Below are 57671 nucleotides of genomic sequence, written 5' to 3'. Positions count from 1 at the left end.
GCATTGGATACAGCTGGTGTTGATGGACGTAAGACATCACGTTCAAAGTACGGCACAAAGGCGCCAAAGAAGTAAGAAGGAGACTGACAAATGCCACGTAAAGGTTATACTAAGCGTCAGGAAGTTTTGCCTGACCCAATTTACAACTCAAAGCTCGTTTCACGTTTGATCAACAAGTTGATGCTTGATGGTAAGCGTGGAACTGCGTCAACTATCTTGTACGATGCTTTTGATCGTATCAAGGAAGCTACTGGTAACGATCCATTGGAAGTTTTCGAACAAGCTATGGAAAACATCATGCCAGTCTTGGAAGTTAAGGCTCGCCGTGTTGGTGGATCTAACTATCAAGTGCCAATCGAAGTACGCCCAGACCGTCGTACAACATTGGGATTGCGTTGGTTGGTAAACTACTCACGTTTGCGTAACGAACACACAATGGATGAACGTTTAGCTAAGGAAATCATGGACGCCGCTAATGACACTGGTGCATCTGTAAAGAAGCGCGAAGACACACACAAGATGGCTGAAGCTAACCGTGCATTTGCGCACTATCGTTGGTAAAACGCGTGGCGCAATTCAGTTTGCGTCATGACTGCTTACGTTGATTTATTGTTGCTTAGAATTTAATTGTTCACGGTCACAATAAATAGTGTAAAATGACAGTAGATGGTAAAACGCTATTGGCTTTTACCGTCAAAAAGCGAACACAATTCTGTGTCGCTTTTTGTTGCATATAGAACAAAAACCAGGAGATAACTCACAATGGCAAAACGTGAATACCCACTAGAACGTACACGTAACATTGGTATCATGGCCCACATCGATGCGGGTAAGACAACCACTACGGAACGTATCTTGTACTACACAGGTAAAATTCACAAGATTGGTGAAACACACGATGGTGCTTCACAAATGGATTTCATGGAACAAGAAAAGGAACGTGGAATCACAATCCAATCAGCCGCTACAACAGCGGTATGGCGTGGATTCTTTGACCAATTCGCTAAGACACCTTACCGTGTTAACATCATCGATACACCAGGTCACGTGGACTTCACAATCGAAGTTGAACGTGCTTTGCGTGTGCTTGATGGTGCCGTAGCCGTGCTTGATGGTGCTGCCGGTGTTGAACCACAAACAGAAACTGTTTGGCGTCAAGCAACAACATATGACGTGCCACGTATTGTCTTCGTTAACAAGATGGATAAGATGGGTGCTGACTTTGAAATGTCAGTTAACTCAATTCATGAACGTTTGCAAGTTAATGCTGAAGCTATCCAATGGCCAATTGGTGCTGAAGATGACTTCGAAGCGATCATTGACTTGATTACACAAGAAGCTTACTACCCAGTTGATGACTTGGGTGAAAAGTGGGAACCACGTGAAATTCCTGCCGAATTGAAGGAACTAGCTGAAGAAAAGCGTAACACGTTGATCGAAGCTGTTGCGGATGTTGATGATGAATTGATGGAAAAGTACCTTGAAGGTGAAGACATTTCTGTTGATGAATTGAAGGCAGCGATCCGTCGTGCCACTTTGGCATTGCAATTCTACCCAGTGCTTGCAGGTTCAGCCTACAAGGATAAGGGTGTGCAAATGATGTTGGATGCGGTTGTTGACTACTTGCCAGGACCTTTGGATGTTAAGCCATATATCGCGACTGATCCAAAGACTGGTGAAGAAGTTGACTTGATTGCCGATGACAGCAAGCCATTTGCTGCTTTGGCATTTAAGATCATGACTGATCCTTTCGTTGGTCGTTTGACATTTATGCGTGTGTATACTGGTACTTTGCAATCAGGTTCATACGTACAAAACACATCTTCTGATACACGTGAACGTGTTGGTCGTTTGCTACAAATGCACGCGACATCACGTACAGAAATCGAAGAAGTCTTCTCTGGTGATATCGCTGCTGCGATCGGTTTGAAGAACACAACAACTGGTGATTCTTTGACTGCTGTGGACCACCAATTGATTCTTGAATCAATGGAATTCCCAGAACCAGTGATCGAATTGGCTATCGAACCAAAGACTAAGGCTGACCAAGACAAGTTGTCAAATGCCATCCAAAAGTTGGCGGAAGAAGATCCATCATTCCGTGCCACAACAAACCCTGAAACTGGTGATACTTTGATCGCTGGTATGGGTGAATTGCAATTGGATATCATGGTTGATCGTATGCGCCGTGAATTCAACGTTGAAGCAACAGTTGGTGCACCACAAGTTGCTTACCGTGAAGCCTTTACACAAACAGTGCAAGCGCGTGGATACTTCAAGCGTCAATCTGGTGGTAAGGGACAATATGGTGATGTTTACATCGAATTTTCACCAAACGAAGAAGGTGCTGGCTTCGAATTCGAAGACGCCATCGTCGGTGGTGTTGTGCCTCGTGAATATATTCCATCAGTTGAAGCTGGTTTGAAGGATGCTTTGAATGCTGGTCCTTTGGCTGGATTCCCATTGGTTGACTTGAAGGCTAAGTTGTATGATGGTTCATACCACGATGTCGATTCTTCTGAAGCAGCCTTTAAGATTGCTGCGTCATTGGCCTTGAAGGAAGCTTCAAAGACAGCCGGTGCCGTTATTCTTGAACCAATCATGGCGGTTGACATTGTTGCCCCTGAAGATAACCTTGGTGATGTGATGGGACACGTTTCAGCACGCCGTGGTATGATCGAAGGTCAAGAATCTCGTGGTCCTGTTTTGGCAGTTAAGGCGAAGGTGCCTTTGTCAGAAATGTTTGGTTATGCAACAACTTTGCGTTCAGCAACGCAAGGTCGTGGTACATTCCAAATGGTCTTTGATCACTATGAAGCTGTGCCAAAGAACATCCAAGATGAAATTATCAAGAACAGCGGTAACAAAGAAGATTAATATCATTAATCTGATACCGTAGATTATGAGTTTATTCAGTAGATAATACTGACAGACGGTCCAGTTAAAACGGCGTCACCCAATCGGGTGACGCCGTTTTGTGTCGATAAATTGAGGAGAATTTATGCTGAAAAAGCACAGTAAGTTTTTGATACCGGGCATTATCGTGATTGGTATGGTCTTACGTATTCCGTTTACGTCGATTCCACCGATTATTTCACATATCGCCAAAACACAATACGTTCCAGTTGGTCAGTTAGGTATTTTGACGACGATACCACTGATTGCCTTTGCGATTTTTTCCTCTATTGCGCCGAAGACGGCAGAAAAATTAGGCTTAGAGCGAACTTTTGCCGTGATGCTGATTGTGATGGTCGTCGGCTCTTGGATTCGGATTATCAATACGCCGCTCCTTTATATTGGGACATTACTGATTGGGGTTGGGATCGCCCATATGAATGTCCTCCTACCTAGTGTGATTCGGCTGTACTTCCCTAATAAGGTTGGGCCGATGACATCAACGTTTACCTTTAGTATGATGTTAGCCACCGCAGTTGGGGCAGGATTATCGGCACCGATTGCTGAAGCAACGCATTGGCACGTGTTTATTTTATTATTAACAACGGTAATCGGGATTGCCTTTTTAGTATGTTTACCCAATGTGCGTTTTGCTGCCAAGCATCCGCAGTCGTTAGCCACCACACCAACCGGTGTGAAGCGGCCGACCAATGCCCATGTTTGGCGTAACCGGTATGCCTGGTTGTTGTTGTATTTTGCTGGTGTCCAATCGGCTATGTTTTACATTTTAATGGCTTGGGGACCGACAATGGCAATTCAAACTGGGCTATCGGCATCAGTCGCGAGTGTGTTTGCCGGTATTAATGCCTTGATCGGATTACCGTTTGCGCTGACGGTGCCAACGATTGTTGCCCGTTTATCGTCTGTTGGTCGGCAATGGCTGGTTGGTGTGTCTTCGGTGATTGGAATTGTGGGCTATCTTTTGCTCTTAGTGCCCAATAACCATTTTGGCTATTGGTTAAGTGTCAATCTATTGATTGGGGTGAGCACGTCGATTTTATTCCCTTATCTCATGACAACTTTTAGTTTGAAAACAACCACACCAATCCAGACCGCAGAATTATCTGGTATGGCGCAAAGTGGTGGGTATGTCATTGCTGCCTTAGGGCCAGCGTTATTTGGTTATAGCTATGGTTGGTTCCATAGTTGGGTACCACAAATCGTGGTGATGATCATTTTGTTCATTTTGATGACGATTGCAATTTTTTTAGTGGAAAAACAACATAAAATCTTATCATAAAAAAAGCACGCAGGTAATGAACTTGCGTGCTTTTCTTGATACAATAGTTCTATTGACTAAAAGTGAGGGTTGGGAATTGACTAACACATCAACACCAATTATTGAATTTAAGAACGTTGGCTTGTCTTATGATGACAACCAAGTTCTAAAGAACATTGACTTAGCGCTTGAAGCGGGGAAGTTTTATACGTTGCTAGGGCCTTCGGGGTCAGGGAAGACAACGATTCTTAATCTGATTTCAGGCCAATTAACGCCGACACATGGCGATATTTTGTTTGAGGGAAAAGTGATTAACGATGTGCCGGTTGAAAAGCGCCACATGAACACGGTTTTCCAAGATTATGGCTTGTTCCCTAATATGGATGTTTTTGACAATGTTGCCTTTGGTCCGAGTATTAAAGGGATGAGCAAGGCTGACATCAAGACCAAAGTGATGGAAATGTTGGACTTGGTAAAATTGTCAGCGTATGCCGATCGTGAAATTAACGAATTGTCCGGTGGTCAAAAGCAGCGTGTCGCCATTGCGCGTGCTTTGGCAAATGATCCTGAAGTCTTGTTGTTGGATGAACCACTATCAGCGTTGGATTATAAGTTACGTAAGGACATGCAATATGAACTACGTGAAATTCAACAACGTTTGGGAATTACTTTCGTCTTTGTCACGCATGATCAAGAAGAGGCTTTGGCCATGTCTGATTGGATCTATGTCATGAATGATGGGGTCATCCAACAAAATGGCTCACCAGAAGATATTTATGATGAACCAATCAACCATTTCGTGGCGGATTTCATTGGTGAATCTAATATTTTGGATGGCGTTATGAAGGCAGATTATCTGGTTCACTTCACAGGCAAAGACTTTGAAAACGTCGACGCCGGTATGCGACCAAATGAAAAGGTTGAAGTCGTGATTCGTCCTGAAGATTTGGATTTGACGAGTGTTGAAAACGGTAAGTTGGTGGTCACGATTGATGATCAGTCATTCCGTGGTGATTATTATGAAATCACCGCCATTGATGATGATGGTAATGAATGGCAAGTGCAAGCCACAAACAAATCAACGATTGGTGAACGCGTTGGTTTGACGTTTGATCCAGAAGATATTCATATCATGCGCTTTAACGAATCAGAAGATGACTTTGACGCGCGTTTGGAAAGTTATGAGGATGATAGCGATGATGGCAAAGCGTAATCAGCAGCGACAATTATTCTACCTGGTACCCTATGGTGCTTGGTTGGTGCTATTTGTCATTGTGCCACTTGTCTTGTTGCTGTTCCAATCATTAACGACCCAAGATGGTCATTTTACGTTGCGTAACTATGAGACCTACTTTAGTAGTGGGACGTACTTGTTAATGACGATTAACTCGGTGTGGTATGCGTTTTTGATTACGGTCATTACGGTCGTAATCAGTTATCCAACCGCCTACCTCTTGAACCAATTAAAGCATAAACAATTTTGGTTGTTGTTGATCATCTTGCCAACGTGGATTAACTTATTGCTCAAAACTTATGCATTTATTGGTTTGTTATCAAAATCTGGTACGGTCAATAACTTTTTGGGCTTATGGGGTATTGTGCCACAGCAACTCTTGTTTTCTAACTGGAGTTTCTTGTTGGTGGCGGCCTATATTGAAATTCCCTTCATGATTCTGCCAATCTTTAATTCGTTAGCCGAAATTAATCCACGTCTCGCACAAGCCAGTCGAGATTTGGGTGCAAATCGCTGGCAAACCCTTTGGCGGGTGATTATGCCATTATCGATGCCTGGGGTCAAAGCTGGTATCCAAGCAGTCTTTATTCCAAGTCTGTCACTATTTATGGTGACACGATTGATTGGTGGTAATCGGGTGATTACTTTGGGAACGGCCATTGAAGAACATTTCTTGGTGACGCAAAACTGGCGGTTGGGGTCAACAATTGGTGTGATTTTAATTGTTGCGATGGTCATTACGATGATTCTGACGCGTGATCGTGCACGTCGTTCGTCGATAAAGCGGGGTTAAGCAGATGCATAAAAAAATTAAGTGGGCCAACATCTATCTCTGGTTCGTCTTTATCTTGTTGTACTTACCCATCTTTTTCCTGATTGTCTATTCATTTAATGCCGGGGATGTCATGCAAGGCTGGGATGGTTTCTCTTGGAAACATTATGGCGAACTGTTTGCTGATACGCGAATTGCCGAAATTGTTGTCAGCACGCTGTTGCTGGCCATCTCTGCTTCATTGATATCAAGTGTCATTGGTACGGCTGGCGCTTTATATGTCTATAATTTAAGAAACGGCGTTATGAAGAATGTCTTTTTATCGTTGAATAACGTCTTGTTGGTGTCGCCGGATGTTATTATCGGTGCGTCATTCTTGGTATTCTTCACGGTACTGGGCTTCTCGTTAGGCTTTACATCGGTCTTGCTATCACACATTGCGTTTACCATTCCGATTGTTGTGTTGATGGTTTTGCCGCGTTTGCAGGAAATGAATCAATCATTGATTGCCGCAGCAAAAGACCTCGGGGCTAATAATTGGCAAATGCTCACGCGGGTTGTCTTGCCGGTAATTTCACCTGGTATTTTGGCTGGTTTCTTCATGGCCTTCACGTATTCGCTAGATGATTTTGCGGTGACGTTCTTTGTCACGGGTAATGGCTTCTCAACGTTGTCTGTTGAAATTTATTCTCGTGCCCGTCAAGGGGTCAGTCTTGAAATTAACGCGTTGTCAGCCGTTATGTTTGTCGTGTCATTAATCATGGTACTGGTATATTATGCGATTTCAACACGTGCTGAAAAAAATAAGAAGCGTGCGACGCACCTGATGTTGGTAGCGTCGGAGGGACTGTGATATGAAAAAGTTGCTATTTGGCGTTGTCGCCATCTTGGTAGTTGTCGGGGGACTATTTGGCACCCAGCAATATCTGGCGACTAAAACAGGGTCAGATGCGTCTTCTGACAAGGTGTTAAACCTGTATAACTGGGGTGATTATCTTGATCCTGATTTGATGACTAAGTTCACCAAAGAAACGGGCTATCAGATTAGTTATGAGACGTTTGATTCCAATGAAGCCATGTATACTAAAATTAAACAAGGTGGCACGTCATATGATTTGGCGGTGCCATCGGATTACATGATTCAGAAAATGAAACGTGAAAATTTGCTGTTGTCATTGGATCACAGTAAGTTGACTGGTCTTAAAAATTACGATCCGCGTTTTATGAACCTATCCTTTGATCGTGGGAATAAATACTCATTGCCTTACTTTTGGGGCACGTTAGGGATTATTTATAACGATAAGATTGTTGATGGGAAAGATGTGCAACATTGGGATGATTTGTGGTCACCAAAATTCCGCAATCAAATTTTGCTTGTCGATTCAGCGCGTGATGCCTTGGGGGTTGCGTTGATTACCCAGCATAAATCAGTTAACACGAAATCTGTGGCTGATTTAGCTGCTGCGCAAGCGAAGTTAGAAGCGTTGATGCCAAACGTCAAGGCCATCATTGCTGATGAAATTAAAATGTATATGGCGCAAAATGAGGCAGGGCTTGCCGTTACCTATTCAGGTGAGGCCGCTGAAGCAATCGATAATAACCCGCATTTGCACTATGTTGTGCCAAGTGAAGGGTCAAACCTGTGGTTTGATAATATCGTGATGCCAAAGACGGCCAAGCATAAAGAAGCGGCTTATGCTTTCTTGAACTTTATGAGTGAGCCTAAGAATGCCGCCCAGAATGCGGAGTACATTGGTTACGCAACGCCGAATGCGAAAGCGAAGGCCTTATTGCCAAAGTCAGTGCGTAATGATCCACAATTCTATCCAAGCAATGAAACGATTAAGAATCTGCAAGTCTATGATGATTTAGGTCAGAAGTGGACTGAAAGATATAATGATGCCTTTTTGGAATTTAAGATGTCAAAACGTTAAAAACCGACAAATTTTTGTCGGTTTTTTCTTTTAATAAATTTTGGTCAAAAGAAAAAGTCTCAGAATTAAATTGATAAAAGCCTTGCGCATGTAGGGTTCTTCTGTTATAGTAGTTAAGTACGCTTTTGGAACAGTAGTCATATAAACCTACCGAAAGCCTGGTGTATCAATGTTTAGCGATGATGATTAAGGTTGCGACACGCGCGGCCGCGTTGCCATGGGCGCGCAAAACACAAGCAGTGTTGTCGGTTTTTAATTGGAGTTAGCTGATTTACAAAATCAACGAGGAGGCACGAAATAATGGCACAAAAGAAGATCCGTATCCGTTTGAAGGCATACGAACACCGCATCTTGGACCAATCAGCAGAAAAAATTGTTGAAACGGCCAAGCGTACGGGCGCAGAAATCGCTGGTCCTATCCCTTTGCCAACTGAACGTACATTGTACACAATTCTACGTTCACCACATAAGCACAAGGATAGCCGCGAACAATTCGAAATGCGCACGCACAAGCGTTTGATCGACATTGTGAACCCTACTGACAAGACAGTTGACGCATTGCGTAAGCTTGAATTGCCATCAGGTGTTGCAATCGAAATCAAGTTGTAATTTTAACGAATACAACTTCGCACCCGTTAGGGTAAAAATAAGTCAAGAAATTATTTAAGGAGATTAGTCATGACTAAAGGTATCTTAGGCCGCAAAGTCGGTATGACTCAGGTTTTCACTGAAACTGGTGAATTGATCGCCGTGACTGTTGTTGAAGCCACACCAAACGTCGTTTTGCAAGTTAAAACTGTAGAAACAGACGGATATGATGCAGTACAACTCGGTTACCAAGACAAGCGCGCAGTTTTGTCAAACAAACCTGAACAAGGTCACGCTTCAAAAGCAAACACGACCCCTAAGCGCTACGTTCGTGAAATCCGCAATGCGGAAGGCGAATTTAACGCAGGGGATGAAATCAAGGTTGATACATTCGCAGCTGGTGAATACGTCGACGTTACTGGAATCACGAAGGGACATGGCTTCCAAGGTAACATCAAGAAGGATGGCCAATCACGTGGACCAATGGCTCACGGATCTCGTTACCACCGTCGTCCAGGTTCAATGGGTGCTATCATCAACCGTGTCTTCAAGGGTAAGCTTTTGCCTGGACGCATGGGAAACCACAAGCGCACAATGCAAAACGTTGCTATCGTCCACGTTGACGTTGAAAACAACTTGTTGTTGTTGAAGGGTAACGTACCTGGCGCAAACAAGTCACTATTGACAATTAAGTCAACCGTTAAGGTTAACGCAAAGCATCCTGAAGTTAAGATGGCCGGTGTTTCAGCACCTGCTGCCGCAGCTGAAGAAGCTTAATATAAACTATATAGAAAGGAGAACAATCAATCATGACTAAAGTTGCTGTATTAAAGCAAGATGGTAGTCAAGCTGCTGAACTCGAATTGAACGATGCAGTTTTCGCCATCGAACCTAACAACGCCGTTATCACAGATGCAGTTTTGATGCAACGCGCATCAATGCGTCAAGGTACGCATGCTGTCAAGAACCGTTCAGCGGTTTCTGGTGGTGGACGTAAGCCTTGGAAGCAAAAGGGTACTGGTCGTGCACGTGCCGGTTCAATCCGTGAACCACAATTCCGTGGTGGTGGAATCGTCTTCGGACCAACACCTCGTTCATATGCCTACCGTATTAACCGTAAGTCTTACCAATTGGCTTTGAAGTCAGTTTTGTCACAAAAGCTTGCTGACGGTAAGTTGGTTGTTGTTGATGCTTTGTCATTTGAAGCACCAAAGACACAAGACTTCAAGAAGGTTTTGGCTAACTTGTCAGTTGACACAAAGACATTAGTAGTTGTTGATGAAGACAACGAAAACGCAATCTTGTCAGCACGTAACTTGACTAACGTTCAAGTTATGACAACAAAGGGTATTAACGTACTTGACGTTGTTAATGCAGATAAGCTGGTGATTGTTCAATCATCAATCGAAGAAATCCAAGGAGGTCTTGCCTAATGGATGCACGCGATATTATCCGTCGCCCGATCATTACTGAAGCATCAATGGCGCAAACAGAACGTAAGCGCTATGTCTTCGAAGTCGATGTTCGTGCCACAAAGCCTGAAATCAAGAAGGCAATTGAAGAGATCTTCGACGTTCAAGTATCTGGCTTGAACACAGCTAACGTTCGCGGTAAGAAGAAGCGCCAAGGTCGTTACGTTGGTTACACACGTAAGTTGAAGAAGGCAACCATAACGTTGTCAAAAGACTCAAAAGATATTCAAATCTTTAACGAAGGTTAATTCTAAATAGGAGGAAAAGACATTGGCTATCAAGAAGTATAAGCCAACCTCTAACGGACGTCGTAACATGACGACTTCAGATTTCGCTGAAATCACGAAGTCAACGCCCGAAAAGAGCTTGTTGGCAAAGAAGTCAAAGACTGGTGCTCGTAATAACTCTGGTCGTATGACAGTGCGCCACCACGCTGGTGGACACAAGCAAGCCTACCGTTTGGTGGACTTCAAGCGTATCAAGGATAACAAGACAGCTACTGTAAAGGCTATCGAATACGATCCAAACCGTACAGCAAACATCGCTTTGCTTGTATATGAAGATGGTATTAAGTCATATATCTTGGCGCCAAAGGGATTGAAGGTTGGCGATAAAGTACAATCTGGTCCTGATGCCGACATTAAGCCCGGCAATGCCTTGCCATTGAGCAATATTCCTGAAGGTACTTTGATTCACAACATCGAATTGAAGCCTGGTAAGGGTGGTCAATTGGCACGTTCTGCTGGAACTTCAGCACAAATCTTGGGTAAGGATGGCAAGTATGTCATCGTTCGTTTGACTTCAGGCGAAGTACGTTTGATCTTGGCAACTAACCGTGCAACAATCGGTGAAGTTGGTAATGCTGAACACTCATTGATTAACTGGGGTAAGGCTGGTCGTAACCGTTGGCGTGGAAAGCGTCCACACGTTCGTGGATCAGTTATGAACCCTAACGATCACCCACACGGTGGTGGTGAAGGTAAAGCACCTGTTGGTCGTCCAAGTCCTATGTCACCATGGGGTAAGAAGACTGCTGGTAAGAAGACTCGCGACAAGAAGAAGGCTTCAACGAAGTTCATCGTTCGCGGTCGTAAGAGTAAGTAAGGGAAAGGAGACAACTAATGGCTCGTAGTTTAAAAAAGGGACCATTTGCGGACCCACACTTGCTTAAGAAGATTGAAGCGCAAGCGGATTCTGAAAAGAAGTCAGTGATCAAGACTTGGTCACGTCGTTCAACAATCTTCCCAAGCTTCATCGGCTTTACAATTGCCGTTTATGATGGTCGCAAGCACGTTCCGGTTTTTGTACAAGAAGACATGGTTGGTCATAAGTTGGGCGAATTCGTACCAACACGTACATTCAAAGGCCACAAGGCTGATGATAAGAAGACCGGTAAAAAATAAAGGAGGAAATTGAAAAATGGCTGAACAAATTACTTCAGCTCGCGCGACAGCCAAGATCGTTCGCGTTGCCCCACGTAAGGCACGCCTAGTTCTTGACACAATTCGTCGTAAGAGCGTTAACGAAGCATACGCAATTTTGAAGTTCCTACCTAACACTTCTACTGAAGATATTTACAAGGTTTTGAACTCAGCAGTTGCTAATGCTGAAAACAACTTCTCATTAGACCGAGAAGATCTTATCGTGAAGGAAGCCTTTGCTAACGAAGGACCTACGCTTAAGCGTTTCCGTCCCCGTGCCAAGGGTTCTGCTTCACCAATCAACAAGCGTACAAGCCACATCACAATTGTGGTTGCTGAGAAGGAGGCAAAGTAATGGGTCAAAAGATTAACCCTACTGGATTCCGTGTCGGCGTTATTCGCGACTGGGATGCAAAGTGGTTTGCTGACAAGGCTGATTATGCTAACCAACTTCACGAAGACTTGCGTATTCGTAAGTACATCGAAAAGAACTTAGCGGATGCCGCAGTTGATCGCGTTGAAATTGAACGTAGCACAAAGTCACGTGTTGACGTATCTATCCACACTGCTAAGCCAGGAATGGTTATCGGTAAGGGTGGTTCAGAAGTTGAAAAGCTTCGTACACAATTGGCTAAGTTGACTGATGTCGATGAAAAGGGACGCTCAAAGCGTGTCTTCATCAACATTGTTGAAATCAAGAAGCCTGACTTGTCAGCACACTTGGTTGGACAACAAATCGCTGGTGATTTGGAACGCCGTGTGGCTTTCCGTCGTGCGATGCGTGGTGCTATCCAACGTGCAACACGTTCAGGTGCTAAGGGTATCAAGGTAATGGTTTCAGGTCGTTTGAACGGTGCAGATATTGCCCGTGTTGAACAATACACTGAAGGTACTGTGCCTTTGCATACTTTGCGCGCTGATATCGATTACTCATGGGACGAAGCAATGACTGCTTACGGTAACTTGGGTATCAAGACTTGGATTTACCGTGGCGATGTTTTGCCACAAAAGAAGAACAGTAAGTAAGGAGGGAAGCGAACATGTTAGTACCAAAGCGTGTTAAATTCCGTCGTGTACACCGTGGCCACATGCGTGGTGAAGCAAAAGGTGGAAAGACGGTAACGTTCGGTGAATTCGGCTTGCAAGCAACAACATCAAGCTGGATTACAAACCGTCAAATTGAAGCTGCCCGTATTGCAATGACACGTTATATGAAGCGTGGTGGTAAGGTTTGGATCAAAATCTTCCCTCACAAGTCATATACATCAAAAGGTGTCGGTGTTCGAATGGGTAACGGTAAGGGTTCACCTGAAGGTTGGGTAGAACCAGTTAAGCGTGGTAAGGTAATGTTTGAAGTTGCAGGTGTTCCTGAAGCAACTGCACGTGAAGCATTGCGTTTGGCACAACACAAGTTGCCTGTACGTACAAAGATTATTGCTCGGGAGGCTGAATAATGGCTAAAGCAAGTGAATTGAAAGAATTGTCACTTGCGGATTTGCAAAAGCGCGAGGCCGAATTCAAGGAAGAATTATTCAACCTACGTTTCCAATTGGCTACTGGCCAACTTGAAAACACGGCGCGTATTGCACAAGTTCGTAAGGACATTGCACGAGTTAAGACAGTTATCCGTGCGCAAGAATTGGCAAACGCCAACAAATAAGACGAAAGGAAGAAGCTGAAAAATGAGTGAAGAACGTAATGCTCGTAAGGTTTACCAAGGCCGCGTTGTTTCAGATAAGATGGACAAGACAATCACTGTCGCTGTTGATACTTATGTGAACCACGCCGTTTACGGTAAGCGTGTTAAGTACACAAAGAAGTTTAAAGCCCATGATGAAAACAATAGCGCTAAGATGAACGATATTGTCCAAATCATGGAAACACGTCCTTTGTCTGCAACTAAGCACTTCCGTTTGGTTAAGATCGTTGAAGAGGCAGTTATTCTTTAATTTGATCGTTATCAAATCGTCGTAATTAATTGCTAACTAAGGAGGAAGAACCATGATTCAACAAGAGAGTCGTTTAAAAGTGGCTGACAACTCTGGCGCACGTGAAATCTTGACGATTAAAGTGCTCGGTGGTTCAGGCCGTAAGTTTGCTGGTGTTGGTGACGTGATCGTTGCCACAGTTAAGCAAGCTATCCCTGGTGGTAACGTAAAGAAGGGTGACGTCGTTAAGGCTGTTATCGTTCGTACTGTTTCAGACGTTCGTCGTGCAGACGGTTCATACATCAACTTTGATGAAAATGCCGCTGTTATCGTAAAGGACGACAAGTCACCAGTTGGTACGCGTATCTTTGGCCCTGTTGCACGTGAATTGCGTGATGCAGACTTTATGCGTATCGTTTCATTGGCACCAGAAGTGCTCTAAAACTGACAAGGAGGAGCCAAATCATGTTTGTAAAAACAGGTGATAAGGTTCGCGTCATTGCCGGCAAAGACAAGGGAAAAGAAGGCACAATCACTAAGACTGTTGCTGCAAAGGACCGCGTTGTTGTCGAAGGCGTGAACATCGTTAAGAAGCATCAAAAGCCTTCTAACGAATACCCACAAGGTGGTGTTATCGATATCGAAGCACCAATCCATGTATCAAACGTGCAATTGCTTGACCCTTCAACTAACGAACCAACTAAGGTTGCGTTCAAGATTGAAGATGGCAAGAAAGTTCGCGTATCTAAAAAGTCTGGTAACGTACTAGGCTAATATTGAAAGGTGAAATCATTTTCATGGCTAACGCATTAAAAGAAAAATATGTTAATGAAGTTCAACCTGCTTTGATCGAAAAGTTTAACTTCTCATCACCAATGCAAGCCCCAAAGATCGAAAAGATCGTTCTTAACATGGGTGTTGGTGATGCGGTGTCAAACTCAAAGAACTTGGATGAAGCGGTTGAAGAATTGAAGTTGATTGCTGGTCAACAACCAGTTATCACAAAGGCAAAGAAGTCAATCGCTGGTTTCCGTTTGCGTGAAGGTATGTCAATCGGAACTAAGGTTACATTGCGTGGTGAACGCATGTATGAATTCTTAGACAAGTTGATCAACATCTCATTGCCTCGTGTCCGTGACTTCCGTGGTGTATCATCAAAGGCCTTCGATGGTCGTGGTAACTACACTTTGGGTGTTCGTGAACAATTGATCTTCCCTGAAATCGATTTTGACCAAGTTAACCGCGTTCGCGGCTTGGACATTGTTGTGGTTACAACAGCTCAAAACGATGAAGAAGGTCGCGCATTGTTGACACTTTTTGGCATGCCATTTGCAAAGTAATTTTGCAAATTAAAAACGTTCGTTACTCTTATAATTAAAAGAGTGACACGTTTTTAACTGTTATTGACTGAAATGGTCTATAATAGTTAAGAGCGTGTCATTTCATTATGTCCGTTCAAAAATAAAAGGAGGATATCGATAGATGTCTATGACTGATCCAATCGCTGATTTGTTAACACGTATTCGTAACGCCAACATGGCACACCGTGACGTTGTTGAAATTCCAGCATCAAAAATTAAAATGAGCATCGTTGAGATCTTGAAATCAGAAGGTTTCGTTCGCGACGTAGAATACATCGAAGATAACAAGCAAGGTGTTATCCGTGTATTTCTTAAGTACGGCGAAGACCGTAACCGTGTGATTACAGGACTTAAGCGTATCTCAAAGCCAGGTTTGCGTAAGTATGCCAAGGCTGATTCATTGCCAAAGGTTTTGAACGGTTTGGGTATTGCGATTATCTCAACTTCTGTTGGTGTGATCACTGACAAAGAAGCACGCGCAAAGCAAATCGGTGGCGAAGTGCTCGCTTACGTTTGGTAATATATCTAAGAAAGGAGACTTACCATGAGCCGTATTGGAAATAAAGTAATTACATTGCCCGCAGATGTTGAAGTATCTCAAGAAGGTACAGTTGTTACTGTTAAGGGACCTAAGGGAACATTGTCACGTGAAATTGCACCGCAAATCACAATGACTATTGAAGGTTCTGAAGTAACATTCACACGCGCAAGCGATGATAACAAGACAAAAGCTTTGCACGGTACAACACGTGCAAACGTTGCTAACATGGTCGAAGGTGTTTCTACTGGATTCACTAAGACATTGAAGCTTGTCGGTGTTGGTTACCGTGCCGCAAAGTCAGGTTCAAAGTTGACTTTGTCTGTTGGTTACTCACACCCAGTTGACTTTGAAGACCGCGAAGATTTGACAGTTGAAGTACCAGATGCTTTGACAATCAAGATTTCAGGTATTTCAAAGCAAAAAGTCGGCGATTTCGCTGCTGAAATTCGTGCCGTACGTGCCCCAGAACCTTATAAGGGTAAGGGTATTCGTTACGAAGGTGAAGTTGTTCGTCGTAAGGAAGGTAAGACTGGTAAGTAATCAAATCGTCAGATTTTTTAACTTATTCGTATTATTTTCAATTATTAATCACAATAAATTTAACATGGCGTAAGCCATCAAGAAAAGGAAAGCACAGCTATGATTTCAAAACCAGATAAAAACAAGCTCCGCTTAAAGCGCCACAAGCGCGTTCGCGGCAAGATTTCTGGTACTGCTGCTCGCCCACGTTTGAACGTTTTCCGTTCTAATGCAAACATCTACGCGCAATTAATTGATGACGTAGCGGGTGTAACGCTAGCAAGTGCCTCAAGCCATGATGCAGAAGTATCAGGTACAAAGACAGAACAAGCTATTAAAGTTGGTGAATTGATCGCTACACGTGGTAAGGCCGCAGGATTAGAAGAAGTTATCTTCGATCGTGGTGGTTACTTGTACCACGGCCGTGTTCAAGCATTAGCAGAATCAGCCCGTGAAAACGGCTTGAAGTTCTAAGGAAAGGAGGAATAAAAAATGGTTGAATTCGTTAACCCTAAGTCACTTGGTGAATTAGAAGAAAACGTTGTTGCTATTAACCGTGTCACAAAAGTTGTCAAGGGTGGTCGTCGTTTGCGTTTCGCAGCGTTGGTTGTCGTTGGTGATAAGCAAGGCCACGTTGGTTTTGGAACTGGTAAGGCACAAGAAGTTCCTGAAGCTATCCGTAAGGCAATCGAGGATGCTAAGCGTAAGATGATCACTGTACCAACAGTAGGGACAACTATTCCTCACGACGTCCTTGGCGTTTGGGGCGGTGGTAAGATCTTGATCAAGCCAGCCGAAGAAGGTTCTGGTGTTGCTGCCGGTGGTGCTGCACGTTCTGTTATGGAATTAGCAGGTATCGCCGATGTGACTGCAAAGTCACTTGGCTCATCAACGCCAGTTAACGTTGTCCGCGCAACTTTTGAAGCTTTGACAAGCTTGAAGGATGCAGAAGAAGTAGCAGCTTTGCGTGGTGTTTCATTGGAACACTTGGCTGAATAAGGAGCGATAAAATGGCTGATTTGAAAATCACTTTGATTAAGAGTGCGGCTCATCGCTTACCAAAGCAACGCGCGATCGTTAAGTCACTTGGACTTGGTCGTGTATCTAGCTCAGTGGTGAAGCCTAACAACGAAGCTACTCGTGGCGCAATTTTCCACATTGCTCACTTGGTTAGCGTTGAAGAAGTAAAGTAATAACGATAAAAATAGGAGGTACCGAAAGATGAACTTGAACGAATTACAACCTGCTGCAGGTTCACGCAAGTTGCGTAACCGTGTAGGTCGCGGTACGTCATCAGGAAACGGTAAGACATCTGGACGTGGTCAAAAGGGTCAAAAGGCTCGTGGCAAAGTACGTTTGGGATTCGAAGGTGGTCAAATGCCTTTGTACCGTCGTATTCCAAAGCGTGGATTTACTAACATTTCACGTAAGGAATTTGCTGTGGTTAACTTGGAAAAGTTGAACGCATTCGCAGATGGCACAGAAATCACGCCAGCACTTTTGATTGAAAGCGGTGTTGTTAAAAATCAAAAGTCAGGTATCAAAGTCTTGGCTGTCGGTCAACTTGACAAGAAGTTGACTGTTAAGGCACATAAGTTCTCAGGCGCTGCTAAGGCGGCTATCGAACAAGCCGGTGGAACGACTGAGGTAATTTAATGCTACGCACGTTATTTAATGCAGTACGTGAAAAGGATATTCGCAAAAAGTTAGGGTGGACCTTCCTACTTCTGTTTATTTACAGAATTGGAACGCACATTACTGTGCCTGGTGTTAACCCTGCTGCAATGGCGGATATGGCCAATTCAGGATTAATGAACATTCTGAACATTTTTTCTGGTGGCGGTTTGATGAACTACTCATTGTTCGCAATGGGTGTTTCACCTTACGTGACGGCACAAATTGTTGTGCAACTTTTGCAATTAGATATCGTGCCTCGCTTTGTTGAATGGAGTAAGCAGGGTGAAGTTGGTCGGCGAAAGTTGAACAACGCCACACGTTGGTTAACCCTCGTGCTTGCATTTGTTCAGTCCGTAGGTATTACAGCTGGATTTAATTCACTGACAGCCTACGGACTTGTTAGCCACACAAATGATGTGATGTCATACCTTGTCATTGGCACGGTTATGACCATCGGAACATTTTTTGCCATGTGGCTAGGTGAAATGATTACTGAAAAAGGATTAGGAAACGGTGTTTCCATGATTATCTTTGCTGGAATCATTGCACAAGCACCTTCAGGCATGTATGACATTTTCAAAGAAAATATCTTACAAGCCAACTCAAGTGATTTAGTCAACGGCATTGTCTTTATGGCTGTGTTGACAGCTGCCATGATCTTGGTCATCGGCATTACAACATGGTTCTATGAAGCCACACGTCGTTTACAAATGCAGTACACACGTTCTGCAACATCATATGGTAGTGAAGCTTATTTACCATTGAAGGTTAACGTCTCTGGCGTTATTCCAGTCATTTTTGCCTCATCATTTATTAGTACACCACAAACGATTTTGTTGGCATTCCAAGGTAAATATGCGTCAGCGCAATGGTATCAAGTTATGCAAGATCTATTTAGCTTGACAACACTACCGGGTGCAATTCTCTACACTGTTTTGATTATCATCTTTACCTACTTCTATGCCTTTGTCCAAGTTAACCCTGAGAAGTTATCAGAAAACTTGCAAAAGCAAGGGGCTTACATCGTCGGTGTACGTCCTGGTAATGAGACAAAGGCTTATGTGTCACAATTACTTTTGAATTTGAGCTTTGTTGGTTCAATCTTCTTAGGTTTTGTGGCCTTGGTACCACTCATTGCCTCAGATGTCTGGGGTTTGAACGAGAAAATTGGACTAGGTGGCACAAGCCTTTTGATTACAATTGGCGTGGCGCTTGATTTGATTCGTCAAATTGATGGCTTGATGCAAAAGAGAAATTATATTGGGTTTATCACAAAAGATCAGTTAGCAAATCGGGAGGCAGCTAATGGCTAAGAATTTGATTTTGTTAGGTTTGCCAGGTGCTGGAAAAGGCACACAAGCAGACCTTATTGTTAAGGATTATCCAATGGTTCACATCTCTACTGGAGATATTTTCCGTGCCAATTTGGCCAATGATACAGAATTGGGAAAGCAAGCACGTGAATATATGGACGCTGGTAACTTGGTCCCTGACGAAATCACAAACGCAATGGTTGCTGATCGTTTGAGTCAAGCAGATGTTCAAGCTGATGGTTTCATCTTAGATGGTTACCCTCGTAATGAAGCGCAAGCGGCATTCTTGGATAAGTATTTAGCGGAAAATGGGACATCAGTCTCTGCAACACTTTATTTTGAAGTTTCTGATTCATTGTTGCGCGAACGTCTTTTGGGACGTGGCCGCGCAGATGATACACCTGAAGTTATTGACAACCGTTTGGCGGTCAATAAAGCAGCGAACTTGCCATTGGTAGATTACTATCAAAAGGCAGGTGTCTTGCACACAATCGATGGCGGACAAGAACTTGCCGAGGTGTATCATGATGTGAAGGCGGTTTTGGATAACTTGTAAGCAAAGTTTCTGAAATCACATTGAGAAGTACTAGCAAATCTGGTATAATTTGATAGGTTAAGCACTTCTCAACAATGTTGAACATTATTAGCACAGGAGGTTAAGTGCATGGCCAACGATGTCATTGAAATCGAAGGTAAAGTGAAAGAAACTTTACCAAATGCGATGTTCCAAGTAGAACTCGAAAATGGCGCAGTTATTTTGGCACACGTTTCAGGTAAAATTCGTAAGAACTTTATCCGAATCTTGCCAGGTGACCGTGTCACAGTCGAAATGTCACCATACGACTTAACGAAAGGTCGTATTACTTATCGTTTCCGTTAAGAAGTGATTTGGAATAATCAGTTAACCGAATAGGAGGAATAGATTATGAAAGTACGCCCATCAGTTAAAAAGATGTGTGATGCTTGCCGCGTTATCAAGCGGAATGGTCGCACAATGATCATTTGCCCAGCTAACCCTAAGCACAAGCAACGTGCTGGAAAGTAATTTTCCAGAACTAGGCAATTTTAAAAAATTATTGTAAATAGACATAACTGTCATTTTCAAAATACTAACAGGAGGTAAATTGTTATGGCTCGTATTGCAGGTATTGATTTGCCACGTGACAAGCGTATTGTCATTGGCTTAACATACATCTACGGAATCGGTAATACTACTGCACAAAAGATTTTGGCTGAAGCAGGCGTTTCAGAAGGCGTCCGTGTTCGCGATCTCACAGCAGATCAAGAAGACGCCATCCGTGCAACAGTTGACAAGTTGAACTTGCAACTTGAAGGTGATTTGCGTCGTAAGGTATCACTTGATATCAAAGCGTTGCAAGAAATTGCTTCATACCGTGGCATTCGTCATCGTAAGGGCTTGCCCGTTCGTGGACAAAACACGAAGAACAACGCTCGCACACGTAAAGGCCCAGCTAAGGCAATTGCTGGTAAGAAGAAGTAATCTCTGATTATTTTTTCTGTTGTATCCTAATCGATACGGCACATGATTATCGTAACCATAGTTACGTAATGTTGGTTAAGTAATTAACCCGAGAAATTATATAAAAAGTATTGAAAAGGAGGCAAACATTATGGCAGGTCGTACAACGCGTAAGCGTCGTGTGAAGAAGAATATTGAAACTGGTGTTGCTCACATCCACTCAACATTCAACAACACAATCGTCATGATTACAGATGTTCAAGGTAACGCAGTTGCTTGGTCATCAGCCGGTGCACTTGGCTTCAAGGGAAGCCGTAAGTCAACACCATTCGCTGCTCAAATGGCAGCAGAAGCAGCCGCAAAGAGTGCCATGGAAATGAACATGCGCACTGTTGCAGTTACTGTTAAGGGACCAGGTTCTGGTCGTGAATCAGCAATTCGTGCTTTGGCTGCAGCTGGCCTGGAAGTAACATCAATCAAAGATGTTACACCAGTTCCCCACAACGGATCACGCCCACCAAAGCGTCGTCGTGTTTAATTGATTTTCATTGCTCTTGCTGTGAAAGAAGGGGTAAGAATTACAGATGATTGAATTTGAAAAGCCAAATATTCATAACATCGAAGAGGATGCCCGCTATGGCAAATTTGTTGTAGAGCCTCTTGAACGCGGATATGGTACAACGCTTGGGAACTCTTTGCGTCGTATCTTATTGTCATCGCTCCCGGGCGCAGCCGTTAACACGGTGCAAATTGACGGCGTTGTTCACGAGTTTTCCACCGTGGATGGTGTCGTTGAAGATGTCACACAAATCATCTTGAACCTCAAGAAGGTTGTGTTGGCGATTGATTCGGATGATGAACGCAGCCTTGAAATCGATGTTCAAGGTCCGGCTGAAGTGACTGCTGCAGATTTGCAAGCAGGTGCAGACGTTGAAGTTTTGAACCCTGATTTGCATATCGCTACTGTGGCAGCAGGTAAGTCATTGCATATGACAGTCACGGCAGTTAAAGGTCGTGGTTACTCATCAGCTGACGAGAATAAGCAATTGCGTGAAGAAATGCCGATCGGCGTTTTGGCAGTTGATTCAATTTATACGCCTATCGAACGTGTGAACTACCATGTAGAAAACACACGTGTCGGTGCACGTGATGATTATGATAAGCTCACTTTTGATATTTGGACTAATGGTTCAATCAAGCCTAGTGATGCTTTGAGCCTAGGTGCAAAAATCTTGGCGGAACATTTGAACTTGTTTATGGATATTTCTCCAGTGGCAGCTGAAGCCAATGTTATGGTGGAAGCGGAACCTGTTGCCGTTAGTGCGTCAGATTCTGCGCCAATTGAAGACTTGGACTTATCAGTTCGTTCTTATAATTGTCTCAAACGGGCCGGTATCAACACTATTGTGGAGTTGACAGATCGCACTGAAGCCGACATGATGAAGGTGCGTAATCTCGGTCGGAAATCACTTGACGAAATCCAAGAAAAGCTGACTGAAATGGGCTTAGGATTCCGTAAGGAAGATTAACACATGTCTTTAAACTACTAAAAAGGAGGATTCACCAATGCCATATCGTAAATTGGGTCGTACATCTTCACAACGTAAAGCTTTGTTGCGTGACTTGACTACTGATCTTTTGATCAACGGTCGTATCACGACAACTGAAGCCCGTGCGAAGGAAGTTCGTAAGACAACTGATAAGATGATTACATTAGGTAAGCGTGGTGACTTGGCGGCTCGTCGTCAAGCTGCTGCCTTTGTCCGCAACGAAGTTGCTGACGTGATCGAAGACGGCGACAACGTGAAAGTACAATCAGCTTTGCAAAAGTTGTTTGATGACGTTGCACCTCACTTTGCTGAACGTAATGGTGGTTACACACGAATTCTCAAGACTGTCCAACGTCGTGGCGATGCCGCTCAATTGGTCATCTTGGAACTTGTTGATTAATTACGTTACATCTAAAAAATACCCCTTGGAATTAAATTCCAAGGGGTATTTTTTAATGATCACGATTAAGTAATAATTGACTTAATTGCTCAAGTTGCGTTTGAATGGTTGGTTCAGGTAAGTTGCCAATTAAGGCTTGTAGTTGTTCAGTGTAGTCTGTGAGTAACGTATTCAGTTTTGCCATCGCGTGACTTTGTGTAATGAGTTCGTGTAAACGAATCATGTCAGCATCGCTAATCAAATCGCGTTGCATGAGTAAGGCACGAATATCATCACGTACAGTTGGATCGGTGAGGGCAAATAAGACTGGGGCAGTGTAGATCCCATTGCGAATATCTTGACCAATGGGTTTACCAAGAGATAATTGTTGGGTAATGGATTCAAAATCTAAGTAGTCATCCAATAACTGGAAGGTAATCCCCAAATTTTCACCTAACTGACTCACAGTGTCTTGTAGGTCGTCTGCGATGGTTTGACCACTAATCAGTCCAAAGGTCACACTGAGTTTGAACAAGGCCGCTGTTTTGCCTTTGATTTGCGACAAGTAAGTGTCAAAGGTCGCATCCACATTAAAGCGATGATGCTTTTGGACTAATTCACCGAATAAAATGTCTTGTAGGGCTGTTAGTGCAAGTTGGTTGGCTTGGGGTAGGTTTGTTTGTTCAAGTAACGAAAACATACCAGTCAACAAGTAATCACCAGCATAGACGGCAGTATCTTTGCCAAAACGACTTTGAATACTTTCGTAACCACGACGTAATTTGGATTCATCAATAATGTCATCATGAATTAAGGTTGCCAAGTGTAAAAGTTCGACACTGGCACCGAGCTGAATCGCTTGTTGGTTATAAGGTGTTGTCGTGAGTTTTGAGAAAATAAGGGTTAATGCTGGCCGAACGAGTTTACCGGCATTCAGTTGTGAGCGAATTGCTGTATCAATGTCTTCGAAGCCGATATGCCAGCTGGTTGCCATGCGATTTAAAACAGCGACTAATGGTTCGGATAATTCGGGAAATTGTTCCCACATTTTTGGAAGAGTAGGGGTTACCATGTTAAATTTCTCTATTTCTCTCGGCCAACTGAACGCGCAGTATGGCTTATTTTATGTACAAAGTGCGAGAATACACATTCTCGCACTTTTTAATTATAACTTATTTATCTAAATCATCGTAGAGTGACTTTGCTTTACCATACCAAAGGACACCAAGACCCTTTTGTAGCAATGGCACGACGTAGAAGTCAAGACCGAAGCCACGACCAGCGCCGTTCATCACCGCGATACTTGAGAAGATCAAGAACCAGTGTGTGAGATCAAAGCCATTAGATGCCCAAGCAGCAATGGTCAAAATAATTGACACTAGCGCTAATGGCCAAGTCATCAAACCAACAATCAAACCGGCACCTGTCACAATTTCAATAAAGCTTGCAAGGCCATGTTGCCAGAAGAGGTCGTTGAGCGGCCCAACTTTACCTAGCGCGGCCAGGATCCAGAAGAGACCCAAGAAGATACGCAAAGGTGTTGACCACAAGACGTTACCAAGGCGAGAAACAGCACCACGGAATGGGTTACGACCGTTGGCAGTACGGAAGAATTCGTCCAACATGTAGTGGAAAATTGAATACATTGAACGGATTTGTGAATAGAAGAAAAGGTTGATACCGTGCTTAGCTAAACTAGCGAAGAAGCCAGAGAAGTTCAAGCCCATCAAGCTGGCAACCGCGTAGTGTGAACCAATTGAAACGGCGTAACCGTGGTAGCTCACCACTTCACCAAATGTCTTTGGCTTGGCAAAACCAAGATCGGCCAAAATATTGTTTGAGGCAGCGCGGGCAGCACTTTCAGCACCTTCAACAGTTTGTGGGACTGGACCAGTCTTTTCATCAACGTAAGACAATGTGTCACCCACAACATAAATGTCTTCGGCTGGTTGATCATCTTCAAGCGTTGCGTGCATGTAGTCGTCGGCTTCGATACGGCCACCACGACCATACTTGAAGCCCCAGTCAGAGATAAAGGACTTAGCCTTCACACCAGCTGTCCAAATGAGGGACTTAGTTGGCAAAGTTGAGCCATCCTTGAAAATCACACCGTTTTCATCAACACCAGTGACCATGGCACCTAGGCGAAGATCAACACCGTTGTCAGTCATGTACTTCAAGGCCTTGTCAGCCAAACGACGGTCTTGTAGCATGTTCAAAATTGTTGGCGCTGCTTCAAGCAATACCAACTTGATTTCAGATTCATCCAACTTGTAAGTGTCAGCCAAGACCTTACGTTGTTCAATAAATTCACCCATCAATTCTGCACCAGTAAAGCCAGAACCAACCACCGCAATGGTCAACATTTGTTCACGCTTAGCTGGATCAAGTTCGCCGGCACCTTGACCGATGATGCTTTCAACATGATGACGGATAGCCAATGATTCTTCCATTGACCACAATTCAAAGCCGTGTTCCTTCACACCTGGTGTGCCGAAATCGTTTGATTGACCACCAACGGCCAAAATCAACTTTTCATAGCTCACGTCACCGTGAGTTGTCTTAACGATTTTAGCGGCCTTATCGATGTCATTAACTTCGGCCGTCAACAACTTGACATTTTTATTTTGGTAGAAGAGATGTTCCAAGTCTTCTTGCACGTGCTTTGGGGCCACACGCTTTGAAGCCACTTCATGCAACTCAGTCATGTACGTGAAGTAAGAATGCTTATCAATCAAAATGATATTGTATTCTTTGTGTGATTTTAATTTCTTTGACAAAGTTTTTGCTGCGAATACACCACCGAAACCAGCGCCAACAATGACAATGTTTTTTTCTGCCATGACTCTTTTCTTCCTTTTGTGAATTATATAATATTCTTGTGAAATACCTTTTTTATTATAGACCTATTTTCGTTACTTTAAAAGCATTTCGGCCAAAAAACCTTTGTGAAAAAAATAGTGATTATAATAAAGCAGGGGGAAACTCAATATAGTATTCAGGCCCTAACCTATGATAGAATAAGGTCTAATGACGCAAGCAATAGAAATTCACAATTTAAACTATCAATATGATGACGACCAAACATTGTTTGATGGGTTCGACTTAACGATTGAAGCTGGACAATGGGTTGCGCTAGTGGGCCATAATGGTTCAGGTAAATCAACGTTAGCGAAGTTGATTTTGGGCTTAATTGAGGCCAATGCCGGTGACATCACTGTTTTTGGTGTGCCATTATCGGCAGAGACGGTGCATGACATTCGTGACCAAATTGGCATGGTCTTTCAGAACCCTGATAACCAATTTGTTGGCGCAACGGTCGCCGATGATGTTGCTTTTGGCTTGGAAAATCAACAGTTACCCAGTGCCGATATGCCAAAGCGAATTGATGACGCATTGACGGTCGTTGGGATGCAAGGATTTAAAGATCGCGAACCCCACACGCTTTCTGGTGGTCAAAAGCAACGGGTCGCCTTGGCCAGTGTGTTGGCCTTAACGCCTAAAATTATTATTTTAGATGAGGCGACGGCTATGCTTGATCCAGATGGTCGTGAGACCGTGATGGCAACCTTACAGGACCTCAAGGCCCGTTTTGGTGATGCGTTAACGTTAATTACGATTACGCATGATATGGATGAAGCGGCACTAGCTGATCGTGTTATGGTGATTAATGACGGGCAACTCATCCTTGATGGCACCCCAGAAGCGGTCTTTAGTCAACGACAGGTGATGCATGACAATGGGTTGGCATTACCTTTTGCAGGTGAGTTAGCGGCACAATTGACGCCGACACCTGAACAGTATTTAGATGAGAGAGAATTGATTCAGTGGCTATCACGTTCGAAAAAGTAAATTTTAGTTATGGCGCCGGCACAACCCTGGCCCAAGCTATTTTGCATGATGTCACCGTGACCATGCCAACCGGCCAAGTGACCGCAATTGTTGGCCAAACCGGCTCAGGGAAATCAACCCTTGTGCAGCATATTAACGGCTTGTTGAAGCCAACTGAGGGGCGGGTATTGGTTGATGGGTTTGAACTCACGCCACGGACAAAAGAAAAGCAACTGATGCAACTGCGGAAAAAAGTGGGAATTGTCTTCCAATTTCCAGAGAATCAGTTGTTTGCCAATACCGTGTTGGCGGATGTGATGTATGCCCCGTTAAACTTTGGTGCCGATCAGGCGACAGCTAAGGCTGCTGCCGAAGCGGCTTTGCGTCGTGTTGGTGTTGATGAATCACTTTGGGAAAAGTCACCCTTTGAGCTTTCTGGTGGGCAAATGCGTCGTGTCGCCATGGCCGGAACGTTAGCAAGTGATCCGAGCGTGGTGGTGTTAGATGAACCTGCGGCGGGCTTGGATCCGAAAGGGCAAGCAGAACTGTTGCAATTGGTATTAGAGTTGAAGAACCTGGGCAAAACGGTGATCTTTATTTCGCACCATATGGATCATGTGGTGGCGGTGGCTGACCAAGTCGTTGTCATGCACGATGGTCAGGTCGTGGCCAATGAAACGCCGGCGCAACTATTTAATCGCGATATGGCATGGTTTAAAACCATGAAGTTAGATCTACCAAAAGCAGGGCAATTTACGGAAAAGTTAAAGGCGGCTGGGGTCGTGTTGCCAGAGCGGCCACTAACATTGCCGAGCTTAGCCACAGCCATTAATGCGGAGGTCGGCCATGAATAACATTATGATTGGCCGTTTTGTGCCAGGAGATTCCTTTATTCATCGCCTTGATCCACGGACTAAAATGATTGGGACGTTTGTCTATATTTTGGTGTTATTGTGGGCCAATAGTTGGGCGACGTATGCTTGGGCGGCAATCTTTGTCTTGGGCTTGATTCGCTTAACGGGTCAGCCGTTTAAGCTATATTGGGATGGGTTAAAACCGATTTTTTGGCTGATTTTATTTACGGTCATCTTGCAGTTAATCTTTACCCCAGGAACGCCCGTCCTTTACCAGCTGGGGCCGATTAAAATTACGACCCCAGGGTTAATTAATGCAGTTTATGTGATGTTGCGGTTTATCCTCATCATCTTGATGTCAACAATTCTGACATTGACGACCCCACCAACCAGTATTGCCAACGCCTTGGAAATGCTGTTAGGGCCGTTAAAAAAGCTGCGGGTGCCGGTGGCGGAGTTAGCGTTGATGTTGTCCATTGCGCTACGATTTGTCCCGCTATTAATGGATGAAACCCAGAAAATCATGAACGCTCAAAAGTCACGTGGGATGAGCTTTTCTACGGGTGGACCGATTAAACGGGCCAAGGCGATTATTCCCTTGCTGATTCCGTTGTTTGTAGGGGCGCTACAACGCGCCTTGGACTTAGCCAATGCGATGGAAGTGCGTGGGTTTAAAGATGCTGTGCAACGGACAAAATACCGTGTATTGCATTATGGGCACAATGACATGCTGGCTTTTGTGGGCTTAGGTGTTTTTGTGGTGATTTTTGTGATTGTGAATTTATATTTGTAAGCTAACGCGTCAAACGTTATGAGAGAGTGGGGAGTTATGCCACGATATAAAGCAGTCGTCGCTTATGACGGCTCAGAATTTTTCGGATTTCAAGTCCAAACGAAAAACGGCGTAGAACGCCAACGGACAGTGCAGGGTGAACTGAACCGCGCTGTGAATCAAATGGCCAAGTTGCCAACGCCCGCTATTAAGGTCGTGGGTGCTTCACGGACGGATACAGGGGTGCATGCTTTTGGTCAAGTGGTCCATTTTGATTTACCATTTGACATCCAACCGGAAGGGGTTCGTAAGGGACTCAATACCTTGTTGCCCCGCGATATTATGATCAAACAGGTAGAAAAAGTGGCGGATGACTTCCATGCCCGCTTTAACACGCATGCGAAGCGCTATATCTACCGTGTCTCGACCCAAGACTTTACCGATCCCTTTAAGCGCCGTTATACAGGCCATTTCCACTGGCGTTTAGATGTTGCACGGATTCAAGCAGCGTTACCTGATTTGCTTGGGGAGCATGACTTTGCTAGCTTTGCAGCTTCAGGGAATCAAACGGCCACAACCGTGCGAACCATTACGCGTGCGGATGTTGAAGTGAAACCAGATGAACAAGAGTTAGTCTTCACATTTGAAGGGAATGCCTTTCTATATAACCAGATTCGGATTATGGTTGGGGTATTGCTGGAAATTGGGAACGGTCGGCGTGACGTGCATGATATCGTCCGCTTAATTGCCGTGAAAGATCGCGAACAAGCCCGCTTTACCGCCCCAGCCAGTGGGTTGTATCTGGATGAAATTTATTATGATGCACCAGTGATGGATAAATGATAAACAGTTGGGGATGGCGTGTTTAAGAAGTGCTTGTCGCGGAAGGAATTTGGCGACAAGCATTGACAATACGGATTATTTTAGGTAAGATAATACACGGTATTGTTTACCTCACGATAAGCCCCGGAAACTTATTGTAATTGCGTGGCAAGGAACGGCCGCGTTTGTAAACAACTAATCAAAGGAGCGCACACATGCGTACAACATTTTTAGCAAAACCAGGTGAAATCGAAAAGAAGTGGTATATTATTGATGCCAAGGACGTCGTTTTGGGACGTTTGTCAACAGTAGTTGCTTCAATTTTGCGTGGTAAGAACAAGCCAACGTTTACACCAAACGTTGACATGGGTGACCATGTAATCATCATCAATGCAGGCGAAGTTAAGTTGACTGGTAAGAAGGCCACTGATAAGGTTTATTACCACCACTCAAACCACCCAGGTGGTTTGAAGGCTCGCACAGCTGGAAACTATCGTGAATTCAACCCTGAAAAGTTGCTTGAATTGTCAATCCACGGTATGTTGCCAAAGAACACTTTGGGTCGTAAGCAAGGCTTGAACTTGCACGTGTATGCTGGTGCAGAACATGCCCACGCCGCACAAAAGCCTGAAGTACTTGACATCAACAAGTTAGTTTAAGAAAGGAGAATCTAAATTATGGCTACAGCAGTACAATATGCCGGCACAGGCCGTCGTAAGAACTCAGTTGCTCGTGTGCGTTTGGTTCCAGGTAATGGCCAAATCACAATGAACGGCAAGTCAATCGAAGAATATATTCCTTTCGCTAACTTGCGTGAAGTTGTTTTGCAACCATTTAACGTTACTGAAACATTGGGGAACTACGATGTTTTGGTTAACGTCGTTGGTGGTGGATATTCTGGTCAAGCTGGTGCAACACGTCACGGTATCGCCCGTGCCTTGTTGACAGTAGATCCTGACTTCCGTGAAGCATTGAAGGCAGCAGGTTTGTTGACTCGTGACTCACGTATGAAGGAACGTAAGAAGCCAGGTTTGAAGAAGGCTCGTAAGGCTTCACAATTCTCAAAGCGTTAATCTTCTTTTTCCCACAACGGTTGTTGCTATTATGTGGTGGCAATTGGTGGTATCGATCATTAATGTTAGAGCAAATCTAGCAATTTTAAAAGCATCAGCATTTTGCTGATGCTTTTTTTGTGGTGTTTGTATGCGTGTTATAAATCATATTTTAAATGTTGATTCGATATTCTAAAAAGGACAAGGATCTATGTGGAATTCATTAATCAACGGTAGGTTCATTTAGTGATAGTTTATTTGAAATAATTAACAATTTGTTTGATAGTAAGCTAAATAGCAATTAATATTTAAAACACTGATCTAGCTAATTTTTAATATCATAGTAAAATAAATATAAGACACAACAACATTGGTTAGTCCGGACATGAAGGGATAGGGTATGAGAAGCAAAGAGATTGATTCAGATCTGAAGAGAATTAGTGAGTTTTTTCAACAAGTTGAAGGAAAATTTGTTGTTCCAGAATATCAACGTGCATATAATTGGGATATTAATGGTCAAGTTGATCGTCTGTGGCAAGATCTACTTGATTTTTCAACAGAAGATAATAAAGAAAATTATTTCCTGGGCTCAGTGATTCTTAATGCAACAGTTTGACGAGAAGATTTAATTTTGATTGATGGGCAACAACGAACCACCACGCTAATTATTTTGCTAAAGGCATTAATAATTAGAATAACTGAACTACTAAATAAAATATCTGATGATGAAGACTACCGAAACTTGAAGCGTCAACTGGGTGCAAGTAAAAAGGAAATCATACAAAGTTTATATCATGTGGATGAAGAAAATGTATATGATGTTGTGGATGGCGAGATAGGATTTGATACATTAGAATCAAAATATCGAAATACATCAATTAATGAAGCTTATAAAGATGAACTTGAGATAATTTTACGTGGAACAGACGTGTCGGATATTGAAAAGAATGTTGCTGACATTAAGTATAAGCGTGGAGATAATCGACATACTAAATTTTTTAATAACTTTAAATTCTTTGTAAATAAGCTTGCTGAGTTAGAAGTTACAGAAGTGAATTCATTTGCAAAGGCAGTTTTGAATAAAGCACAGTTAATTACAATTACGTCTTTTGATAATGAAGAAGCAATTGATATATTCAATTCCTTAAATTCTACTGGGTTGCCTTTGGCTGATGCAGACATTTTTTCTGCAAAACTTTATAGTTATTATGACGAAGATAACCGTGAAAAGTTTGTTGATCAATGGAAACAGTTGATGGATTTAACTGATTCATTGGCAAGACAAAAGGTTGTAAATATAGATGAAGTATTGAATCAATACATGTATCTTAAACGATCCGAGTTGCAAGAAGCTTCAACAACTATGCCAGGAGTACGTAAGTTTTTTACCGAAATCCATCCAGAATTGCTCAAAAATGGTGATGCATTTGTTTCGGCGTTAAGTAAGATCGCTAATAACTGGATTCTCAGTGATAAGGATAAAGATAATCAGTATGCTTTGAAGTTATTGTTTAAATTTAACAGTAATTTCAAATTGTTTTACGCCCCATACCTATACTTGAAACAAAGTGATAGTAATACGACAAAATTGAATTACGCTCTTACGTTATTGAAATTATTTGTATTATTAAATCTGAGTGAAGCGGGATACTCGTCAAAGAACTTCAAAGTGTTTTTGTTTGCCGAAAATATGAAACTAGGTAAAGGTGTTGCGACAGAAGATATCATTCGTGATTTTGAAAAACATATTGCAAATAATTTTGACCCAGAGTCGATTAAATCGATTTTGATTGATTCATCTGCTGATAGTGCCTTAGTGACACTGAATGAATATTTATTTGCTAAAGAACATGGTTTGTCGCAAGACTTCTTATTATTTGATAAAGAACCAGATATTGAGCATATTTTGCCAGCAAGTGGTAAAGACCTATCTACTATTAGAACGCAAGCTGGATTCAGTAGTGAAAACGATTTTGAAGAATATAAAGATTCATTAGGTAATAAAATTTTACTCGAATCAAGTCTTAATCGAAAAATTGGTAATGCCATGTTGGACGAAAAAATTCATGGAAGTAAAACTAACTTAGAAGATGGGTATAAAAATTCAAAATATCCAATTGCACAATCAATTTCTAAAGCCAATATAAATGTATGGGCCGAAGGTGATATTGAAGCCGCCACTGAAAAAGCAGCGAATAGAATTGTAGAATTTATTTTTAGTCGGTTTACTGATGACGATGAATCAAATCTATCAGCAGATCAGCTAATGGAGATGTATAGATCTGGAAAGTTAAAAATTCAAAATTGATTTATATATTTATCCACCAAATAAATAGTATAAATATAGTGAAAATGATTACTAAAAATAGATTAAGTAAAGTATTTTTAAAAGCATCAGCATTTTGCTGATGCTTTTTTGTGGAGTTATTGAATAACGATCGCGTTAGGGATAGATATGTTATATCGTCAAAAAATGAATGGAATGCCAGATTTTTTACATTTAATGCTATTCTTATGTAAGCCCTTGCATTATAATAAAAATAATGAGTCAAATACACAATTAAAGAGGTAAATAATGGATAAACTATTAACGTTTATTTTGATAATTGCCGCGCCGTTCATCGTGATTGGCATTGTTTATTTGTTTGGATGGCTTCTTACTGGTCTTATCATGTTGTTTGGTGTGAGCTATGCAAGCGCCAGGCTTGTAGGCATTGCTTTAGCGGTGTTGATCAGTTTTGGTTTTATCGGTTATCAGGGATTTAAGTAAATGGCCTTGTATACCATCATAATGAACACATAGCCAAATATAAAATCCCCTCACACGTTAATCCGTGTGAGGGGATTTTTACTAGACAATATAATCCGCGTACAACTTGCGTTCCAACTCGGACAATTCAACGGTAATCAGCGTGCCGGTCTCATCATAGTCCTCTTTGCTAAAGGTATGCTTAGCGGCGAGCTTGGCTTGCACAGCGCCTTGGTCAAATGGGATGTGGAGCGTGACTTCTTGGACGTCGTTGAAGATTTGCTTCTTGATTAAATCAATTAACGCATCTTGTGAGGCAGGGTCTAGCGCTGAGATGGTAATCGTATTTTCGCCAGACACGTCAGGGTAGACGAGTTCGGTGCGATCAGCCTTATTGTAGACAGTAATCATTGGTACGTCGGTTACGCCGACTTCGGCCAAGGTCTTTTCCGTGGTGGCCATCATGTCTTTGTAGTGTTCATCTGACACGTCCACAATTTGCAGCAGCAAATCAGCATTCGCGGCTTCTTGCAAGGTTGATTTAAAGGCAGATACGAGGTTGTGTGGTAACTTTGAGACGAACCCGACCGTATCACTCAGTAAGAATTGCTTCTTATCTGGTAAAGTCAATTGACGAACGGTGGTCGTTAACGTGGCAAACAACATATCTTTTTCCAAGACTTGCTTGGTGTCGTCCGTGTCCGCACCGACGCCAAAGCGAGCGAGCAGGCGGTTCATCAACGTGGACTTACCAGCGTTGGTATAACCCACCAAGGCCACATTGGCCAATTCGTTGGTTGTCCGCTTAGCTGAACGTGTTGACGTCCCTTTGGATAACTCGGCGAGTTCCTGGCGAATACGGACCATTTGTGACGTGATGCGACGGCGTGATTCTTCGAGTTTCGTTTCACCCGAACCACGTGACGTAAAGCCACCGCCACCCGCACCAGTTTGCTGATCAAGACTGACAGACATACTTGTGCGCAAGCGGGGGAGCTGGTATTGCAAGCGGGCCAACTGGACTTGTAGCTTGGCTTCCTTAGTTTGGGCGCGTTGGGCGAAAATATCTAAGATCAACCCCGTGCGATCCAGCACCGTTGTGTTGGTTAACTTTTCTAAGTTACGAATCTGTGATGGGGATAACTCATCGTTGGCGACGATCATATCCACTTCGTAAGTCTTGGCGGCTTCCGCCAATTCTTCCACTTTTCCCTTACCAAAGTAAGTAGCAGGGTTGGGCCGTTCCAGCTTTTGGGTAAACGTTTCCACTGGTACCAAATTATTGGCTTTTGCCAGATTGGCAAGCTCTTCTAGTTCATAGGTTAAATTCGCTTGGCTCGTTGTGAGGCCAACCAGAAAGACCTTACGTGGGTCTTGGGCGTTAATGTGTTGTTCAGTCATAAAAAAATACCTCCAGAGAATAGCGAGACTGGGGGCATTTTACGTGTCGAGGGCAAAATTGCTGACCAATCTCAAGATGTGCACATAAAAATAGAGACTCTACTCTTATCTACGGGATCTTAAAATTCGTTTGACAATTGATTGCACTTCCTTTATTTAGACTACTGATAGTGTAACAGTTTTTTGCGAAACTGTCTATTAAAAGACCGTCGTATCATCGTTAAAACGGACGATCTTGGCGTCATGGGGGTCAAGTTCGAGCTGCATGACCGCCCCGTTTTTAACGGGTTCACTGGCGAAATCATGGCGGCCAAACTTTTCGGCAATCCCACGAATTGTTGTGCCGTGTGACACGATGAGGACGTTATCGCCGTCTTTATGACGGAAGCGAATATCATTAAACCCACGTGAAACGCGCGTCCACCATTGTTCGTCGTCTTCGGCGAAGTGATAAGGATCTGCTTGACGGATAGTGTTCATCGCATCAGCCATGCCGTAGATGGTAATCAAGTTTGTGTAAGTCTCAAAGGGTGTGTCTTTGAAAGCAGTGAGCGTAGTGGTCACTGTTTCACCGTTAATGCCTTCAAACGACCCAAAGAACTGTTCACGGAAATCAAAGAGTTGCGTCGGTTCCTCTGGTGAATCCGCCGTATTATTTTTCAAAATGTAACGTGCGGTATGAATGGCACGAGTCAAATCAGATGAGTAAGCGCCATCAAAATGAATGTCAGCCAGTCGCTTACCGGCATTCAAGCCATGTTCGATCCCTTTTGGGGTGAGGGGTGCATCAGACCAACCTTGAAAACGGTGTAAGAAGTTGAAGTAAGTTTCGCCGTGACGGACAATATAGACGTTAATTGACATAGTAATAGTTGTAGGGCATTATCTTGAACGGTCGTTCCGCAATACGCTACAATTGCCTCCTAAATGGTTATTATCTCCATTCTAACATAAAATGTTAGACACCAAAAAAGACCGCAAATGCGGTCTTGTCATTAAGCGGGTGAATCCGCTGTATTTGACTTGTCATCTTTTTCATCTTCGTCGAAGATGCCATTATGATTTAAGTCTTGTTTTGGTGTTGGTAACTCTTGGACAATAAATTCTGAAATGTAGGCATTGTCATAATCCAAGGCCGTTAATTTGAAGTTGGCCACTTGCATCGTGTCACCAGCTCTAAATTCAGGGTCATGATTTAAGACATAACCGGTCAAAGTCACCGCTTCGTCTTCTTCAAGTTCTTTAATTTTCTTGTTGAAGTAACGTTCAAAGTCATAAAGGGTCATCTTACCAGAGACTTTATAACGGTGATCACCAAGCTTTTCGATGTAATCATCTGAGACGTCATCGATTTCATCACGGACCGTACCGAAAAGTTCTTCGTAGATATCCTTATCCGTGATCATACCACTGGTACCACCGTATTCGTCCACGACAATGGCGATCGGCGAACGCTTGATAATCATTTCATCCATGACATCGTGCAAGTCCATGTTTTCAGGGACGGCGGGAATATCACGCATGATTTTAGCGACTGTATCTTGATCGTTAATGCGAGATTGACGCAAGAGGTCATAGATAAAGACATAACCTAACACTTTATCCTTGTCATTATCAGCAATGACTGGGAAACGTGAGTAACGATCTTGTAGGTAAAGATTGATGGCATCAGCGATTGTTGTCGTCACATCAATAGCAGTCATTGATGTGCGATCAATCATGATATCCACGGCAACCTTATCGTTCATCTCAAAGGCGCGCTTCATAAACGTCAAATCTTCTTCGTCCAGCTCACCAGCAGCGGCGGCATTACGTGACAGTGAGAGAATTTCAGTTTGTGAATAAATGTCTTCTTCGCCATCCGTACGGAAGCCCAACATGTGGGTGATCATATTTGATAGATGATCTAATGTCCAAATCAACGGGAACAGCAGAATGTGGAAGAAACGCACAGGACGAACGATTAGCATTAAGACCTTAATGGGTTCTTCAATCGCGATGTTTTTCGGTACCAAATCGGTAAACACCGCATGCACGACCGTGAAAATAATCATGGCAGAGACTGACGACACGACGCCAGAATATTCTGCTGGAATCAAACCGGTCTTTAGAATGATTTCGGCGACTGTCTCTTCACCAATCCAACCTAAAATCAAACTCGTAAGTGTAATACCGACTTGTGCAGTCGATAGATATTCAGTTAAATGCGATGCCATATAAATGGCGTGCTCAATATTACGTGAAGGCTTTTCACGATTTTCTTGCAAATCGCGGAGCGCACTCAAACGTACTTTAACCAGAGAGTATTCTGTTAACGTGAACAAAATAGCAAGTAACAGCACCAAAACAATAATGACAAAGTTAAGGAGCATAGACGGACCAGAATCCAAAGTCGTAAACCTCTTTTCTTATGTATACTACACGGTATTATACCAGAAAACACCATGAAATAAAAATGAGACTGGGGGATGATGCGGCTGGTGTGAGCGAAAACGAACACATTTTCGCTTGTTGTCAAGTGGGTCGCTGCGTACAAAAGGCCATGATGCGCAAAAACTGGCACTTTTGACGTGTTTTCTAAGATTTTTGTGATAGTTTCATTTGTGGTGAAATTGGCATAATCGTTGATATATCGGGGGTTTTTCAGGCACAAAAAATAAGTTTGTGAAATTTAAAATCATTTTTCTCGGCAAACAATTGCTAACATTGTCTCGTGTCGAACAACTGTTTGTGAAGACGTATATTGTCCTTGTTTAATTTCCAAAAGAGGGTAAACTAGCAATAACAATTAAGACAAAAGATTGAGGCAACGATTATGGAAAAAGTAACTGTCTATACAAAATATAACTGCGTACAATGCAAAATGACGAAGAAGTTCTTGTCAGCGCAAGGTATCCCCTTTAAGGAAATCAATATTGAAGAAGAAGTGGCGTATGTGGAAACGTTAAAGGCTGACGGGTTCCGACAAACACCAGTTGTCGCCATTGAGGGCATGCCAAAGTTTTCTGGTTTCCGCCCAGACGTACTCAAAAAGATTTCAGCTTAATTTAAGCCATTAATGAATGAAGACCAAAGGCGGAAGTCAACGGCGATGAGTTGTTGATTTCAGCTTTTATAACAAATACAATAATAGAGTAAGGATTGTAATTATGCCATTAAAAGAGATTAACTTAGATAAGGTGACTTATTTTGACTTAAATAACCAAGTCAACATTCCAAAAAACAATCAAATTCAACTTGAAAAAGACCAAGAGGCGCTCGATGCTTTTCTGACGGAAAACGTTTGGCCGAATGTTTTAAAGTTCGACTCTTTGTCAGAACGTTTTGAGTGGCTTTTTGAGAACAACTTTTTGGAACGTGCCTTTATCGAACAGTATCGCTTAGCGTTTATTGAAGAATTGTATGCTTACCTTGAAGGCGAAAACTTTAACTTCAAGTCATTTATGGCGGCGTTCAAGTTCTATAACCAATATGCGCTGAAAACAAATGATGGCCAATATTACGTTGAAACTTACATCGATCGTGTTGCGATGAATGCATTGTATTATGCTGCGGGTAATGAAGCGTTGGCCTTGCGTTTGGCCGATGAAATGATTCACCAACGTTACCAACCAGCCACACCAAGTTTTTTGAATGCTGGGCGGGCGCGTCGTGGTGAATTGGTGTCATGTTTCATTATTCAAACGTCGGACGACATGAATTCAATTGGACGAACGATTAATTCGGCGTTGCAACTTTCAAAAATGGGTGGTGGTGTCGGCATTAACGTGTCGAACTTGCGTGAAGCAGGGGCCCCAGTCATGGGGATCGCCAATTCAGCAGGTGGCGTTGTGCCAATCATGAAGTTGTTGGAAGACTCTTTCACATTTTCATCACAAGTTGGGGCACGTCAAGGGGCCGGTGTTGTGTATTTGTCAGTGTTCCATCCTGACATTATGGCTTTCTTGTCAACGAAGAAGGAAAATGCGGATGAAAAGATTCGTGTGAAAACATTGTCACTTGGCTTGACTGTGCCAGACAAGTTCTATGAATTAGTGCGCAAGAACGAGGACATGTACTTGTTTAGTCCCGCTGATGTGGAAAAGGTGTATGGTGTCCCATTTAACTATGTCGACATCACGGCTGAGTACGACAACATGGTGGCCAATGATCAAATTACAAAATATCGGCTCAATGCGCGGACACTTGAAGAAGAAATTTCAAAGTTACAGCAAGAATCTGGCTACCCTTACATTATTAACATTGATGTGACCAACCGTGCTAACCCCATTGCAGGTAAGATTGTGTCATCAAACTTGTGTTCAGAAATTTTGCAAGTTCAGACACCGTCGGAACTTGATAATGGGCAACAATACACACGTTTGGGATCAGATGTCAGCTGTAACTTGGGATCAATCAACATTGTGAACATGATGGCAACGCCTGATTTTGAAACCTCTGTTGATACGATGGTACGTGCCTTGACGTTTGTTTCTGATACGTCAAACTTGGATGTGGTCCCATCAATTGCCAAGGGTAACCAAGAAAAGCATGCCATTGGCCTTGGGGCAATGGGCTTGGCAGCTTATTTTGCACAAAACCAAATGTATTATGGTGACGAAGCGTCCCTTGACTTTACGTCAACATTCTTCATGACGTTGAACTATTATTCAATTAAAGCGTCAATGAAGTTGGCCAAGGAACGCCAAGAAAAGTTCTTTGAGTTTGACAAGTCAGCGTACGCCGATGGCACTTACTTTGATAAGTATCTCACGCAAGATTGGGCACCAAAAACACCACAAGTTGCCGCTGCCTTTGCTAATCACCACGTGCCAACACAACGTGACTGGTTAGAATTAAAGGAAAATGTCATGACGTATGGGATGTATCATGCCTATCGTCATGCGATTGCGCCAACCGGTTCAATTTCTTATGTGAATGACACCACCGCAACATTGTTACCAATTGTCAATAAAATTGAAGAACGTCAAGAGGGGATGATCGGAAAAGTGTACTATCCTGCGCCTGGTTTAAACAACGAGACAATGCCATATTACGTGTCAGCCTATGATACGGATATGCGCAAAGTCATCGATGTTTATGCCGCGGCACAAGAACACATTGACCAAGGGATGGCCTTAACGTTATTCATGCGTTCAACGTTGTCAACGGCGTTGTATGAATGGAAAAAGGGTCGGACAGAAAAGATGACCACACGTGATTTGACGATTTTGCGTCACTATGCCTTTAATAAGGGGATTAAGTCATTGTATTATGTCCGCACATTTACGGATGATCACCAAGAATCTGGTGTGAACGAGTGTGAAAGTTGCTCGATTTAAGCACATCACGTTACAAGGGATAAGAGGGTCATGGTCAAAATTAATATTTTATATGCGTCAACAGAAGGTAACACAGTATCATTTGTCTCAAAGTTAAGCGAAGTGGCAGCAGCGCATGGCGACACGGTCGTCGCGCGTTGTATTGGGGATGAAACGGATTACGCTAACGAGACAGAGCCGTTTGTGGCTATTGTACCAACCTATTTAACAGGGGGTACAGGGACTGGGCCAGAAGTCACCGAGATTTTTACGAACGCTTTGGGCGACTACATCGCCTTTGGACGGAATCAACAGTATCTCAAAGGTGTCATCGGCTCAGGGAACCGTAATTTTAACGTCCAATTCAATTTGACAGCGATACGTTATGCTGAACGGTTTAACGTACCGATGTTATATGCCTACGAATTACGCGGAAGCACATTCGATGCAGACAAAGCTTATCACTTAATCAAACCAATATTTGGAGAATAACTGTGGTACAACATTTAAAAGACAATTCATATACAGCAATTAACTGGAACAACATTGAAGACGAGTTGGACAAGGCAACGTGGGAAAAGCTCACCCAACAATTTTGGCTCGACACGCGTATCCCGATTTCAAATGATTTGCGGCATTGGCGTGGTAATATGACACCGCAAGAACAAAAAACGATGAACCTTGTCTTTGGTGGGCTCACGACGTTGGATACTTTGCAATCACAAGATGGGTTGGCCCAACTGAAGTTTGATGCCCTTAACCAAAAAGAAGAAGCCGTTTTGAATAACATCCAATTTATGGAATCAATTCATGCGAAGTCTTATTCATCAATTTTTGAGACGTTAAATGAAAAGTCAGAAATTGAAGCGATTTTTGAATGGGCTGATAACAACGAATTTTTGCAATATAAGGCCAACCGTATCAATGATGTATACCAAACAGGCACACCATTGCAAAAGAAAGTGGCCTCTGTCTTTTTGGAAACATTCTTGTTCTATTCTGGTTTTTATACGCCGCTTTATTTCTTGGGACACAACAAAATGCTGAACGTGGCGGAAATCATCAAGTTGATTATTCGTGATGAATCTGTTCACGGTACGTATATTGGGTATAAGTTCCAAATTGGCTTTAACCAATTATCTGAAGCGGAACAAGCAGAATTGCAAGCTTGGATGTATGATTTGCTCTATGATCTTTATGAAAATGAAGAGAATTACACACATGAATTGTACGATGACTTGGGCTGGTATGATCAAGTCATGACCTTCCTCCGTTATAATGCCAATAAAGCATTGATGAATCTTGGTCAGGAACCAATGTTCCCTGATGGTGCCGAGGATGTGAATCCGGTGGTCATGAACGGTTTGTCAACGTCAACGGCGAACCATGACTTTTTCTCAGGTGTTGGGAACGGGTATCTCTTGGGTGCTGTTGAGGCGATGGAAGAAGACGATTACACAATCGGACAATAATAAAAAGCGTGATTGCAAACAGCAATCACGCTTTTTAAATTTCTTCATGTTCAAATAATGGGACGCGTCGTTGGAGAAAAGTGGCAAACTTTGGATAAAGGGTGGCTGAAAGAATCACCCAAGCATAGGCGAATAGAATCGCCGCAACCGTATCACTTAAGAAATTAGCGTTGAAATACAAACGACTCATAATGGTTAGGGCACCGATGAGTTGGGTCAACCAAGTGATAATGATTTGCGCACGGTGGCTGTTGATATTGGGCGTCACTAGGATACCAATAATGAAAATGACGACGAACAGGCCAAAGACGTGCGAGCTGGGAAATGAAGAGGCTGTATCCGATAATAAATGACCAACTGGCCGTGGCCGATTGACAATGAAGCGGATGATACTCAACACCACGTCACCAAGTAAGACGCTGACAACGGTCCAAATCGCTGGGACACGCAATTGCGCAATGACGAGTACGCCAGCCAAAATAAAGGCATAAATGACGTCGACGACAGGATTACCTAAAAAGGTCGCAATGGCCATAACAGTATCACCAAAGTTAGACTGTACCGTGTTGAACAGACTGTGTAACAGTTGGTCGAGTGCGACAGGCACTAGAATATTAAATTTAGTGAGTAGGCCGAGCAGACAGGCGATCAGAAAGCAAATCAGAGCGTGCCGGCGCTGTTTATTGGTGGCGGATACAATCATGAGTTACAACTCCAAATGCAGTTTTTTACCTTATTCTAGTATAATGAATGCCTGCGATATAAACAAGATAATTTACTTGAAATCCAGTCAGCATTAGCAGAATCAGCATCAGCCAAAAAAATTAAAAAAATTCGCGAAAAGGGGTTGTCAAGGTTTTAAATATTTGTTATTATAATATAGTTGTTTGAGACATGGGAGTGTAGCGAAGTCTGGCTAAACGCGACGGACTGTAACTCCGTTCCTTCGGGTTCGTAGGTTCGAATCCTACCGCTCCCATAGCCGATTAATAGTTAACGGCTGAATAAATTAACTATTGCCCCTTGGCCAAGCGGTAAGGCAGCGGTTTTTGGTACCGCTATGCGCTGGTTCGAATCCAGCAGGGGCAATCAGAAAAAAAGGCATACAGGATGTATGCCGGTTTTTCTTTGTCGAAAAAAAGGCCATAAAAAAACCTAGCTATCTGATGATAACTAGGTTAATGCATTACTTTGTCAAAGTCTTCTTAGAAACAACTGACAAGTCATCAGCAAGGTCGTAAACCAATGGTTGACCGTTAGCAATTTCAACATTCAAGATGTCTTCATCTGAAATGTTTTCCAAGTGCTTAACCAAGGCGCGCAATGAGTTACCGTGGGCAGCGATGACAACGTTCTTGCCAGCCTTCAATTGTGGGGCAATGTCTGATTCCCAGAATGGCAAAACGCGTTCCAAAGTAATCTTCAAGTTTTCACCCAATGGCAATTCACCTTCAGGTACATCAGCGTAACGACGGTCAAAGGCAGGGTATGTCTTGCCTTGTACAGTCACTTCTTCGTCGTAACTGTCCAACAATGGTGGCAAAACGTCGTATGAACGACGCCAGATGTGGACTTGTTCAGCACCCCACTTTTCAGCAGCTTCGGCCTTGTTTTGGCCTTGCAAAGCGCCGTAGTGACGTTCGTTCAAACGCCATGACTTCACTTCAGGGATGTACAATTGACCAGCTTCTTCCAAAGCGTAGTGCAATGTTGTGATGGCACGTGTCAAAACAGATGTGTAAGCTTGGTCAAATTGGATGCCTTCAGCAGCCAACAATTCACCAGCTTCTTTTGCTTGGGCGATACCCTTGTCCGACAACTTTGTGTCAACCCAACCGTTGAACAAGTTCAATGCGTTCCATTCACTTTGACCGTGACGGATCAATACTAACTTAGCCATGTGTGCTAAACTCCTTAATTTGTGTTTAATCTAACATATTCATTATACCACGAAATTTGGACACAAAAAAACTCGCCGAAGCGAGTTTTTTGTGTTAGTTGTTTAAGATTACAACTTAACGATGTTTGCAGCTTGCAAACCGCGGTCTGAAGTTTCAACTTCAAATTCAACAGCTTGGCCTTCTTCAAGAGTCTTGAAGCCGTCGCCTTGGATAGCTGAGAAGTGTGCAAAGACATCTTCACCATTTTCGCGAGTTACGAAACCGTAACCCTTTTCGCCGTTAAACCACTTTACTGTGCCTTTTTCCATGATATGTTTCTCCTTGGTGTGCTCACCAATGTTATATTTTGTAACTTAAATAATTGGTACTTGAGCGCCTTCCGAGAAAAACAAATCAAAATCAATAACTTTTATTACAAGACCAGTGTACCACACTGAGAGAAATAAGCAAGATAAAAATATCAAAGAATTTTTGCGTTAATAAAAGTCTTCTATATGAAGCAGAGGATTTTTTTGCGGATTTGGGATGGGAAAGAGGGGCGGTGCAGGGGCTAAATGGTGTTTTATTAAGTTATCATTTTTAGGATTTTTGATAAAAAATATTGACATCTTGTGTTGAGTAAGCTAAACTAATGGAGTTGTCAATACAAACAACATCGCAGCCGTGGCGGAATTGGCAGACGCGCAGGATTAAGGATCCTGTGCCCGTTTAGGGCGTGCGGGTTCGACTCCCGCCGGCTGCATCCAAGCTATTTTATCAGGTGACTGATAAAATAGCTTTTTTGTTATGTCAGGCACGCAATGCTGATTTTTCTTGTGGTAAAATAGTGGTAATGGAGAATAATAATGTTACTTTTCAAACGAACAAAGCGTGAACCAAAAACTGAAGATGTCTTATCACAATCAGATTTTGATTTAATGCAGCAAGAAAATGATAAAATGCTCGATCAGATTGAAGCATTGAAACTGGATGTGTCAGAATTACAATCAGAAAACCAACACTTATCAGAGTTGTTGGCACGGAGTAAGCATCAACGATCACTCGTGAAAACGGGGATGGGATTAGGTGTGCTGGTTGTGAGTTACATTTTATTACGTCTAGTGAATGAAGAAGCGCAATATACAGCGATGTTGCTACTAATTGAAGCAATCTTCATGTTTGTCATGTTGCGAGGAGATGATAAATGATGGCGAAGATGCACAAGGCAAAACGCGTGCCGTTTGTGGTCGCAAACTGGAAGATTAATAAGTTGCAGGCCGACGTCACGGATTTTTTGGCGCAAGTTAATGGCAGGGTGCCGGATCAACATGTTGTTGAAACGGGCATTGCAGCGCAAGATTTGTTTTTGGCAGATATGGTGCGAGCAACGAAAGAAACACCCGTTCATGTTGTCGCGGAAAATGTGCACTGGGAAGACAGTGGGGCCTATACTGGCGAAACGTCACCCAAAGCGTTAAAAGATATTGGGGTAACTTATGTCTTGATTGGTCATTTTGAACGTCGGAAGTTCTTCAACGAAACGGATTCGACGGTGAACTTGAAAGTCACGGCCGCTTTACGTAACGGCTTGCGACCAATTATTGACGTAGATGAAGACATGAGCACGTACGCGCAGTTTATGGATGCCGAACCCTCTGTGGCGCAAGTGGCAGCAGCACTTGCTGGTGTCTCAGTTGATCAAATTCGGAATGTGACGATTGCTTATGAACCAACGTGGGCCATTGGCTCAGGTGAAGCAGCCAGTGCGGATCAAGCGCAAAAGGCTGCGCATTTGATTCGTCAAACTTTGGCGAAGTTGTATTCACCGGTGATTGCTGAACAAGTCCGTATTTTATATGGGGGTTCAGTGACACCGCATAATGCTCGCGAAATTATGCGACAAAAGGATATTGATGGCGTGCTGGTTGGGACAGCGGCACTTGATCCAGATAATTTCTTACAATTAGTTGATATTGCGCGTGATCCAGATGTCCCAGAATTTGATGTTGAACATGTTTAATTAAAAGGGGTAGCACCACTGTGTGTCTCCCGCAAAGGGCTTGCAAATGATTGCAAAAGGCGTATAATTATTCTTAGTAATACTGTGAATAAATATGGCTTTTTGCGAAATATTGTCCGCAATACCTTTATATTGAAGCAAACGTTGTCTGCGGAAACAGCGGCGATTGCTTTTTTTGTGCCTATTCGGGGTCAAGTTCGGTGGGAATCACCATCTTGTAACTGAATTGTAACAAACAAAACGCAGCGAAAAACAAACGAGGTGATAAATGTGGCAGGACATTTAGTAAAGTACGGTAAGCACCGCACTCGTCGTTCATATGCTAGCATCAAAGAAGTGCTTGATGTGCCAAATTTGATTGAAATTCAAACGGCGTCATATCAATGGTTCTTGGATGAAGGTATTAAAGAAATGTTTGGCGACATCATGCCAATCGATGATTTCCAAGGCAACTTGTCATTGGAATACGTCGATTACAAGTTGATGGAACCAAAGTACAACATTGATGAGGCGCGTGAACACGACGCCAACTACTCAGCACCATTACACGTTACTTTGCGTTTGACGAACCATGAAACTGGTGAAATCAAGTCACAAGACGTGTTCTTTGGTGATTTCCCATTGATGACAGAACAAGGCACGTTCATTATCAATGGTGCTGAACGTGTTATCGTTTCACAACTTGTGCGTTCTCCTGGTATCTATTACAACCAAGAAAACGACAAGAACGGTCGCCCACGCTATGGCACAACGGTTATCCCAAACCGTGGTGCTTGGTTGGAATACGAAACAGATGCTAAGGGTATCGCTAACGTGCGTATTGACCGGACACGTAAGTTATTGATGACAGAATTGGTCCGTGCCCTTGGTTTCGGTTCAGATTCTGATATTATCGACATCTTCTCAGACCAATATGACGCTTTGAACATGACTTTGGAAAAAGACGTGCACAAAGATATGTCAGATTCACGTGTTGAAGAAGCGCTGAAGGACATTTACGAACGACTACGTCCGGGTGAACCAAAGACAGCTGATTCATCACGTGCCTTGTTGGTTGCGCGTTTCTTTGATCCAAAGCGTTATGATTTGGCATCAGTTGGGCGTTACAAGATCAACAAGAAGTTGTCATTGAAGACACGTTTGTTGAACCAAACATTGGCTGAAACATTGGCTGATCCTGATTCAGGTGAAATCATCGCCGAAAAGGGCACATTAGTTGATAAGACAGTGATGTCCAAGCTTAGCCCATACTTGGATCGTCCAGACTTCAAGACAACAACGTATACACCATCTGGTGATGCTGTGTTGAACGAACCAGTAACGCTTCAAAAGATTAAGATCGAATCACCTGAAAACCCTGAAAAGACATTGCTTTTGATTGGTAATGGTCACATCGGGGAAGACGACCGCACAGTGCGTCCAGCCGATATTTTGGCAGGCATGAACTACTTCTTGAACTTGCAAGAAGGTGTTGGTAACGTTGACGATATCGATCACTTGGGTAACCGTCGTATTCGTTCTGTTGGTGAATTGTTGCAAAACCAATTCCGTATTGGTTTGACACGTATGGAACGTGTGGTTCGCGAACGGATGTCAATCCAAGACGCTAACACTGTGACACCACAACAATTGATTAACATTCGACCAGTTGTGGCAGCCGTGAAGGAATTCTTTGGTTCATCACAATTGTCACAGTTCATGGATCAGACAAACCCATTGGGTGAAATGAACCACAAGCGTCGTTTGTCAGCCCTTGGACCTGGTGGTTTGACACGTGATCGTGCCGGCGTTGAAGTGCGAGATGTGCACTACACGCATTATGGCCGTATTGACCCAATCGAAACGCCCGAAGGTCCTAACATCGGTTTGATCAACTCTTTGGCAACGTATGGTCGCATTAACAAGTATGGCTTCATTGAAACACCATACCGTCGTGTTGACTGGACAACGCACAAGGTAACTGACAAGATCGATTACTTGACTGCCGATGAAGAAGATAACTACATCGTGGCACAAGCGAACTCACCATTAAATGAAGATGGTAGCTTCGTTCATGATACAGTTATGGCACGTTTCGGTGAAGAAAACATTGAAACACCAATTGACCGCATTGACTACATGGACGTTTCGCCTAAGCAAGTTGTTTCTGTTGGAACAGCTGCGATTCCGTTCTTGGAAAACGATGATTCCAACCGTGCCTTGATGGGTGCCAACATGCAACGTCAAGCGGTACCTTTGCTTGATCCTCATGCACCACTTGTTGGGACAGGGATCGAATATAAGGCTGCGCACGACTCAGGGGTTGCCATGATTTCTCGTGCCGCTGGTGTCGTTGAATATGTTGATGGTCGCGAAATTCGTGTTCGTCGTGAAGACGGTCAATTAGATACGTATGAATTGATGAAGTTCCGCCGTTCTAACGGTGGTAAGAACTATAACCAAAAGCCAATTGTTCGTGAAGGTGAACATGTCGAAGCTGATGAAGTTTTGGCGGATGGACCTTCAATGGAAAAGGGTGAACTAGCTTTGGGACAAAACCCATTGATCGCCTTTATGACTTGGCAAGGTTATAACTTCGAAGATGCCATCGTTTTGAACGAACGTTTGGTCCGTGAAGATGTTTATACGTCAATTCACATCGAAGAATATGATTCAGAAGCCCGTGATACAAAGCTCGGACCGGAAGAAATCACACGTGAAATTCCAAACACTGGTGAAGATCAGTTGAAGGATTTGGATGCGAACGGTATTATCCGTATCGGTGCCGAAGTGCATGACGGTGATATCTTGGTTGGTAAGGTAACGCCTAAGGGTGTGACTGAATTATCAGCCGAAGAACGTTTGCTCCATGCCATCTTTGGTGAAAAGGCCCGCGAAGTACGTGACACTTCATTGCGTGTGCCACACGGTGGTGGCGGTGTTGTGCAAAACGTCCGCATTTACACACCAGAAAACGGTGATGAACTTGCCCCAGGTGTGAACATGATGGTACGTGTGTACATCGCGCAAAAGCGTAAGATTCAAGTCGGTGATAAGATGGCCGGTCGTCACGGTAACAAGGGAACGGTTTCCGTTGTTGTCCCTGAAGAAGACATGCCATACATGCCAGATGGTACGCCAATTGACATCTTGTTGTCACCCATGGGTGTGCCTTCACGTATGAACATTGGACAAGTGCTTGAATTGCATCTTGGTTATGCAGCTAAGGAACTTGGTATTCACGTTGCCTCACCAGTCTTTGACGGTGCTAGCGATGATGAAATCGAAGCAGCTTTGCGTGAAGCTGGTTTGCCACGTGATGGTAAGTCAGTTGTTTATGATGGTCGTACTGGTGAAGCCTTCGACAAGCGTGTTGGTGTTGGTGTCATGCATTATATGAAGCTGGCCCACATGGTTGATGATAAGATTCACGCCCGTTCAATCGGACCATACTCATTAGTAACGCAACAGCCTTTGGGTGGTAAAGCCCAATTCGGTGGTCAGCGTTTCGGTGAAATGGAAGTTTGGGCCCTTGAAGCTTATGGTGCTGCTTACACGTTGCAAGAAATTTTGACTTACAAGTCAGATGACGTTGCAGGTCGTGTGAAGGTCTATGAGTCAATCATTAAGGGTGAACCAATCCCACGTCCAGGCGTGCCAGAATCATTCCGAGTATTGGTGAAGGAATTGCAAGCCCTTGGCTTGGATATGCAAGTCTTGGATGGCGCAGGCGATGAAGTTGAACTTCGTCAAATGGATGAAGATGACTCAATCTTGCCAGTTGATGCGCTTGAAAAGTTGGTACGCTCAAATCCTGATCTCTTAAACAAAGAAGATGAAGAAGTTGCGGCTGCATTCTCTAAGGTAGAAGCCCAAGAAATGACAGACACAACTGACGAAGCTTAATCATATACAATTAACGTGCACACAGTTTGTGGCACGTTTGTTATAAGGTAGGTTGAATGCCATATTGAACTTAGCTTATAGCAAACGTGTCGGGGACTGGCTGGCAACGTTAACTTAATAAATAACGAAAGGTAACAGCAAATAGATGGCAATCGATGTTAACAAGTTCGAGAGCATGCAAATCGGTTTGGCTTCGCCTGATAAGATCCGTTCATGGTCTTATGGTGAAGTAAAGAAGCCAGAAACGATCAACTATCGAACACTTAAGCCAGAAAAAGACGGCTTGTTCGATGAACGCATCTTCGGACCTACAAAGGATTATGAATGCGCCTGCGGTAAGTACAAGCGAATCCGATATAAGGGAATTGTTTGTGACCGCTGTGGTGTTGAAGTGACATCATCAAAAGTTCGTCGTGAACGCATGGGGCACATCGAATTAGCTGCACCTGTTACACACATTTGGTACTTCAAAGGTATCCCATCACGTATGGGACTTGTCCTTGACATGTCACCACGTTCACTTGAAGAAATTATTTACTTTGCGTCATATGTTGTCATTGAACCTGGTGATGCACCAGTTGAAAAGAAGCAATTGTTGACTGAACGTGAATACCGTGAATTGAAGCGCGAATATGGTGCTAGCTTTAAGGCTGGCATGGGTGCTGAAGCAATTAAAGATTTGTTGGCAAGCGTTGATTTGGCTGCCGAAGCAGATCAATTAAAGCGTGAATTACAAGAAGCAACTGGTCAAAAGCGTGTACGTGCCGTACGTCGTTTGGACATTATTGAAGCCTTCTTGCAATCAGAAAACAAGCCTGAATGGATGGTAATGGATGTTATTCCAGTTATCCCACCAGACTTGCGACCAATGGTGCAATTGGAAGGTGGCCGCTTTGCCACATCTGATTTGAACGATTTGTACCGTCGTGTCATTAACCGTAACAACCGTTTGAAGCGTTTGCTTGATTTGAATGCCCCAGGCATCATTGTGCAAAACGAAAAGCGTATGTTGCAAGAAGCCGTCGACGCCTTGATTGATAACGGTCGTCGTGGCCGTCCAGTGGCTGGTCCTGGTAACCGACCATTGAAGTCTTTGTCTCACATGTTGAAGGGTAAGCAAGGTCGCTTCCGTCAAAACTTGTTGGGTAAGCGTGTCGACTATTCAGGTCGTTCGGTTATCGATGTTGGACCATTCTTGAAGATGAACCAAATGGGCTTGCCACGTCCAATGGCAATCGAATTGTTCCGCCCATTCATCATGAAGGAATTGACAACACGTAAGTTAGCCGGTAACGTCAAGTCTGCTAAGCGTAAGATTGACAAGGCTGATGAAGATGTGATGGACGTATTGGAAGACGTGATCAAGGAACACCCAGTTCTTTTGAACCGCGCCCCTACGTTGCACCGTTTGGGAATCCAAGCCTTTGAACCTGTGTTGGTTTCTGGTAAGGCCATGCGGTTGCATCCATTGGTTACTGAAGCCTATAACGCCGATTTCGATGGTGATCAGATGGCCATTCACGTGCCATTGTCTGATGAAGCGCAAGCTGAAGCACGTTTGTTGATGCTTGCCGCAGGCCACATTTTGGCACCAAAGGATGGAAAGCCAATCGTTGCCCCATCTCAAGATATGGTGATTGGAAACTACTACTTGACGACTGAAGAAGCTGGTCGTGAAGGTGAAGGTATGATTTTCTCTTCTGTTGAAGAAGCAAAAATGGCCTTTGCAAGTAAGGTTGTCCACTATCATACACGTGTGGGTATCCAAACATCATCATTCCCAGCAGAAAAGCCATTTACGGACGAACAACGTTCAAAGATTATGGTAACTTCTGTTGGTAAGTTGCTGTTCAACGAAATTTTGCCAGTTGATTTCCCTTATATTAACGAACCATCTGAAGAAAACTTCAAGGGTGTTGATGACCGCTTCTTCATTGAAGCTGGTGAAAACATTCATGAATACTTGGCGGAAACACCAGTTGTTGGTTCCTTCAAGAAGGGCTTCTTGTCAGACATCATTGCTGAAGTCTACAAGCGTTATAAGGTAACGGAAACATCATTGTTGTTGGATCGCATGAAGGATCTTGGTTATGAAAAGTCAACAGAATCAGGTTTGACTGTATCCATGACTGATGTGACTGAATTGCCAGATAAGCCAGCAATCTTGGAAGACGCCCATAAGCAAGTCGCAACTGTGACAAAGCAGTTCCGTCGTGGTTTGATTACAGATGACGAACGTTACCAACGTGTCATTGAAATCTGGACTAAGGCTAAGGATGTTATCCAAGAAAAGTTGATTGCTTCCTTCGAACCAACCAACTCAATCTTCATGATGCAGGACTCAGGTGCGCGTGGTAACATTTCTAACTTCGTGCAGTTGGCCGGTATGCGTGGTTTGATGGCGGGTCCTGGTGGTAAGATTATTGAATTGCCAGTTACAGCGAACTTCCGTGAAGGTTTGACTGTGATGGAAATGTTTATTTCAACCCACGGTGCCCGTAAGGGAATGTCAGATACGGCCTTGAAGACGGCCAACTCTGGTTACTTGACACGTCGACTTGTCGATGTGGCGCAAGACGTTATCGTGCGTGAATGGAATAACAATTCTGATCGTGGTGTGGCTGTTCGTGCTATCATGGACGGCACATCTGTTGTTGAGCCATTGTACGACCGTATCTTGGGTCGTTATGCCATGAAGTCAGTCTTTGATCCAGAAACTGGTGAAAAGATTGTTGCCCGCAACGCAATGATTGATGAAGATATCGCTAAGCGTATTGTGGCTGCTGGTATCGAAGAAGTCACAATACGTTCAGTCTTTACATCAACAACTGAACACGGTGTTTCTGTGTTGGATTATGGTCGTAACTTGGCAACTGGTGAAGAAGTTGAAGTCGGTGAAGCTGTTGGAACAGTGGCTGCCCAATCAATCGGTGAACCAGGTACCCAATTGACGATGCGTAACTTCCACACGGGTGGTGTTGCCGGTGGAAACGATATCACACAAGGTTTGCCTCGTGTGCAAGAAATTGTTGAAGCACGTATTCCTAAGGGACGTGCTGAAATTTCTGAAGTGACTGGTACAGTTGTTTCAATCGAAGAAAATCCAGCCGAACGTACAAAGGCTGTGACAATCGAAGGCGAAACAGACACACGGACATACACATTGCCATTGGCTGCGCGTATGCGTTTTGCTGAAGGTGATGCCATTAAGCGTGGTGATGCCATTAACGAAGGACCAATCGATCCAAAGGAATTGTTGGCTGTAACGGATACTTTGACGACTGAATCATACATGTTGACGGAAATCCAAAAGGTTTACCGTTTGCAAGGTATCGAAGTGTCAGATAAGCATATCGAAGTCATGATTCGTCAAATGTTGCGTAAAGTACGTGTCATGGATCCAGGTGAAACGAATCTTTTGCCAGGTATGTTGATGGATATTGCTGATTTCCAACGCGCCAACGAACCAGCCTTGTTTGCTGGTCAGGTGCCAGCAACGGCACGTCCAGTGTTGCTTGGTATTACTAAGGCTGCCTTGGAAACAAACTCATTCTTGTCTGCCGCATCATTCCAAGAAACAACACGTGTCTTGACTGATGCCGCAATCCGCGGAAAGAACGATCCATTGGTTGGTTTGAAAGAAAACGTTATCATTGGTAAGATTATTCCTGCCGGAACAGGTATGGCTGAATATCGTAAGATTAAGAGTAAGGTGGTTGGGGATGTGATTGCACAACCTGACGCTGAAGCTGATGCCTCTGCTGATATTCCAAAGTTAGATGATGTGGCTAAGTCATTTGACGCCTAATTCATCATCAAAAACGTTCACAGTGATGTGAGCGTTTTTTTTGTGCCATTAACGTCTGTCATACCAATTAGGCCACAAAAAGTACCAATTAGGCCAAAAATATAGGCGCACTGCCTGACGCCGGTTATACTAAAGAAGTTCTTGCTTTAGTCAGGAAACTCGTACGCACAAACGTTATCTCGCGTATAATAGGAGTATGACTAATTTACAATATGAACAAATGAACGGGTTATCGTTGGCTTATATCGGCGATGCAATCTATGAACTTGAAGTGCGCCAACATTTGTTATCACTTGGTTTAACTAAAGTGAATGACTTACAAAAGCGCAGTAAACACTATGTTTCAGCCAAGGCGCATGCCGCTTTGTTTGACTTGATGATAACAGACAATCTGCTAACCGATACCGAACTGAGTTATTTCAAACGTGGTCGGAATGCAAAATCGCATACGAAAGCGAAAAATACGGATGTTGTGAGCTACCGTGTCTCTACGGGGGTAGAAGCCCTTTTTGGTTTCTTATATCTATCGCAGCAACATGACCGTATTCAATCACTTATGACATGGATTTTTGAACAAGTTGAATCAGGGAGAACAGTAAAATGAAACGTGAACAAGAAACGCCTAACCAAGCCGAATTTGTCTATGGCCACTATGCCAGTGTTGCCGCACTACAAGGGACGCAAGAAATCAATAAAGTATGGCTACAGACTGGCTTGCAAGATAAAATTCGCAATGAAGTGACGCAGCTGGCTAAAAAAAGAGGTTTAGTTATTCAACAAGCGCCAAAATCAAAGCTGGATGAATTGACTGATGGTGGTAATCATCAAGGTGTCGTTTTGAGTGTCGCAGCCTTTACCTACGCCACAATTGATGATCTTTTTGCCCGGGCAGAAGAACGCCAAGAAGCACCATTTTTCTTAATTTTAGATGGGATTGAAGATCCCCACAATTTGGGGTCGATTTTACGTACAGCGGATGCAGCCGGTGTGCATGGGATTATCATTCCAAAGCGACGAGCAGTCCAGCTTACGGCGACAGTAGCGAAAATTTCAACCGGTGCGATCGAATATGTACCAGTTGCGCGTGTGACAAATTTGGTGAATACGGTTAATGAACTTAAAGACCGTGGTGTTTGGATTTTTGGGACCGATATGGCTGGGGAAGACTATCGTCGTTGGGATGCCAAAGGTGCAACAGCGTTGGTGATTGGTAATGAAGGCAAGGGAATTTCACCTCTGTTGAAGAAAAAGGTTGATGGCATGCTTACGATTCCGATGGTTGGTCATGTCCAAAGTCTGAATGCCAGTGTTGCCGCAAGTTTGTTGATTTATCAAGGATTTAGCTCACGTAACCCACTGTAATGGTGTGCGAGTAGTTGTTGCAGCGTTAATCGATTGATGACCTGAATACTAACTACTGCCACTTGTAGTGTGGGGGATTAGTGTTGGGGAAAGATAGATTACTTGCTGCCGTTCGTGCGGCACAAAATGGCCATGATATTGCGTACAATGTTTTAATTAAGCATTTAAAAGGTGCGATGTTTGACATTCATCGACGTAAAGTGAGTAGCCGCATCACGGCTGACGACTGGTATGCAGATGGGTTAGAAATTTTACTACGTTGTGTACAACGGTTTGACACGATTCAGCCAAGAGCAAAATTTTTAACTTACTTTATGACGGCCTTATCCAATCATGCAACGGATTTAATTCGGTCATATTACACCGCAAAATCTGAATTCGAAAAACAAATGATTTCAGATACAAATGATGTTGCAGAAACTGTTATTGATTGCGGCACCGATACGTATAATCCAGAACAGCTTGTCGTATTACGCGAAATGTTGAACACAACGCTGGTTGCGAAAACACCAGAATTTCGACAAACTGTTTTGCAGTTGTTAGGAGCTGAAAGTGGCGCAATGCCGGGCACGACACGGCTTTTTGAACAGATGCAATACCGTTTAAAAAAGGCGATCCAACAGGCCATATCTTCTTAATGATCATGAATTTTGTACACAAATTATGTTTCAACCACTGGCCTGTGATATAATATACATGGTAGAAAACCATAAACCAAAGGAGAAATAGACAGATGTCTTTAATCACTGATATTATCGCACGTGAAGTTCTTGACTCACGTGGAAACCCTACACTTGAAGCAGAAGTTATCACAGAATTAGGTGGTTTCGGTCGCGGTATGGTACCTTCAGGTGCCTCAACTGGTGAACACGAAGCTGTTGAATTGCGTGATGGCGACAAGTCACGCTTTGGTGGCAAGGGAACAACAAAGGCCGTTGCCAATGTTAACGATGCTATCGCTAAGGCTTTGGTTGGTAAGTTCGACGTAACTGACCAACGTGCAATCGATCAAGCTATGATCGAACTCGACGGTACAGAAAACAAGGGTAAGTTAGGCGCAAACGCTATTTTGGCTGTGTCAATCGCTGTTGCCCGTGCAGCTGCGGATGAATTAGGTGTGCCTTTGTTCTCATACTTGGGTGGCGTTAACTCATACGTTTTGCCTACACCAATGATGAACGTTATTAACGGTGGTGCACACTCAGCTAACAAGGTTGACTTCCAAGAATTCATGATCATGCCTGTTGGTGCCCCAACAGTTAAGGAAGCTATCCGTTATGGTGCCGAAACTTTCCACGCTTTGAAGAAGTTGTTGGAAGCTGACGGTAAGGCAACATCAGTTGGTGATGAAGGTGGCTTCGCGCCTGACTTTGCTGACAACGAAGAACCTTTGAAGTACTTGATCCGTGCGATTGAAGCTGCTGGGTACAAGCCAGGTCAAGATATCGCTATTGCTGTCGACGTTGCCTCATCAGAATTGTATGATGCTGAAACTAAGACATACAAGTTGCGTTGGTCAACAGGTGAAGAATTCACAACACCTGAATTCATCAAGTACCTTGAAGATTTGACAGAACGTTACCCAATTATCTCAATCGAAGATCCTATCGATGAAAACGAATGGGAAGACTGGGCAACAATCACTGCTGAATTGGGTAAGAAGGTCCAATTGGTTGGTGACGACTTCTTCGTTACAAACACACAATACCTACAAAAGGGTATTAACATGGGTGCCGCTAACTCAATCTTGATCAAGGTTAACCAAATTGGTACTTTGACAGAAACTTTCGAAGCTATCGAAATGGCTAAGGAAGCTGGTTACACTGCTATTGTGTCACACCGTTCAGGTGAAACAGAAGACACAACAATTTCTGACTTGGTTGTTGCAACAAACGCTGGTCAAATCAAGACAGGTTCATTGTCACGTACTGACCGTATCGCTAAGTACAACCAATTGATCCGTATTGAAGAATTGTTGGGTTCAACAGGACAATACAAAGGTATCCAATCATTCTATAACTTGTCAGTTGCTGCACGCGATGCTATCCAAGCAAAGTAATCAGTGACTTGACTTAAAATCATACCTTTTGGTGTGATTTTTTTTTACCAAAAAAAAGAAGAGGTAGCTATTTACGATGACAAATAAAACGATATTGGCGCTAGGCGTTAGTGTGATTGCGGTTGCGACAGTGGCGCATGTTATTTACTGGGAAACCCGTCCAGCAGAAAAAAGAGCCCAAGATCCCGTAAGAAAGGTGCTGACATGGTTGAAAAACAAGTGACGAGATGTCAGTGGGTGACGCATTATCGGCCATCAGAGACGATGGTTGCCTACCATGATGTTGAATGGGGACATCCCATTAGACAAGACGATCGGTTATTGTTTGAACTGCTAACGTTAGAAATTTTTCAAGCCGGGCTCAGCTGGGAAATTGCTTTAAACAAGCGAGCGGGTCTGAAACAAGCCTTTAAAAATTTTGATCTGACACAAGTCAGCCAAATGACCGCACAAGATGAAGCAATATTACGCGATGATGCAACAATTATTCGAAATCGGTTGAAGATTGCAGCCACGGTTAATAATGCACATGCCATTAAACGTGTACAAGCAGCATTTGGAAGCTTTTCAAACTACATGTGGCAGTTTACGAATGGGCAGGTGATTGACCATCATGTGACTGATGTCGCTCTGATTCCAGCGCAAAATGAGTTATCACAAAGTGTTGCTAAGGATATGAAGCAGCGGGGGTTTAAATTTGCGGGCCCAGTGACCATTTATTCATTTTTACAGGGGATGGGGGTCATTAATGATCATGAGGAAAGCTGTACATTCAAATACCATCAATAATTTAAAAATTTTAAATTAATTAGAATTATGATATTTTTCGTGAATTAAAAGAGAATATTATGTGATAAACTGATAATATCACATTGATAGCATTTGAGGTGGACATGGCAACAATTCAGGGGATTATCTTATTAAATTCTAGTTCGGCTGCCTTGCAGATCGTTAATCAGAAAACTGGGGAAAAAATTGAAAAAGTAACGCGTGATTTTGGTGAAACTGATATTAACGCACCTATTTTCACAACGGAAATTATGCGACGTGCGTTAGCGCAAGTGCATAAATTTCAACAATTATTACGCGATTATGCCGTCAAAGAAGTGACATTATATGGTAGTGAAACATTGTCACAAATGAAAAATGCGGTTTATTTTGCTGATCAAATTGAAACAGCAACTGGTCTTAAAATACAGTGGTTGAATGGTAATCAAGAAAGTTTTTATCGCCAATTAGCGCTACGGCAAGCTTATCAACAGCAAAAGGTCAGTGAGACAGACGGTCAATTTTTTGTTTTGGGCATGAGCTCTGCGCGACTTGATCTGAGTTATTTTAACAACGCACGGTTTGTGTTTTCGCAACATTCAGCAGTTGGGCCGATTCGATTGGCGCAAACCATTCATGATATGGCTATCGGGGTCGCGCAGGAAACGGCCTTTGCCAGAGAACTGATTAATAGTAAATTAGCTGATTTTTGGCATATGTTACCACCTTATCAGCCAGCAGAGTCATTAATTTTACTGGGTGCTGGTGCCGCGCAACAGATATTCTTGCCGGAACATGCACATTGTGTTCGTGTGTCAAAGGCGGTCATTCAAACGTTAGCGGACGATTTGGCTAATTTAAATGATCAAGCCATTATTGAAAAATATGCGGTTGATTTTAATGATGTGCCATTTATTCTCACAGAAATGTTACTGCTTTTGCATGTCATGTCAGCGCTGCAGGTGTCCACGTTGCAAATTAGTGATATTACCGTTTTAGATGGTTTATCGGTTAATGATGCACAAGCGGAAGCGGACATCGTGACGGCGGCACGTGGTATTGCGGATCGTTATTTGGTTGAACAAGTGCATCGTGAAATTGTGTTAACTTTTGCGACGCAATTATTTGACCGTCTCAAAAAAGTCCATCATCTTACAGCGCGTGACCGCTTGCTATTAATGGTTGCGGCCCTCGTGCATGATGTTGGGAGTTTTATTAATTCGGCAGATTGTAAAATTTAAGTTGAACATTTAAGTGGACAGAAAAACCCATCAAGGTCTTTAATGGTGTTAC

Annotated in this window: 66 protein-coding genes, 3 tRNA genes and 1 pseudogene (1 of these 70 running past the window's edge); 62 read left to right on the top strand and 8 right to left on the bottom strand. The window is 43.2% G+C overall.

The window, feature by feature from the left end:
* The 36 genes from rpsL to rplQ all read left to right on the top strand — a co-directional run.
* Positions 1–75, top strand: partial view of a 30S ribosomal protein S12 gene (gene rpsL / locus IE039_RS03095; protein ID WP_009999878.1) — the final stretch only. The gene continues 339 nt to the left of window position 1, outside the view; 75 of the gene's 414 nt are visible here — the last part of the coding sequence; its start codon lies off the left edge, out of view; it ends in the stop codon at positions 73–75.
* Positions 76–90: 15 nt separating this feature from the next.
* Complete coding sequence (rpsG, locus tag IE039_RS03090; protein WP_009999877.1) at positions 91–561, top strand: 30S ribosomal protein S7; 471 nt, start codon at positions 91–93, stop codon at positions 559–561.
* A 201-nt stretch (positions 562–762) separates the two neighbouring features.
* A complete protein-coding gene (fusA, locus tag IE039_RS03085) occupies positions 763–2877 on the top strand; it encodes an elongation factor G (protein ID WP_010004482.1) in 2115 nt (704 codons plus the stop codon).
* Positions 2878–3001: 124 nt separating this feature from the next.
* The gene (locus IE039_RS03080; protein WP_189428704.1) at positions 3002–4195 is read left to right on the top strand and encodes a CynX/NimT family MFS transporter; all 1194 of its coding nucleotides are present in this window, start codon (positions 3002–3004) and stop codon (positions 4193–4195) included.
* A gap of 76 nt (positions 4196–4271) precedes the next feature.
* A complete protein-coding gene (locus IE039_RS03075) occupies positions 4272–5387 on the top strand; it encodes an ABC transporter ATP-binding protein (RefSeq protein ID WP_172412932.1) in 1116 nt (371 codons plus the stop codon).
* On the top strand, positions 5374–6201 hold the full coding sequence (locus IE039_RS03070; RefSeq protein WP_189428709.1) for an ABC transporter permease: 828 nt from the start codon (positions 5374–5376) through the stop codon (positions 6199–6201). Before IE039_RS03075 ends, IE039_RS03070 begins: the two co-directional genes overlap by 14 nt.
* A gap of 4 nt (positions 6202–6205) precedes the next feature.
* Entirely contained in the window at positions 6206–7033 is an 828-nt protein-coding gene (locus IE039_RS03065; RefSeq protein WP_048702189.1) for an ABC transporter permease, read from the top strand.
* A gap of 1 nt (position 7034) precedes the next feature.
* Positions 7035–8114 (top strand): ABC transporter substrate-binding protein, encoded by a 1080-nt coding sequence (locus tag IE039_RS03060; protein WP_189428703.1) that lies wholly within the window; start codon positions 7035–7037, stop codon positions 8112–8114.
* A 300-nt stretch (positions 8115–8414) separates the two neighbouring features.
* Complete coding sequence (gene rpsJ / locus IE039_RS03055; RefSeq protein ID WP_002816040.1) at positions 8415–8723, top strand: 30S ribosomal protein S10; 309 nt, start codon at positions 8415–8417, stop codon at positions 8721–8723.
* A 69-nt stretch (positions 8724–8792) separates the two neighbouring features.
* Positions 8793–9479, top strand: a complete 687-nt coding sequence (gene rplC / locus IE039_RS03050; protein WP_009999868.1) for a 50S ribosomal protein L3 — start codon at positions 8793–8795, stop codon at positions 9477–9479.
* Between the two features lie 32 nt (positions 9480–9511).
* Entirely contained in the window at positions 9512–10135 is a 624-nt protein-coding gene (gene rplD, locus IE039_RS03045) for a 50S ribosomal protein L4 (protein ID WP_010006456.1), read from the top strand.
* Positions 10135–10422, top strand: coding sequence for a 50S ribosomal protein L23 (rplW, locus tag IE039_RS03040; RefSeq protein ID WP_010006455.1), 288 nt, complete (start codon positions 10135–10137; stop codon positions 10420–10422). Before rplD ends, rplW begins: the two co-directional genes overlap by 1 nt.
* 22 nt (positions 10423–10444) lie before the next feature.
* On the top strand, positions 10445–11278 hold the full coding sequence (gene rplB / locus IE039_RS03035) for a 50S ribosomal protein L2 (RefSeq protein ID WP_009999865.1): 834 nt from the start codon (positions 10445–10447) through the stop codon (positions 11276–11278).
* A 17-nt stretch (positions 11279–11295) separates the two neighbouring features.
* Complete coding sequence (rpsS, locus tag IE039_RS03030; protein WP_004899458.1) at positions 11296–11577, top strand: 30S ribosomal protein S19; 282 nt, start codon at positions 11296–11298, stop codon at positions 11575–11577.
* A 16-nt stretch (positions 11578–11593) separates the two neighbouring features.
* The gene (gene rplV, locus IE039_RS03025) at positions 11594–11950 is read left to right on the top strand and encodes a 50S ribosomal protein L22 (RefSeq protein WP_004899456.1); all 357 of its coding nucleotides are present in this window, start codon (positions 11594–11596) and stop codon (positions 11948–11950) included.
* On the top strand, positions 11950–12621 hold the full coding sequence (gene rpsC / locus IE039_RS03020; RefSeq protein WP_009999864.1) for a 30S ribosomal protein S3: 672 nt from the start codon (positions 11950–11952) through the stop codon (positions 12619–12621). Before rplV ends, rpsC begins: the two co-directional genes overlap by 1 nt.
* A 14-nt stretch (positions 12622–12635) precedes the next feature.
* Entirely contained in the window at positions 12636–13049 is a 414-nt protein-coding gene (gene rplP / locus IE039_RS03015; RefSeq protein ID WP_009999861.1) for a 50S ribosomal protein L16, read from the top strand.
* Positions 13049–13255 (top strand): 50S ribosomal protein L29, encoded by a 207-nt coding sequence (gene rpmC, locus IE039_RS03010; RefSeq protein ID WP_002816028.1) that lies wholly within the window; start codon positions 13049–13051, stop codon positions 13253–13255. Before rplP ends, rpmC begins: the two co-directional genes overlap by 1 nt.
* 22 nt (positions 13256–13277) lie before the next feature.
* Positions 13278–13544 carry a 30S ribosomal protein S17 gene (rpsQ, locus tag IE039_RS03005; RefSeq protein WP_009999860.1) on the top strand — a complete coding sequence of 89 codons (267 nt, stop codon included), beginning with the start codon at positions 13278–13280 and terminating at the stop codon, positions 13542–13544.
* 52 nt (positions 13545–13596) lie between these two features.
* A complete protein-coding gene (gene rplN / locus IE039_RS03000; RefSeq protein WP_009999859.1) occupies positions 13597–13965 on the top strand; it encodes a 50S ribosomal protein L14 in 369 nt (122 codons plus the stop codon).
* Between the two features lie 23 nt (positions 13966–13988).
* Positions 13989–14297: a 50S ribosomal protein L24 gene (gene rplX / locus IE039_RS02995; protein WP_009999857.1), complete on the top strand. Its 309-nt coding sequence runs from the start codon at positions 13989–13991 to the stop codon at positions 14295–14297.
* A gap of 23 nt (positions 14298–14320) precedes the next feature.
* Entirely contained in the window at positions 14321–14863 is a 543-nt protein-coding gene (gene rplE, locus IE039_RS02990; protein WP_010006453.1) for a 50S ribosomal protein L5, read from the top strand.
* A gap of 142 nt (positions 14864–15005) precedes the next feature.
* A complete protein-coding gene (rpsH, locus tag IE039_RS02985; protein WP_009999855.1) occupies positions 15006–15404 on the top strand; it encodes a 30S ribosomal protein S8 in 399 nt (132 codons plus the stop codon).
* Positions 15405–15428: 24 nt separating this feature from the next.
* Positions 15429–15965 (top strand): 50S ribosomal protein L6, encoded by a 537-nt coding sequence (gene rplF, locus IE039_RS02980; RefSeq protein ID WP_010006452.1) that lies wholly within the window; start codon positions 15429–15431, stop codon positions 15963–15965.
* Between the two features lie 99 nt (positions 15966–16064).
* Positions 16065–16418, top strand: coding sequence for a 50S ribosomal protein L18 (rplR, locus tag IE039_RS02975; protein ID WP_009999853.1), 354 nt, complete (start codon positions 16065–16067; stop codon positions 16416–16418).
* An 18-nt stretch (positions 16419–16436) separates the two neighbouring features.
* Positions 16437–16943, top strand: a complete 507-nt coding sequence (rpsE, locus tag IE039_RS02970; protein WP_009999850.1) for a 30S ribosomal protein S5 — start codon at positions 16437–16439, stop codon at positions 16941–16943.
* Positions 16944–16954: 11 nt separating this feature from the next.
* Positions 16955–17137 carry a 50S ribosomal protein L30 gene (gene rpmD, locus IE039_RS02965; RefSeq protein WP_004899438.1) on the top strand — a complete coding sequence of 61 codons (183 nt, stop codon included), beginning with the start codon at positions 16955–16957 and terminating at the stop codon, positions 17135–17137.
* Positions 17138–17165: 28 nt separating this feature from the next.
* Positions 17166–17600: a 50S ribosomal protein L15 gene (rplO, locus tag IE039_RS02960; RefSeq protein WP_009999848.1), complete on the top strand. Its 435-nt coding sequence runs from the start codon at positions 17166–17168 to the stop codon at positions 17598–17600.
* Positions 17600–18934 (top strand): preprotein translocase subunit SecY, encoded by a 1335-nt coding sequence (secY, locus tag IE039_RS02955; RefSeq protein WP_010006451.1) that lies wholly within the window; start codon positions 17600–17602, stop codon positions 18932–18934. Before rplO ends, secY begins: the two co-directional genes overlap by 1 nt.
* Positions 18927–19490 carry an adenylate kinase gene (locus IE039_RS02950; RefSeq protein WP_010006450.1) on the top strand — a complete coding sequence of 188 codons (564 nt, stop codon included), beginning with the start codon at positions 18927–18929 and terminating at the stop codon, positions 19488–19490. Before secY ends, IE039_RS02950 begins: the two co-directional genes overlap by 8 nt.
* 108 nt (positions 19491–19598) lie before the next feature.
* On the top strand, positions 19599–19814 hold the full coding sequence (gene infA / locus IE039_RS02945; RefSeq protein WP_002816015.1) for a translation initiation factor IF-1: 216 nt from the start codon (positions 19599–19601) through the stop codon (positions 19812–19814).
* Between the two features lie 45 nt (positions 19815–19859).
* Positions 19860–19979, top strand: a complete 120-nt coding sequence (gene rpmJ, locus IE039_RS02940; protein ID WP_009999832.1) for a 50S ribosomal protein L36 — start codon at positions 19860–19862, stop codon at positions 19977–19979.
* 84 nt (positions 19980–20063) lie between these two features.
* Positions 20064–20435, top strand: coding sequence for a 30S ribosomal protein S13 (gene rpsM, locus IE039_RS02935; protein ID WP_010006448.1), 372 nt, complete (start codon positions 20064–20066; stop codon positions 20433–20435).
* Positions 20436–20565: 130 nt separating this feature from the next.
* Positions 20566–20952, top strand: coding sequence for a 30S ribosomal protein S11 (gene rpsK / locus IE039_RS02930; RefSeq protein WP_009999830.1), 387 nt, complete (start codon positions 20566–20568; stop codon positions 20950–20952).
* A 46-nt stretch (positions 20953–20998) separates the two neighbouring features.
* A complete protein-coding gene (locus tag IE039_RS02925; protein ID WP_009999829.1) occupies positions 20999–21943 on the top strand; it encodes a DNA-directed RNA polymerase subunit alpha in 945 nt (314 codons plus the stop codon).
* Positions 21944–21980: 37 nt separating this feature from the next.
* Positions 21981–22364 (top strand): 50S ribosomal protein L17, encoded by a 384-nt coding sequence (gene rplQ / locus IE039_RS02920; protein ID WP_010006446.1) that lies wholly within the window; start codon positions 21981–21983, stop codon positions 22362–22364.
* Positions 22365–22416: 52 nt separating this feature from the next.
* On the opposite strand, the gene IE039_RS02915 is transcribed toward rplQ, so the two are convergent.
* Complete coding sequence (locus IE039_RS02915; protein ID WP_189428702.1) at positions 22417–23415, bottom strand: polyprenyl synthetase family protein; 999 nt, start codon at positions 23413–23415, stop codon at positions 22417–22419.
* Between the two features lie 100 nt (positions 23416–23515).
* Entirely contained in the window at positions 23516–25186 is a 1671-nt protein-coding gene (locus IE039_RS02910; protein ID WP_189428701.1) for an FAD-dependent oxidoreductase, read from the bottom strand.
* A 187-nt stretch (positions 25187–25373) separates the two neighbouring features.
* Between IE039_RS02910 and IE039_RS02905 the strand changes: the two genes are divergently transcribed.
* From IE039_RS02905 to IE039_RS02865, 9 genes and pseudogenes are all read left to right on the top strand, one after another.
* Entirely contained in the window at positions 25374–26195 is an 822-nt protein-coding gene (locus tag IE039_RS02905; protein WP_010005197.1) for an energy-coupling factor transporter ATPase, read from the top strand.
* Positions 26171–27028, top strand: coding sequence for an energy-coupling factor transporter ATPase (locus IE039_RS02900; protein WP_189428700.1), 858 nt, complete (start codon positions 26171–26173; stop codon positions 27026–27028). The genes IE039_RS02905 and IE039_RS02900 overlap by 25 nt, the downstream gene beginning before the upstream one ends.
* Entirely contained in the window at positions 27021–27821 is an 801-nt protein-coding gene (locus IE039_RS02895; protein ID WP_189428699.1) for an energy-coupling factor transporter transmembrane component T family protein, read from the top strand. The genes IE039_RS02900 and IE039_RS02895 overlap by 8 nt, the downstream gene beginning before the upstream one ends.
* A 36-nt stretch (positions 27822–27857) precedes the next feature.
* The gene (truA, locus tag IE039_RS02890) at positions 27858–28643 is read left to right on the top strand and encodes a tRNA pseudouridine(38-40) synthase TruA (RefSeq protein ID WP_048702167.1); all 786 of its coding nucleotides are present in this window, start codon (positions 27858–27860) and stop codon (positions 28641–28643) included.
* 194 nt (positions 28644–28837) lie between these two features.
* A complete protein-coding gene (gene rplM, locus IE039_RS02885) occupies positions 28838–29281 on the top strand; it encodes a 50S ribosomal protein L13 (protein WP_009999818.1) in 444 nt (147 codons plus the stop codon).
* Between the two features lie 18 nt (positions 29282–29299).
* The gene (rpsI, locus tag IE039_RS02880; protein WP_009999817.1) at positions 29300–29695 is read left to right on the top strand and encodes a 30S ribosomal protein S9; all 396 of its coding nucleotides are present in this window, start codon (positions 29300–29302) and stop codon (positions 29693–29695) included.
* A 379-nt stretch (positions 29696–30074) separates the two neighbouring features.
* Positions 30075–30860: pseudogene (locus IE039_RS08375) on the top strand (DUF262 domain-containing protein); the annotation flags it as partial.
* Positions 30861–30929: 69 nt separating this feature from the next.
* Complete coding sequence (locus IE039_RS08510) at positions 30930–31982, top strand: HNH endonuclease family protein (protein ID WP_308426349.1); 1053 nt, start codon at positions 30930–30932, stop codon at positions 31980–31982.
* Positions 31983–32249: 267 nt separating this feature from the next.
* A complete protein-coding gene (locus IE039_RS02865) occupies positions 32250–32444 on the top strand; it encodes a hypothetical protein (protein WP_019040658.1) in 195 nt (64 codons plus the stop codon).
* Positions 32445–32525: 81 nt separating this feature from the next.
* Here the strand turns inward: IE039_RS02865 and hflX are convergent, their stop codons facing one another.
* The 3 genes from hflX to IE039_RS02850 all read right to left on the bottom strand — a co-directional run bounded on the left by hflX (position 32526) and on the right by IE039_RS02850 (position 36214).
* Entirely contained in the window at positions 32526–33824 is a 1299-nt protein-coding gene (hflX, locus tag IE039_RS02860) for a GTPase HflX (protein WP_010004158.1), read from the bottom strand.
* A gap of 198 nt (positions 33825–34022) precedes the next feature.
* Positions 34023–34688 (bottom strand): histidine phosphatase family protein, encoded by a 666-nt coding sequence (locus IE039_RS02855; protein ID WP_189428698.1) that lies wholly within the window; start codon positions 34686–34688, stop codon positions 34023–34025.
* A gap of 131 nt (positions 34689–34819) precedes the next feature.
* On the bottom strand, positions 34820–36214 hold the full coding sequence (locus IE039_RS02850) for a hemolysin family protein (protein ID WP_029509465.1): 1395 nt from the start codon (positions 36212–36214) through the stop codon (positions 34820–34822).
* A 425-nt stretch (positions 36215–36639) separates the two neighbouring features.
* Here IE039_RS02850 and nrdH point away from each other — a divergent pair, with 425 nt between their 5' ends.
* The 4 genes from nrdH to nrdF all read left to right on the top strand — a co-directional run bounded on the left by nrdH (position 36640) and on the right by nrdF (position 40596).
* Positions 36640–36870, top strand: a complete 231-nt coding sequence (nrdH, locus tag IE039_RS02845; protein ID WP_029508861.1) for a glutaredoxin-like protein NrdH — start codon at positions 36640–36642, stop codon at positions 36868–36870.
* A gap of 103 nt (positions 36871–36973) precedes the next feature.
* Positions 36974–39145 carry a class 1b ribonucleoside-diphosphate reductase subunit alpha gene (nrdE, locus tag IE039_RS02840; protein WP_189428697.1) on the top strand — a complete coding sequence of 724 codons (2172 nt, stop codon included), beginning with the start codon at positions 36974–36976 and terminating at the stop codon, positions 39143–39145.
* A gap of 30 nt (positions 39146–39175) precedes the next feature.
* Positions 39176–39616: a class Ib ribonucleoside-diphosphate reductase assembly flavoprotein NrdI gene (locus IE039_RS02835; protein WP_010006151.1), complete on the top strand. Its 441-nt coding sequence runs from the start codon at positions 39176–39178 to the stop codon at positions 39614–39616.
* Between the two features lie 2 nt (positions 39617–39618).
* Positions 39619–40596, top strand: coding sequence for a class 1b ribonucleoside-diphosphate reductase subunit beta (nrdF, locus tag IE039_RS02830; RefSeq protein WP_068851551.1), 978 nt, complete (start codon positions 39619–39621; stop codon positions 40594–40596).
* Positions 40597–40630: 34 nt separating this feature from the next.
* On the opposite strand, the gene IE039_RS02825 is transcribed toward nrdF, so the two are convergent.
* A complete protein-coding gene (locus IE039_RS02825) occupies positions 40631–41299 on the bottom strand; it encodes a phosphatase PAP2 family protein (RefSeq protein ID WP_029509469.1) in 669 nt (222 codons plus the stop codon).
* Positions 41300–41492: 193 nt separating this feature from the next.
* Between IE039_RS02825 and IE039_RS02820 the strand changes: the two genes are divergently transcribed.
* Positions 41493–41575 (top strand) — tRNA-Tyr (locus tag IE039_RS02820).
* Positions 41576–41613: 38 nt separating this feature from the next.
* Positions 41614–41685 (top strand) — tRNA-Gln (locus IE039_RS02815).
* A gap of 97 nt (positions 41686–41782) precedes the next feature.
* Here IE039_RS02815 and gpmA read toward each other — a convergent pair.
* Together gpmA and IE039_RS02805 are read right to left on the bottom strand one after the other, a co-directional pair.
* Positions 41783–42496, bottom strand: a complete 714-nt coding sequence (gpmA, locus tag IE039_RS02810; protein ID WP_029509470.1) for a 2,3-diphosphoglycerate-dependent phosphoglycerate mutase — start codon at positions 42494–42496, stop codon at positions 41783–41785.
* 108 nt (positions 42497–42604) lie between these two features.
* Positions 42605–42805 carry a cold-shock protein gene (locus tag IE039_RS02805; RefSeq protein WP_010001709.1) on the bottom strand — a complete coding sequence of 67 codons (201 nt, stop codon included), beginning with the start codon at positions 42803–42805 and terminating at the stop codon, positions 42605–42607.
* Positions 42806–43154: 349 nt separating this feature from the next.
* Between IE039_RS02805 and IE039_RS02800 the strand changes: the two genes are divergently transcribed.
* The 11 genes from IE039_RS02800 to IE039_RS02750 all read left to right on the top strand — a co-directional run bounded on the left by IE039_RS02800 (position 43155) and on the right by IE039_RS02750 (position 57619).
* Positions 43155–43239 (top strand) — tRNA-Leu (locus tag IE039_RS02800).
* Positions 43240–43342: 103 nt separating this feature from the next.
* On the top strand, positions 43343–43684 hold the full coding sequence (locus IE039_RS02795) for a hypothetical protein (RefSeq protein ID WP_029509471.1): 342 nt from the start codon (positions 43343–43345) through the stop codon (positions 43682–43684).
* Positions 43684–44496 (top strand): triose-phosphate isomerase, encoded by an 813-nt coding sequence (gene tpiA, locus IE039_RS02790; protein WP_189428708.1) that lies wholly within the window; start codon positions 43684–43686, stop codon positions 44494–44496. The genes IE039_RS02795 and tpiA overlap by 1 nt, the downstream gene beginning before the upstream one ends.
* Positions 44497–44766: 270 nt before the next feature.
* Complete coding sequence (rpoB, locus tag IE039_RS02785; RefSeq protein WP_029509473.1) at positions 44767–48381, top strand: DNA-directed RNA polymerase subunit beta; 3615 nt, start codon at positions 44767–44769, stop codon at positions 48379–48381.
* A gap of 145 nt (positions 48382–48526) precedes the next feature.
* A complete protein-coding gene (rpoC, locus tag IE039_RS02780; RefSeq protein WP_189428696.1) occupies positions 48527–52189 on the top strand; it encodes a DNA-directed RNA polymerase subunit beta' in 3663 nt (1220 codons plus the stop codon).
* Positions 52190–52385: 196 nt separating this feature from the next.
* Entirely contained in the window at positions 52386–52793 is a 408-nt protein-coding gene (locus tag IE039_RS02775; protein ID WP_010003348.1) for a Mini-ribonuclease 3, read from the top strand.
* Positions 52790–53551, top strand: a complete 762-nt coding sequence (gene rlmB / locus IE039_RS02770) for a 23S rRNA (guanosine(2251)-2'-O)-methyltransferase RlmB (RefSeq protein ID WP_189428695.1) — start codon at positions 52790–52792, stop codon at positions 53549–53551. Before IE039_RS02775 ends, rlmB begins: the two co-directional genes overlap by 4 nt.
* A gap of 83 nt (positions 53552–53634) precedes the next feature.
* Positions 53635–54189: an RNA polymerase sigma factor gene (locus tag IE039_RS02765; protein WP_189428694.1), complete on the top strand. Its 555-nt coding sequence runs from the start codon at positions 53635–53637 to the stop codon at positions 54187–54189.
* A gap of 95 nt (positions 54190–54284) precedes the next feature.
* On the top strand, positions 54285–55610 hold the full coding sequence (gene eno, locus IE039_RS02760) for a phosphopyruvate hydratase (protein ID WP_010003319.1): 1326 nt from the start codon (positions 54285–54287) through the stop codon (positions 55608–55610).
* Between the two features lie 204 nt (positions 55611–55814).
* Positions 55815–56399: a DNA-3-methyladenine glycosylase I gene (locus IE039_RS02755; RefSeq protein WP_189428693.1), complete on the top strand. Its 585-nt coding sequence runs from the start codon at positions 55815–55817 to the stop codon at positions 56397–56399.
* 104 nt (positions 56400–56503) lie between these two features.
* Positions 56504–57619 (top strand): Ppx/GppA phosphatase family protein, encoded by a 1116-nt coding sequence (locus IE039_RS02750; protein WP_229782831.1) that lies wholly within the window; start codon positions 56504–56506, stop codon positions 57617–57619.
* Positions 57620–57671 lie beyond the last annotated feature (52 nt).

Origin of the sequence: Leuconostoc lactis KCTC 3528 = DSM 20202 (genome assembly GCF_014651235.1) — a bacterium.
GTDB lineage: Bacteria > Bacillota > Bacilli > Lactobacillales > Lactobacillaceae > Leuconostoc > Leuconostoc lactis.
This window is presented reverse-complemented; position numbering and strand designations above follow the sequence as displayed.

Coding starts and splice junctions, on each gene's coding strand:
- rpsG (WP_009999877.1), top strand. CDS start 91: ATGCCACGTAAAGGTTATACTAAGCGTCAGGAAGTTTTGCCTGACCCA.
- rplV (WP_004899456.1), top strand. CDS start 11,594: ATGGCTGAACAAATTACTTCAGCTCGCGCGACAGCCAAGATCGTTCGC.
- infA (WP_002816015.1), top strand. CDS start 19,599: ATGGCCAACGATGTCATTGAAATCGAAGGTAAAGTGAAAGAAACTTTA.
- rplP (WP_009999861.1), top strand. CDS start 12,636: ATGTTAGTACCAAAGCGTGTTAAATTCCGTCGTGTACACCGTGGCCAC.
- IE039_RS02750 (WP_229782831.1), top strand. CDS start 56,504: ATGGCAACAATTCAGGGGATTATCTTATTAAATTCTAGTTCGGCTGCC.
- IE039_RS02825 (WP_029509469.1), bottom strand. CDS start 41,299: ATGATTGTATCCGCCACCAATAAACAGCGCCGGCACGCTCTGATTTGC.
- IE039_RS02795 (WP_029509471.1), top strand. CDS start 43,343: ATGTTACTTTTCAAACGAACAAAGCGTGAACCAAAAACTGAAGATGTC.
- IE039_RS03060 (WP_189428703.1), top strand. CDS start 7,035: ATGAAAAAGTTGCTATTTGGCGTTGTCGCCATCTTGGTAGTTGTCGGG.
- rpsH (WP_009999855.1), top strand. CDS start 15,006: ATGTCTATGACTGATCCAATCGCTGATTTGTTAACACGTATTCGTAAC.
- fusA (WP_010004482.1), top strand. CDS start 763: ATGGCAAAACGTGAATACCCACTAGAACGTACACGTAACATTGGTATC.
- rpsJ (WP_002816040.1), top strand. CDS start 8,415: ATGGCACAAAAGAAGATCCGTATCCGTTTGAAGGCATACGAACACCGC.
- IE039_RS02915 (WP_189428702.1), bottom strand. CDS start 23,415: ATGGTAACCCCTACTCTTCCAAAAATGTGGGAACAATTTCCCGAATTA.
- IE039_RS02835 (WP_010006151.1), top strand. CDS start 39,176: ATGGTCAAAATTAATATTTTATATGCGTCAACAGAAGGTAACACAGTA.
- rpoC (WP_189428696.1), top strand. CDS start 48,527: ATGGCAATCGATGTTAACAAGTTCGAGAGCATGCAAATCGGTTTGGCT.
- rplR (WP_009999853.1), top strand. CDS start 16,065: ATGATTTCAAAACCAGATAAAAACAAGCTCCGCTTAAAGCGCCACAAG.
- IE039_RS02905 (WP_010005197.1), top strand. CDS start 25,374: ATGACGCAAGCAATAGAAATTCACAATTTAAACTATCAATATGATGAC.
- rpsE (WP_009999850.1), top strand. CDS start 16,437: ATGGTTGAATTCGTTAACCCTAAGTCACTTGGTGAATTAGAAGAAAAC.
- IE039_RS02805 (WP_010001709.1), bottom strand. CDS start 42,805: ATGGAAAAAGGCACAGTAAAGTGGTTTAACGGCGAAAAGGGTTACGGT.
- rpmD (WP_004899438.1), top strand. CDS start 16,955: ATGGCTGATTTGAAAATCACTTTGATTAAGAGTGCGGCTCATCGCTTA.
- rpmC (WP_002816028.1), top strand. CDS start 13,049: ATGGCTAAAGCAAGTGAATTGAAAGAATTGTCACTTGCGGATTTGCAA.
- rplD (WP_010006456.1), top strand. CDS start 9,512: ATGACTAAAGTTGCTGTATTAAAGCAAGATGGTAGTCAAGCTGCTGAA.
- rplM (WP_009999818.1), top strand. CDS start 28,838: ATGCGTACAACATTTTTAGCAAAACCAGGTGAAATCGAAAAGAAGTGG.
- rplW (WP_010006455.1), top strand. CDS start 10,135: ATGGATGCACGCGATATTATCCGTCGCCCGATCATTACTGAAGCATCA.
- rpsI (WP_009999817.1), top strand. CDS start 29,300: ATGGCTACAGCAGTACAATATGCCGGCACAGGCCGTCGTAAGAACTCA.
- nrdE (WP_189428697.1), top strand. CDS start 36,974: ATGCCATTAAAAGAGATTAACTTAGATAAGGTGACTTATTTTGACTTA.
- eno (WP_010003319.1), top strand. CDS start 54,285: ATGTCTTTAATCACTGATATTATCGCACGTGAAGTTCTTGACTCACGT.
- rlmB (WP_189428695.1), top strand. CDS start 52,790: ATGAAACGTGAACAAGAAACGCCTAACCAAGCCGAATTTGTCTATGGC.
- rpsM (WP_010006448.1), top strand. CDS start 20,064: ATGGCTCGTATTGCAGGTATTGATTTGCCACGTGACAAGCGTATTGTC.
- rpsK (WP_009999830.1), top strand. CDS start 20,566: ATGGCAGGTCGTACAACGCGTAAGCGTCGTGTGAAGAAGAATATTGAA.
- IE039_RS02950 (WP_010006450.1), top strand. CDS start 18,927: ATGGCTAAGAATTTGATTTTGTTAGGTTTGCCAGGTGCTGGAAAAGGC.
- rplQ (WP_010006446.1), top strand. CDS start 21,981: ATGCCATATCGTAAATTGGGTCGTACATCTTCACAACGTAAAGCTTTG.
- IE039_RS03065 (WP_048702189.1), top strand. CDS start 6,206: ATGCATAAAAAAATTAAGTGGGCCAACATCTATCTCTGGTTCGTCTTT.
- IE039_RS02895 (WP_189428699.1), top strand. CDS start 27,021: ATGAATAACATTATGATTGGCCGTTTTGTGCCAGGAGATTCCTTTATT.
- nrdH (WP_029508861.1), top strand. CDS start 36,640: ATGGAAAAAGTAACTGTCTATACAAAATATAACTGCGTACAATGCAAA.
- rpsC (WP_009999864.1), top strand. CDS start 11,950: ATGGGTCAAAAGATTAACCCTACTGGATTCCGTGTCGGCGTTATTCGC.
- gpmA (WP_029509470.1), bottom strand. CDS start 42,496: ATGGCTAAGTTAGTATTGATCCGTCACGGTCAAAGTGAATGGAACGCA.
- rplX (WP_009999857.1), top strand. CDS start 13,989: ATGTTTGTAAAAACAGGTGATAAGGTTCGCGTCATTGCCGGCAAAGAC.
- IE039_RS02755 (WP_189428693.1), top strand. CDS start 55,815: ATGGTTGAAAAACAAGTGACGAGATGTCAGTGGGTGACGCATTATCGG.
- rplN (WP_009999859.1), top strand. CDS start 13,597: ATGATTCAACAAGAGAGTCGTTTAAAAGTGGCTGACAACTCTGGCGCA.
- IE039_RS03080 (WP_189428704.1), top strand. CDS start 3,002: ATGCTGAAAAAGCACAGTAAGTTTTTGATACCGGGCATTATCGTGATT.
- IE039_RS03070 (WP_189428709.1), top strand. CDS start 5,374: ATGGCAAAGCGTAATCAGCAGCGACAATTATTCTACCTGGTACCCTAT.
- rplC (WP_009999868.1), top strand. CDS start 8,793: ATGACTAAAGGTATCTTAGGCCGCAAAGTCGGTATGACTCAGGTTTTC.
- rplO (WP_009999848.1), top strand. CDS start 17,166: ATGAACTTGAACGAATTACAACCTGCTGCAGGTTCACGCAAGTTGCGT.
- tpiA (WP_189428708.1), top strand. CDS start 43,684: ATGGCGAAGATGCACAAGGCAAAACGCGTGCCGTTTGTGGTCGCAAAC.
- IE039_RS02910 (WP_189428701.1), bottom strand. CDS start 25,186: ATGGCAGAAAAAAACATTGTCATTGTTGGCGCTGGTTTCGGTGGTGTA.
- rpmJ (WP_009999832.1), top strand. CDS start 19,860: ATGAAAGTACGCCCATCAGTTAAAAAGATGTGTGATGCTTGCCGCGTT.
- secY (WP_010006451.1), top strand. CDS start 17,600: ATGCTACGCACGTTATTTAATGCAGTACGTGAAAAGGATATTCGCAAA.
- IE039_RS02925 (WP_009999829.1), top strand. CDS start 20,999: ATGATTGAATTTGAAAAGCCAAATATTCATAACATCGAAGAGGATGCC.
- rpsQ (WP_009999860.1), top strand. CDS start 13,278: ATGAGTGAAGAACGTAATGCTCGTAAGGTTTACCAAGGCCGCGTTGTT.
- rpsS (WP_004899458.1), top strand. CDS start 11,296: ATGGCTCGTAGTTTAAAAAAGGGACCATTTGCGGACCCACACTTGCTT.
- IE039_RS08510 (WP_308426349.1), top strand. CDS start 30,930: ATGGATTTAACTGATTCATTGGCAAGACAAAAGGTTGTAAATATAGAT.
- truA (WP_048702167.1), top strand. CDS start 27,858: ATGCCACGATATAAAGCAGTCGTCGCTTATGACGGCTCAGAATTTTTC.
- hflX (WP_010004158.1), bottom strand. CDS start 33,824: ATGACTGAACAACACATTAACGCCCAAGACCCACGTAAGGTCTTTCTG.
- IE039_RS02855 (WP_189428698.1), bottom strand. CDS start 34,688: ATGTCAATTAACGTCTATATTGTCCGTCACGGCGAAACTTACTTCAAC.
- IE039_RS02865 (WP_019040658.1), top strand. CDS start 32,250: ATGGATAAACTATTAACGTTTATTTTGATAATTGCCGCGCCGTTCATC.
- IE039_RS02775 (WP_010003348.1), top strand. CDS start 52,386: ATGACTAATTTACAATATGAACAAATGAACGGGTTATCGTTGGCTTAT.
- rplF (WP_010006452.1), top strand. CDS start 15,429: ATGAGCCGTATTGGAAATAAAGTAATTACATTGCCCGCAGATGTTGAA.
- rplE (WP_010006453.1), top strand. CDS start 14,321: ATGGCTAACGCATTAAAAGAAAAATATGTTAATGAAGTTCAACCTGCT.